The organism is Mycobacterium sp. SMC-13 (assembly GCF_045311035.1).
In the GTDB taxonomy this organism is placed as follows: domain Bacteria; phylum Actinomycetota; class Actinomycetes; order Mycobacteriales; family Mycobacteriaceae; genus Mycobacterium.
Window position 1 is genome coordinate 1 of record NZ_JBJIAI010000023.1, and the last position, 57,239, is coordinate 57,239.

The 57,239-nt window shown below is 64.0% G+C and carries 51 protein-coding genes and 3 pseudogenes; 22 read left to right on the plus strand and 32 right to left on the minus strand.

Annotated elements, in window-relative coordinates:
• Positions 1 to 148 precede the first annotated feature (148 nt).
• The 4 genes from ACJH6I_RS25370 to ACJH6I_RS25385 all read right to left on the minus strand — a co-directional run bounded on the left by ACJH6I_RS25370 (position 149) and on the right by ACJH6I_RS25385 (position 4,988).
• Positions 149 to 1,654 carry an NAD(P)/FAD-dependent oxidoreductase gene (locus ACJH6I_RS25370; RefSeq protein WP_226519104.1) on the minus strand — a complete coding sequence of 502 codons (1,506 nt, stop codon included), beginning with the start codon at positions 1,652 to 1,654 and terminating at the stop codon, positions 149 to 151.
• A 78-nt stretch (positions 1,655 to 1,732) separates the two neighbouring features.
• Positions 1,733 to 3,199 carry an NAD(P)/FAD-dependent oxidoreductase gene (locus ACJH6I_RS25375; RefSeq protein WP_226519105.1) on the minus strand — a complete coding sequence of 489 codons (1,467 nt, stop codon included), beginning with the start codon at positions 3,197 to 3,199 and terminating at the stop codon, positions 1,733 to 1,735.
• Entirely contained in the window at positions 3,196 to 4,119 is a 924-nt protein-coding gene (locus tag ACJH6I_RS25380; RefSeq protein ID WP_226519106.1) for a ferritin-like domain-containing protein, read from the minus strand. The genes ACJH6I_RS25375 and ACJH6I_RS25380 overlap by 4 nt, the downstream gene beginning before the upstream one ends.
• 17 nt (positions 4,120 to 4,136) lie before the next feature.
• Entirely contained in the window at positions 4,137 to 4,988 is an 852-nt protein-coding gene (locus ACJH6I_RS25385) for an SDR family oxidoreductase (RefSeq protein ID WP_226519107.1), read from the minus strand.
• 132 nt (positions 4,989 to 5,120) lie between these two features.
• Here ACJH6I_RS25385 and ACJH6I_RS25390 point away from each other — a divergent pair, with 132 nt between their 5' ends.
• Complete coding sequence (locus ACJH6I_RS25390; protein WP_293021507.1) at positions 5,121 to 5,750, plus strand: TetR/AcrR family transcriptional regulator; 630 nt, start codon at positions 5,121 to 5,123, stop codon at positions 5,748 to 5,750.
• A 551-nt stretch (positions 5,751 to 6,301) separates the two neighbouring features.
• On the opposite strand, the gene ACJH6I_RS25395 is transcribed toward ACJH6I_RS25390, so the two are convergent.
• Positions 6,302 to 6,769, minus strand: a complete 468-nt coding sequence (locus ACJH6I_RS25395) for a PaaI family thioesterase (protein WP_293021524.1) — start codon at positions 6,767 to 6,769, stop codon at positions 6,302 to 6,304.
• 481 nt (positions 6,770 to 7,250) lie between these two features.
• A pseudogene (locus ACJH6I_RS25400) lies at positions 7,251 to 8,078 on the minus strand (transposase); the annotation flags it as partial.
• Positions 8,079 to 8,448: 370 nt separating this feature from the next.
• Here ACJH6I_RS25400 and ACJH6I_RS25405 point away from each other — a divergent pair.
• Both ACJH6I_RS25405 and ACJH6I_RS25410 read left to right on the plus strand, forming a co-directional pair.
• Positions 8,449 to 9,480 (plus strand): TIGR03617 family F420-dependent LLM class oxidoreductase, encoded by a 1,032-nt coding sequence (locus ACJH6I_RS25405; RefSeq protein WP_293021503.1) that lies wholly within the window; start codon positions 8,449 to 8,451, stop codon positions 9,478 to 9,480.
• A 416-nt stretch (positions 9,481 to 9,896) separates the two neighbouring features.
• Positions 9,897 to 10,727, plus strand: a complete 831-nt coding sequence (locus tag ACJH6I_RS25410) for an SDR family NAD(P)-dependent oxidoreductase (protein WP_293021501.1) — start codon at positions 9,897 to 9,899, stop codon at positions 10,725 to 10,727.
• A gap of 7 nt (positions 10,728 to 10,734) precedes the next feature.
• Here the strand turns inward: ACJH6I_RS25410 and ACJH6I_RS25415 are convergent, their stop codons facing one another.
• Positions 10,735 to 11,940, minus strand: a complete 1,206-nt coding sequence (locus ACJH6I_RS25415; RefSeq protein ID WP_293021499.1) for a hypothetical protein — start codon at positions 11,938 to 11,940, stop codon at positions 10,735 to 10,737.
• Between the two features lie 211 nt (positions 11,941 to 12,151).
• Here ACJH6I_RS25415 and ACJH6I_RS25420 point away from each other — a divergent pair, with 211 nt between their 5' ends.
• The 12 genes from ACJH6I_RS25420 to ACJH6I_RS25475 all read left to right on the plus strand — a co-directional run bounded on the left by ACJH6I_RS25420 (position 12,152) and on the right by ACJH6I_RS25475 (position 23,793).
• The gene (locus tag ACJH6I_RS25420) at positions 12,152 to 12,799 is read left to right on the plus strand and encodes a TetR/AcrR family transcriptional regulator (protein ID WP_346414674.1); all 648 of its coding nucleotides are present in this window, start codon (positions 12,152 to 12,154) and stop codon (positions 12,797 to 12,799) included.
• A complete protein-coding gene (locus tag ACJH6I_RS25425) occupies positions 12,796 to 13,659 on the plus strand; it encodes an ABC transporter permease (RefSeq protein ID WP_293021495.1) in 864 nt (287 codons plus the stop codon). Before ACJH6I_RS25420 ends, ACJH6I_RS25425 begins: the two co-directional genes overlap by 4 nt.
• 1 nt (position 13,660) lies before the next feature.
• Positions 13,661 to 14,518, plus strand: a complete 858-nt coding sequence (locus ACJH6I_RS25430; protein ID WP_406776315.1) for an MlaE family ABC transporter permease — start codon at positions 13,661 to 13,663, stop codon at positions 14,516 to 14,518.
• A complete protein-coding gene (locus tag ACJH6I_RS25435; RefSeq protein ID WP_346414672.1) occupies positions 14,518 to 16,098 on the plus strand; it encodes an MCE family protein in 1,581 nt (526 codons plus the stop codon). The genes ACJH6I_RS25430 and ACJH6I_RS25435 overlap by 1 nt, the downstream gene beginning before the upstream one ends.
• Entirely contained in the window at positions 16,095 to 17,144 is a 1,050-nt protein-coding gene (locus ACJH6I_RS25440; protein WP_293021491.1) for an MlaD family protein, read from the plus strand. The genes ACJH6I_RS25435 and ACJH6I_RS25440 overlap by 4 nt, the downstream gene beginning before the upstream one ends.
• Complete coding sequence (locus tag ACJH6I_RS25445) at positions 17,141 to 18,199, plus strand: MCE family protein (protein WP_293021489.1); 1,059 nt, start codon at positions 17,141 to 17,143, stop codon at positions 18,197 to 18,199. The genes ACJH6I_RS25440 and ACJH6I_RS25445 overlap by 4 nt, the downstream gene beginning before the upstream one ends.
• The gene (locus ACJH6I_RS25450) at positions 18,196 to 19,392 is read left to right on the plus strand and encodes an MCE family protein (RefSeq protein WP_293021487.1); all 1,197 of its coding nucleotides are present in this window, start codon (positions 18,196 to 18,198) and stop codon (positions 19,390 to 19,392) included. The genes ACJH6I_RS25445 and ACJH6I_RS25450 overlap by 4 nt, the downstream gene beginning before the upstream one ends.
• On the plus strand, positions 19,389 to 20,504 hold the full coding sequence (locus ACJH6I_RS25455; RefSeq protein ID WP_293021485.1) for an MlaD family protein: 1,116 nt from the start codon (positions 19,389 to 19,391) through the stop codon (positions 20,502 to 20,504). Before ACJH6I_RS25450 ends, ACJH6I_RS25455 begins: the two co-directional genes overlap by 4 nt.
• Positions 20,501 to 21,763 (plus strand): MlaD family protein, encoded by a 1,263-nt coding sequence (locus ACJH6I_RS25460; RefSeq protein WP_293021483.1) that lies wholly within the window; start codon positions 20,501 to 20,503, stop codon positions 21,761 to 21,763. The genes ACJH6I_RS25455 and ACJH6I_RS25460 overlap by 4 nt, the downstream gene beginning before the upstream one ends.
• Before the next feature lie 17 nt (positions 21,764 to 21,780).
• Positions 21,781 to 22,410 carry an Mce protein gene (locus ACJH6I_RS25465; protein ID WP_293021481.1) on the plus strand — a complete coding sequence of 210 codons (630 nt, stop codon included), beginning with the start codon at positions 21,781 to 21,783 and terminating at the stop codon, positions 22,408 to 22,410.
• A 71-nt stretch (positions 22,411 to 22,481) separates the two neighbouring features.
• The gene (locus ACJH6I_RS25470; protein ID WP_293021479.1) at positions 22,482 to 23,009 is read left to right on the plus strand and encodes an Mce protein; all 528 of its coding nucleotides are present in this window, start codon (positions 22,482 to 22,484) and stop codon (positions 23,007 to 23,009) included.
• Entirely contained in the window at positions 22,999 to 23,793 is a 795-nt protein-coding gene (locus ACJH6I_RS25475; RefSeq protein WP_293021477.1) for a hypothetical protein, read from the plus strand. Before ACJH6I_RS25470 ends, ACJH6I_RS25475 begins: the two co-directional genes overlap by 11 nt.
• A 613-nt stretch (positions 23,794 to 24,406) precedes the next feature.
• Here ACJH6I_RS25475 and ACJH6I_RS25480 read toward each other — a convergent pair.
• Together ACJH6I_RS25480 and ACJH6I_RS25485 are read right to left on the minus strand one after the other, a co-directional pair.
• Positions 24,407 to 24,622 (minus strand): integrase core domain-containing protein, encoded by a 216-nt coding sequence (locus ACJH6I_RS25480; RefSeq protein WP_406784734.1) that lies wholly within the window; start codon positions 24,620 to 24,622, stop codon positions 24,407 to 24,409.
• An 11-nt stretch (positions 24,623 to 24,633) separates the two neighbouring features.
• Entirely contained in the window at positions 24,634 to 25,242 is a 609-nt protein-coding gene (locus ACJH6I_RS25485) for a DDE-type integrase/transposase/recombinase (protein WP_406784735.1), read from the minus strand.
• Between the two features lie 4 nt (positions 25,243 to 25,246).
• Between ACJH6I_RS25485 and ACJH6I_RS25490 the strand changes: the two genes are divergently transcribed.
• Positions 25,247 to 26,032, plus strand: coding sequence for an IS3 family transposase (locus tag ACJH6I_RS25490; RefSeq protein ID WP_346416280.1), 786 nt, complete (start codon positions 25,247 to 25,249; stop codon positions 26,030 to 26,032).
• Between the two features lie 228 nt (positions 26,033 to 26,260).
• Here the strand turns inward: ACJH6I_RS25490 and ACJH6I_RS25495 are convergent, their stop codons facing one another.
• Positions 26,261 to 26,851, minus strand: coding sequence for a TetR/AcrR family transcriptional regulator (locus ACJH6I_RS25495; protein ID WP_293021469.1), 591 nt, complete (start codon positions 26,849 to 26,851; stop codon positions 26,261 to 26,263).
• A gap of 482 nt (positions 26,852 to 27,333) precedes the next feature.
• Between ACJH6I_RS25495 and ACJH6I_RS25500 the strand changes: the two genes are divergently transcribed.
• Together ACJH6I_RS25500 and ACJH6I_RS25505 are read left to right on the plus strand one after the other, a co-directional pair.
• A complete protein-coding gene (locus ACJH6I_RS25500; RefSeq protein WP_346416281.1) occupies positions 27,334 to 29,157 on the plus strand; it encodes a fatty acyl-AMP ligase in 1,824 nt (607 codons plus the stop codon).
• 649 nt (positions 29,158 to 29,806) lie between these two features.
• Positions 29,807 to 30,991: pseudogene (locus tag ACJH6I_RS25505) on the plus strand (IS3 family transposase).
• A gap of 319 nt (positions 30,992 to 31,310) precedes the next feature.
• Here the strand turns inward: ACJH6I_RS25505 and ACJH6I_RS25510 are convergent.
• From ACJH6I_RS25510 to ACJH6I_RS25525, 4 genes are all read right to left on the minus strand, one after another.
• The gene (locus ACJH6I_RS25510; RefSeq protein ID WP_318985129.1) at positions 31,311 to 32,762 is read right to left on the minus strand and encodes an LLM class flavin-dependent oxidoreductase; all 1,452 of its coding nucleotides are present in this window, start codon (positions 32,760 to 32,762) and stop codon (positions 31,311 to 31,313) included.
• A 90-nt stretch (positions 32,763 to 32,852) separates the two neighbouring features.
• On the minus strand, positions 32,853 to 33,590 hold the full coding sequence (locus ACJH6I_RS25515) for an SDR family oxidoreductase (RefSeq protein WP_318985130.1): 738 nt from the start codon (positions 33,588 to 33,590) through the stop codon (positions 32,853 to 32,855).
• 111 nt (positions 33,591 to 33,701) lie between these two features.
• On the minus strand, positions 33,702 to 34,160 hold the full coding sequence (locus tag ACJH6I_RS25520; protein ID WP_406784736.1) for a hypothetical protein: 459 nt from the start codon (positions 34,158 to 34,160) through the stop codon (positions 33,702 to 33,704).
• A 4-nt stretch (positions 34,161 to 34,164) separates the two neighbouring features.
• Positions 34,165 to 34,590: a DUF6636 domain-containing protein gene (locus ACJH6I_RS25525; protein ID WP_318985132.1), complete on the minus strand. Its 426-nt coding sequence runs from the start codon at positions 34,588 to 34,590 to the stop codon at positions 34,165 to 34,167.
• Between the two features lie 198 nt (positions 34,591 to 34,788).
• On the opposite strand from ACJH6I_RS25525, the gene ACJH6I_RS25530 reads away from it, so the two are divergent.
• The 4 genes from ACJH6I_RS25530 to ACJH6I_RS25545 all read left to right on the plus strand — a co-directional run bounded on the left by ACJH6I_RS25530 (position 34,789) and on the right by ACJH6I_RS25545 (position 38,612).
• Entirely contained in the window at positions 34,789 to 36,129 is a 1,341-nt protein-coding gene (locus ACJH6I_RS25530; protein WP_318985133.1) for an FAD-dependent oxidoreductase, read from the plus strand.
• Positions 36,130 to 36,178: 49 nt separating this feature from the next.
• On the plus strand, positions 36,179 to 36,760 hold the full coding sequence (locus ACJH6I_RS25535; protein ID WP_318985134.1) for a TetR family transcriptional regulator C-terminal domain-containing protein: 582 nt from the start codon (positions 36,179 to 36,181) through the stop codon (positions 36,758 to 36,760).
• Positions 36,761 to 36,789: 29 nt separating this feature from the next.
• Positions 36,790 to 38,184, plus strand: a complete 1,395-nt coding sequence (locus tag ACJH6I_RS25540; protein WP_318985135.1) for a family 1 glycosylhydrolase — start codon at positions 36,790 to 36,792, stop codon at positions 38,182 to 38,184.
• Between the two features lie 74 nt (positions 38,185 to 38,258).
• Positions 38,259 to 38,612: a heme-binding protein gene (locus tag ACJH6I_RS25545; protein WP_212812052.1), complete on the plus strand. Its 354-nt coding sequence runs from the start codon at positions 38,259 to 38,261 to the stop codon at positions 38,610 to 38,612.
• Between the two features lie 19 nt (positions 38,613 to 38,631).
• On the opposite strand, the gene ACJH6I_RS25550 is transcribed toward ACJH6I_RS25545, so the two are convergent.
• From ACJH6I_RS25550 to ftsZ, 18 genes and pseudogenes are all read right to left on the minus strand, one after another.
• Entirely contained in the window at positions 38,632 to 39,213 is a 582-nt protein-coding gene (locus ACJH6I_RS25550; protein ID WP_318985136.1) for a nucleoside deaminase, read from the minus strand.
• A gap of 2 nt (positions 39,214 to 39,215) precedes the next feature.
• Positions 39,216 to 39,845 (minus strand): uracil phosphoribosyltransferase, encoded by a 630-nt coding sequence (upp, locus tag ACJH6I_RS25555; protein ID WP_212812053.1) that lies wholly within the window; start codon positions 39,843 to 39,845, stop codon positions 39,216 to 39,218.
• 9 nt (positions 39,846 to 39,854) lie between these two features.
• A complete protein-coding gene (locus tag ACJH6I_RS25560; RefSeq protein ID WP_318985137.1) occupies positions 39,855 to 41,090 on the minus strand; it encodes a URC4/urg3 family protein in 1,236 nt (411 codons plus the stop codon).
• Complete coding sequence (locus ACJH6I_RS25565; RefSeq protein WP_318985138.1) at positions 41,087 to 42,379, minus strand: GTP cyclohydrolase II; 1,293 nt, start codon at positions 42,377 to 42,379, stop codon at positions 41,087 to 41,089. Before ACJH6I_RS25565 ends, ACJH6I_RS25560 begins: the two co-directional genes overlap by 4 nt.
• Before the next feature lie 96 nt (positions 42,380 to 42,475).
• On the minus strand, positions 42,476 to 43,147 hold the full coding sequence (locus tag ACJH6I_RS25570) for a transposase (protein WP_318985139.1): 672 nt from the start codon (positions 43,145 to 43,147) through the stop codon (positions 42,476 to 42,478).
• A 29-nt stretch (positions 43,148 to 43,176) separates the two neighbouring features.
• Positions 43,177 to 43,716 (minus strand): hypothetical protein, encoded by a 540-nt coding sequence (locus ACJH6I_RS25575; RefSeq protein WP_318985140.1) that lies wholly within the window; start codon positions 43,714 to 43,716, stop codon positions 43,177 to 43,179.
• Between the two features lie 183 nt (positions 43,717 to 43,899).
• On the minus strand, positions 43,900 to 47,934 hold the full coding sequence (locus ACJH6I_RS25580) for a bifunctional nitrate reductase/sulfite reductase flavoprotein subunit alpha (protein WP_318985141.1): 4,035 nt from the start codon (positions 47,932 to 47,934) through the stop codon (positions 43,900 to 43,902).
• A gap of 149 nt (positions 47,935 to 48,083) precedes the next feature.
• A complete protein-coding gene (locus tag ACJH6I_RS25585) occupies positions 48,084 to 48,914 on the minus strand; it encodes a sterol desaturase family protein (protein ID WP_318985142.1) in 831 nt (276 codons plus the stop codon).
• Between the two features lie 12 nt (positions 48,915 to 48,926).
• Entirely contained in the window at positions 48,927 to 49,631 is a 705-nt protein-coding gene (locus tag ACJH6I_RS25590; protein WP_318985143.1) for a GntR family transcriptional regulator, read from the minus strand.
• A gap of 142 nt (positions 49,632 to 49,773) precedes the next feature.
• Positions 49,774 to 51,267 carry a NarK/NasA family nitrate transporter gene (locus tag ACJH6I_RS25595; protein ID WP_212812059.1) on the minus strand — a complete coding sequence of 498 codons (1,494 nt, stop codon included), beginning with the start codon at positions 51,265 to 51,267 and terminating at the stop codon, positions 49,774 to 49,776.
• A gap of 131 nt (positions 51,268 to 51,398) precedes the next feature.
• Positions 51,399 to 51,671, minus strand: a complete 273-nt coding sequence (locus tag ACJH6I_RS25600) for a hypothetical protein (RefSeq protein ID WP_318985144.1) — start codon at positions 51,669 to 51,671, stop codon at positions 51,399 to 51,401.
• Between the two features lie 205 nt (positions 51,672 to 51,876).
• Positions 51,877 to 52,263: pseudogene (locus ACJH6I_RS25605) on the minus strand (hypothetical protein); the annotation flags it as partial.
• Positions 52,264 to 52,273: 10 nt separating this feature from the next.
• Positions 52,274 to 53,071: a DivIVA domain-containing protein gene (locus ACJH6I_RS25610; protein ID WP_212812061.1), complete on the minus strand. Its 798-nt coding sequence runs from the start codon at positions 53,069 to 53,071 to the stop codon at positions 52,274 to 52,276.
• Positions 53,072 to 53,339: 268 nt separating this feature from the next.
• Positions 53,340 to 53,633, minus strand: a complete 294-nt coding sequence (locus tag ACJH6I_RS25615) for a YggT family protein (protein WP_020103629.1) — start codon at positions 53,631 to 53,633, stop codon at positions 53,340 to 53,342.
• 122 nt (positions 53,634 to 53,755) lie between these two features.
• Positions 53,756 to 54,394: a cell division protein SepF gene (locus ACJH6I_RS25620; RefSeq protein WP_212812062.1), complete on the minus strand. Its 639-nt coding sequence runs from the start codon at positions 54,392 to 54,394 to the stop codon at positions 53,756 to 53,758.
• 65 nt (positions 54,395 to 54,459) lie between these two features.
• On the minus strand, positions 54,460 to 55,263 hold the full coding sequence (locus tag ACJH6I_RS25625; RefSeq protein WP_318985145.1) for an alanine racemase: 804 nt from the start codon (positions 55,261 to 55,263) through the stop codon (positions 54,460 to 54,462).
• Positions 55,260 to 55,970: a peptidoglycan editing factor PgeF gene (pgeF, locus tag ACJH6I_RS25630; RefSeq protein WP_318985146.1), complete on the minus strand. Its 711-nt coding sequence runs from the start codon at positions 55,968 to 55,970 to the stop codon at positions 55,260 to 55,262. The genes ACJH6I_RS25625 and pgeF overlap by 4 nt, the downstream gene beginning before the upstream one ends.
• 42 nt (positions 55,971 to 56,012) lie before the next feature.
• On the minus strand, positions 56,013 to 57,191 hold the full coding sequence (gene ftsZ, locus ACJH6I_RS25635) for a cell division protein FtsZ (protein ID WP_318985147.1): 1,179 nt from the start codon (positions 57,189 to 57,191) through the stop codon (positions 56,013 to 56,015).
• Positions 57,192 to 57,239: the final 48 nt, after the last annotated feature.

Below are 57,239 nucleotides of genomic sequence, written 5' to 3' on the forward strand. Positions count from 1 at the left end.
CTCATTTTCGAGAGACCTCGACCTCTATCCCGGCAACGACGCGCCAACCACCTCTACACCCTCATCTGTGAAGAGCCCGTAATCTGAGACGAGAGAGCGAGCAAGTAGCTCGCGATGCTGGGCCGCCAGTCCGGCGCCTTCATATCCGTCACGACGAGGCCACCGACCCTCGCCTGTCAAATCGGTAACTAGACAATGGAAAGGTTCGGCTACGCAGAGATGTCTCGAGTGTCGTCGACGGGCGGAGCGGCACATCTCCATGTTGGTCGAAATAGTAACTATTTGCCGCCGAACAGGTGGGTTGCCAGAAAACTTGTCGGTGGCGTCGCCGGAGCACATCAGCAAAATACCGATCATTGGCCTCATCAGTGACCTCTATATAATTCGATCCCGACGCGCGGGCATGCCTAAGGCATCGGACAATGTGCCGACTCTGCGCTTCGATTAAGGCGAAATAAGAAGAACCGTTGTAACCATATGGACCAAAGATGTTGAAATGATTCGGAAATCCCGGGACGCTCACGCCCTCAAAAGCCTGGAGGCGGTGCTCGCCCCACCAAGCCGCCTGTTCGAGTCCACCGAGGCCTTTAAGCGTATATGTCGGCATGTTGCCCGGCTCCATCACCTTGAAACCCGTCGCGAGTATTAGAACATCAATCGGATAGGTTTCACCGTTGATCGTGTGAATTGATTGGCCATCTATGTATGAGATTCCATCCGTTTCGAGCGAAACATTGCGTCTATTGTAAGTCGTTAGATATGAATTGTGGAAGCTAGGCCTCTTACATCCGAGAGCATATTTTGGAATAAGACTTTCCCTCGTGCATGGGTCATCTACTTGATTGCGCATATAGCGCTTCGCGAGGTCCTCCATCGCGGTCGACATGGGAAGAATAGTGTGAAAGTGAGCCGCGATTGGAAACGTCAGCTCGACAAATGCTTGACTACCTATGCGCGTGGCAAACTGCACGCCCGGAAAATGGCGTAATGCAGCGCGAGCCCACCTAGGTACCCGAAAATCCGGCTTAGGCAAACAATAGATGGGCGTACGTTGAAACACCGTCAAACTTGCCGCAGTTTTGGCGACTTCAGGAATCAGCTGTACCGCTGAAGCTCCCGTGCCGATGACTGCCACTCTCTTGCCCGCGACGTCCTTAGAATGATCCCATCGAGCGGTGTGCAGGGTGACACCAGCAAAGCTTGCAACGCCCGGTATCTCCGGCCATTTCGGGCGACTCAAAACACCTGAACAGTTGATGACGAAACGTGCGGCTAGCTTCTCCCCAGCCGCAGTCAGCAATTGCCATAGATTTACAGACTCATCATAACAAGCTTCAATAATGGTCGTATTGAAGCGAATTTTTTCGGCAAGCCCATACTTCTCTACACACTCGACCGCATAGTCTTTGAGCTCATTTCCGTGTGCATATGTTCGCGACCAATCAGCCCGTTTTTCGTAGGAAAATTGATAGCTATACGACGGAATATCCACCGCGATACCGGGATAAGTGTTCCAATGCCAAGTGCCACCTACACCGCCGGCTTCATCTACGATTAAGAAGTCGGAAAATCCCGCCTTTTGCAGGCTGATCGCGGTGCCGATACCCGAGAAGCCCGCTCCCACGATTATTATCTCACTATCGAAGACCTGCATATAAATTCATCGCTTCCTAAGACTGATCTATGGGCATTGTCATCCGACGCTTTTTGAGAAGCGCCGAATGATCGGCTTCTATCCGTCATTGCCAGTGACGATATAGTCATGCATGTCGAATTGAGAGAGTTCTCTTCTGAATTGGGTGGCAAAACCCGGATACATCGTACCGTTGTAGCCGTCCTCGGTTAGGTACCAACTTGTGCATCCTGAATTCCAAGTCGTCCGCTTAAGACGACGTTGGATGTCCGCGTGGTAGGCACTTTGCCGGTCATTTCGAACATCTAGAGTGCGCACACCTTGAGCTTGGAGCACTTTGATCGCCTTGACGATGTAGTCGATGGCCGCTTCCATATAGATAAGAGCTGAATTATGGCCAGGACCGGAATTCGGTCCAAAAGTGAAGAATAGGTTCGGATAGCCGGCGACGTTCACACTTTTATAGGCATACGTTCCCCGAGACCATTCATCGTCTAGCTTTCGCCCGTTTAGACCTCGCACCGGGAAGGGTGTGCCTTGCTTACAGACATCAAATCCGGTTGCAAAAACTATACAGTCGACCTCATGCTCGACACCATCGGCTGTCCGAATACCGTTAGGAGCCAGAGTAGCAATTGGCCAACTAATGAGCTTGCAATTACTAGCTTGCAGGGCTGGGTAGTACTCGCTGGTCATCAGCATCCGTTTGCACCCCGGCCTGAAGTTAGGGGTCAACTGCCGTCGAAGCCAGCTGTCCTTCACCTGCCGACGCAGATTAGATTTCGCCGCTATTTCGATGACTGTCGTTGCAGCCGTATCCCACACCATGCCGACAGCCATGACCTCGTGCGCCCAAAACCATATCTGTCGCCCAGCTTGTTCGAGTGAAGACGAACGACGGAACATGGATCGCAACCAGCCCGGGTGCGTGAAATTCGGCCTTGGTAGAACCCAACCGGGCGTTCGCTGAAAGACCTTGACTGATTTAGCGCATTTTACCAATTCTGGCACAATCTGGACTGCACTCGCACCTGTTCCGACCACGGCAACACGTTTGCCTGAAAAGTCATAGGCGTGATCCCAGCGAGCGCTGTGCATCTTTTTGCCTTCGTATGAATCAATACCCCTGATGTCCGGGAGACTCACATTCGCAAGTGGCCCACTCGCAATGACGATCGACCGACCCACGTATCGCCGGCCATCCCGTGTGTCAGCAACCCAGGTAGCGCTTTCTTCATCGAATTCAATCGAACTCACTTCAGAACTAAATTTGATGAATCGAGTAAGATCATACTTTGCTACGATTCGTTCAATATATTGCAGTATCTCGGCGCTACCCGAGTACGCTTGCGACCAGGAAGGGTTCTGTTCAAAGGAGTAAGAATAGAGCAATGAAGGAATGTCGCAAGCCGCTCCGGGGTAGCTGTTATCCCGCCAGGTTCCTCCGATACTATCGGAACGCTCCAATATAACGAATTCGTCCATGCCCTCCTGAATCAGCCGAACAGCCGTGCCGATACCAGCGAATCCGGCGCCAATTATTAGAGTGGTCTTTACTTCTGTCATTTCGCTACCGGCTCATAAGTCAGCTCGTCAGTCCATGAAGGTGGTCGACCTAGAACTCGAACGGGGAAAACATCGATTGCGTCGCCCAGGCGCTGTGATATGAAATGCAGGGGTTGGGAGCGTTTAATCGAAGACGACATGTGAGCCTTCAGAATGTGATATCCGGGAACCCTCCGAGTGTGTTCACTGCGATCACCGACATTCGCGTAACGTGTTACGGCGTTGTATAGTTTTTCTTCCGACAAGCCCATGGCATTGAGATTCATCAGCATTCGCGTTAGGAGAGGTACATAGAGTAACCCGCCAGCCAGGATTCTTGGATCAATCAGCGCGCCAGCTGTTTGGATTGCGTGGACTCGCATCGGGCTGGCACCCAGATCATTGAGGACCTGAAAACCTACGGCTAGATGCCTCGACTCGTCGCTGTTCACTTTATTGAAAACCTCGGCACAAAGCGGGTCCGCGACCTCGTCCAATAGAAATTTGAGCAAAGCTCCGTCGAGGGCGGTTTCCAGAGCGGGAATCGCGGCACCAATCACCGTTAATGGTAGAGCTTCAGCATATCGATCTAGCCATTCAATCACCAGCCGGATATTTTTGTTCGGAACGGGCTTTTCGTCCTTTTCCAGCATCCCCCACCGCCGCATGAGTGCTAGCTCAACGTTGGCGTGGCGCTGCTCTTCAGCGTGAAAGTACCGGTAAATGTCACCCAGAGCCTCGAACGGAGCTTTTGGTGCCATCGCCGCGAATGCCCGCGCTCCGACATGTTCAATCCACACTACGTCAGCCATGAACTGCTTGAGCTTGGGGCGCTGCTCATCCGTGATGAGCTCAGCACCCGGAGCATCCCAATCGATATCCGCCAGCGCCCATTGCTTACTTTTTATGGTTTCGAGCATATCGCTATATGCGAAAGACATTTCCTTACCCGCTTTCTCTAGACGATCTGTTTCCAGGAAGCCACTTGATCCATCAATCCCAATGCACGTGTGAAAGTGCTCGGTAGTGTTCTTTTAATCTGCCACAGCACTTTTGCATCGATCTGAGGCACGACGTAGATTTGCCCCCGGTCATGTGCGTCGAGTGTTTTGCGTGCGACAGACTCCGGCGATACGCCGGTCCACTTCATCAGCGTGCCCGCGAGTCTGGCAGCAGACTCTTGGATCTGAGGATTATCTACGATGTTGGTTTTCACAAATGTCGGACAAAGCACGGTGACATTGACATCGGTACCAGAAAGTTCGGCTGCTAATGTCTCTGATAGAGCCAAAACGCCCGCTTTACTCACGTTGTAGGCGCCCATACGCGGCGCGGCGCCAAAACTTGCCGCGGACGCAACGTTGATTACACCGCATCGGCGATGCTCGCGCATCCGAGGGACAAAAGTCTCGCAACCGTAGATCACACCCCAAAGGTTCACTGAGATCGCGGCATTCCAGTCGTTTATCGATGTTGCACCGATAACGTTGCCACCCGCGCCGATTCCGGCGTTATTGATCACCAAGCTGGCGGGCTTTCCGAACCAACTCTCACCTGTCTTTGCCAGCTGCTGTACCTGGTCAAGTTCGGTCACATCGCATTCGATGTCGAGGCCTTCGCCGCCTGCCTGGCGCACCAGTTCGGCCGACGCGCGCGCTGTGCTCAGATTTCTGTCAGCACATATCACCCGGCCACCGCGACGCGCGAGCTCTACAGCAAAGGCGCGCCCGATGCCACTGCCCGCCCCCGTCACGACAGCGTCGGCTCCATAACTCCGGCCTGGCGTTCGGCCAAGAAACGACAATCTCATGTGACCTTTCCCTATTTGATTTAGCGGCCGCAGAGAGATTGCGACGCAACTCACTTTTGGTGGCGGCTGCCACCATTGGTGGCGGATGACACCAGTTTGTCGGTCGCTTGTCCCGTTTGTCAAGATGGTGGTGTGCGGTCTCAAAACAAGCGCTGGGGTGGGCGCACAGGCGCGGAACGGCGAGCAGAGCGGCGCCAGAGGTTCATCGAGGCGGCGACTGAAATATGGACCGAGAACGGCTGGGCTGCGGTAACCATGCGCGGCGTGTGCGCAACCGCCGGGCTCAATGACCGATACTTCTACGAAGAGTTCAAGACCCGCGACGATTTGCTCGTGGCAGCGTGGGACGGTGTCCGGAGTGAGGTGCTAGGCGAGCTCTCAACGCTGTTCAACGAGCGAATCGATCGGCCGGCGATGGAGACTATTACCGCGGCGATCGCCATCGTGGTTGACCGGATCGCTTCCGATCCAGGCCAAGCCAGCATCCTTCTCGCCCACCACGTCGGCAGTTCTCCACTTCAGGATCGCCGCGCACTCGCACTGCAAGACGCAACGCAACTCGTCGTGGAGGCAAGCCGACCCCATTTGCTTAATGACGTAGACGAGGCAGCGCTCCGCATGGATACCTTGGTTGCCGTAGGAGGTTTCGTCGAAGTCATCACCGCGTGGCATTCTGGGCTGCTCGATGTGTCGAAGGACGAGGTGATTGTGCATACGAGCCGACTAGCCGAGATTCTCGCGCAGCGTTACCTGGCTGATTGATGCACGGTGATGTAGCTGGTCGACTCGTTCTGCTCCGTCGAACTAGGTAATTCAACGAAGGCGATGTGCGCGACGGGGTCACCAGACACATGGCCTGGGGAACCGTCCGCTTTTGCGATCACACGAATGATGTCGAATACGATCGACCACGAGGTGCCCCACCGAACTCCAGCGGCAATCCACCGACAACACTATGCGTATTCCTACAGGTCGCCAAGGTTGACAATTGGGACCTCACCAATCGATGGGCGAAGCACCGAAGGTGCCCGGTGGACGAGAATCCGACTGCGGCTGGCGCCGATGCCCTGCGCCACCGCAGCCGGGAACCGACCCCGCTCACCAATTGGTCAACCGGGACGAAAGCTCTTGTCTTCGCCTTGATGAGCGTCGGGTTATTCGGTCTCCACCCATAGTCGGCGAATCGGGACTCTAGAGCGCCGCAGCTGCCAGAAGAACGACGAGGCGATCGCATCGATGGTTTCAACTCATACCGATTACGGCTGTCTGCGATCGGGTGCGGAAGGCACGAACGCGGCCTGCCGCAAACAGGTTCACTGCACTTCCTGTTGATGAGCCCCGTTGTCTGCACGGCGAACGAGTTCCGCGAATAGTTCACCGAATCCCTTGATGTCCCCATGCGCAGCGAAGTGCCCTACTTCCACTGCTACGAAGATCGCTTCAGCAGTGAAGCGCATGACGCCGTCAGCACCAATTCCGGCGCCGGTGACGTGGATGGCACGGCCATTGCGTTCAGTAATACGCGCGGCGAGCCTATGGGCATCATGCAGCGGAACCGGCTGCAAGTACTCGACGGTCAGCCTGCGTGTGACAGCCGGCGTTCCGGCGATCCACAACGTGAAGCCAAACAAGTCATCGCACGCGGCGGCGATGGCCCCGCCGTGGGCGAGACCTGGCGCGCCCACGTGCCGTTCATCGAATGTGACGTCCGCGTACACCTCCTCCCCTCGGCGGAAGACCGAAAGGTGCAGTCCATGCGGATTGTCTGGTCCACAGCCCATACACGTCGGAGTGTGCGACGGTAACCGCTGCACGTCCGGTGGATTCGAAATGCTCACAAAGACCTCTTCTCGTCACTGGTGGCAAGTACCACGATCGCTGGCGCTCGAACGCGGGCCGACTGCCCTGCTCGCTATCCCGAAGACGGGTAAGGGCACCACACCGATGGCGCCGAATCGGATTCCCTTGTCGCGCAACCGGGCACGAAAACTCCTCGTTACTTCCAGCAGAGACTCATCGACGTGTCTGGCGAACGCGAACGCCCGCCTCGAGACCTGCGAATCCTCACTAAGCCGGAAGCAACATGCTGTATTCAGCGTAGCCAGCAGCGACATCCACCAGTACTCACGAGAGTGCCGGAACGCTGGCTACCTGACAGTCAATGTTCATAGTCCGAGCAGCACAATCCGTACAGTTAGTTTCCCTACGCTACATTGAGTAGCATAGGGAATGCAATCGCTTTTCAACCGGGGCACCGACACAAAACCGCATCGAGTTACGGCTCAGATTCGCCGCGCACGTCTGCACCGCGGTGTGTGACCGCATGGTCGCGATCGCGTCCGGGAACCCAATGAGCCCGCCGCAGCGCACGGTCAACACATCCTTGACCCTGCGGTTGGCCAAAGCGGCGGATACCGACACCTAGAAAAACGAAGCGCCTTCGTTCGGCTGAACCCAGATCACCCGAACGCGCTTGATCCCGGTCATATCGACGGCCACAGCGATGTGGCGCGGCGTTGGTGGCGTGCGGCCGCCGTCTTTGACCTTCACGATCATCGCGTCGAGCTAGATCACCGGATACGACGATTCCGGCGGTCGGCGCTGCCATGCCAGGACCCCATCGGAGACCTCTTCGACGATACTGGGGATCGTCTCTCGCGATGCCTGCGTCCCGATCGCCGAGCCAAATCCGAAATCGGATGTCCCGCAAATTGATTCCGCACCGCATATAGAGAGATGGCCATGCCATCGAGCCTGCCTTAACCACGCTGGCCGATGGGTACCAGCATCGGGGGCAACGAACCGCTGCGGTCTCGCGGCACGTCCAAGAGTACCGGGCTGGCGTGGTGAGCACCGTCTTGAGTGGCCGCCGTTACAGCCCCTTGATCAGCTCGCCGTTCTCGTCCCCAAGGTGAGCAGGGAGTTCGGCGCCAGCCCACGTTGAAGGACGAGCTTGATCAACCTCGGCAGCAGCCCGCCATCACCGGTCACCGCCATCGATCAGCGCCGGCAGTTCATGCACTGCCCCGAAGCACGAAGCGCGTCGGCCATCTCGACTGCAGGGCTGGCGGCAATCAGCGCCGCATCCATTGCCCTTTTATGTCGTCACGTCCTGCGATCCTTCCGTTAAGAGGATTTACACAGTCCATCTGATGCGCCCACGGACCGCCCGCCATGCCGAGCGGGCTACTTCTTCGACTCAAGTACGCGCCACACGCCCGACTCGTGGACGATGCGCGCCAACGACGCCGTGAACGAGACCCGTTCGAGGCGACCCTCGGGACAGAAGTGTCACCATCAAGACCACCGGAACTGTCATAAATGAGATGTGATCGGTCCTATGGTGAGGTGCCATCACTTGCGGGTCGAAATGCCGGGGGTGCGGGCAGAACTGCGCGACAAGGAGATTGGCGCTCGGCACTTCCCACCGCCGCGAACATCCAACGCGTAGGCTCCCAGTGTGCACGTCGACGTGATGACCGTTCCGCAGCCTTTGACTCAGATGGGCGCACTTGCCCAGCGCACGCAGGCCGCCGGTTTCTCCGGCCTCCTGCTGACCGAGACCGGCCGGACCGCCTATCTGAGCGCAGCGGTTGCATCCCAGGCTGCGCCCGGGCTCGAACTGTCCACCGGTGTCGCAGTAGCTTTCCCGCGAAGTCCCTTCATCACCGCGGCATCAGCGTGGGAACTGCAGGAAGCCACAGGAGGCAAATTCCGCCTCGGGATCGGCACCCAGGTACGCACGCACGTGGTGCGTCGCTACGGCATGCCCTTCGAACAGCCTGGACCACGGCTGCGCGACTACGTACGCGCCGTGAAAGCGTGCTTCACCGCGTTCCGGACCGGCAAGCTCGACCATCACGGCGACTTCTACGACCTGGACTTCATCACCCCACAATGGAGCCCCGGCCCCATCGACGCCCCCGATCCCAAAGTCGATATCGCGGCGGTGAATCCGTGGATGCTGCGCATGGCCGGCGAGGTGGCCGACGGCGTGCACATCCACCCACTCGGCGAGCCGGGCTACATCGCCCGCCACGTACTGCCCAATGTCGCCGCCGGTGCCGAGAAGGCGGGTCGCTCCCCCGCTGACATCGACACGATCATCCCGGCGATGACGATTGTCGGCGACACCGACGAAGAACGCCACAACGAGCGTGAATTCGTGCGGGCCAGCATGAGCTTCTACGGCAGCACCCCGAACTACGCCTTCATCTGGGACGAGGCCGGTTTCGAGGGCACCACCGCGCGCCTGCGGGAGAAGCAGAAAGCCGGCGACATGGCAGGCATGATGGCGCAGATCACCGACGACCACATCGCCGCGTTCGCCACTGAATCCACCTGGGATGAGCTGGCGGACAAGCTCGTTGCCAAATATGACGGCGTCGCCACCCGCATCGTGCTCTACAACGCCCTCGGCGGGTCAGACCGCTTCGAACGGTACGGCGAGATCGCGCGGCGGTTGTCGGCGGCCTTGCCCCAGTTTGACTGACATCAAAACAAACTCACGATCGCGCCCGGGGACTTCGTTTCCGCAATGCGATGCCTCTATGCATTCTCGAGATCGGCCGCATAGGTCATTACGACTACACGCGCTGCCGCTTGAGTCAAGAAATCCTGTAGCTTTTGAACATCGGGTTAAGGGCGCACCGGAACAGTGCCATGGCCAGCCGCCTAGCGCTCAGAGCTATCGATTGTCTGACAGCGAGGGCCATGTGCTCCCGCTGCTCGCCAAGTTCGCATTGTTATCTGTAAGAGGAAGCCGATTTGGCGCCAATCGCACTGGTAGCCACGATGGTGACATGTGGTGGAGGGTCGGTGGCCGGTCGTTCCGTCGTACACATGTAACTCGCGTCTGCCCGATTGTGCGGACCTTCAATGCCAGCGGTACAAGAGAATTGGCGAGTCATGACCTTTGAATCGAAGTACGGTCCGTGGGCACTTGTAGCCGGTGCCTCTGACGGTGTCGGAGCGGCTTTCGCTGAGGCGTTGGCTGAGCGTGGGCTCAATGTGGTGTTGGTGGCCCGGCGGCAGTCGGCGTTGGATGAAGTGGCTCGCGGCATCGCGGATCGGACTGGGGTGCAGACGCGCACGCTGGTCGTCGACCTCTCTGCGCCCGAAGCCTCCCGTGCAATCGCGGATGCGACCCATGATCTGCAGATCGGTTTCCTCGCGTACTGCGCTGGCGCCGATCCCACCTTCAGACCGTTTCTGGAGACACCGATCGAAGTGTCAGAGTCATTGGTGCAACGTAATTGCGTGACCTTGATGCAGCTGTGTCATCAGTTCGCGCCGCGTATGGTCGAACGAGGTACGGGCGGCATTGTCATCTTCGGCTCCGGTGCCGGCCTGGTGGGTGGTCCGAATATGGTGGCATATGGTCCGAGCAAGGCATTCGACATGATTCTGGCTGAAGCGTTGTGGAGTGAGTTGAATCCCAAGGGAATTGATGTCATTGGCCTGATTCTGGGCAAGACGGATACGCCGGCGCTTCGCCAACTCGAATTCGAACGCGGCCAGCTTGCTTCACTCACTGCGATCCCCAACGGGGCCGACACCGTCGACAGTGTGGTCGCCGAGGCCTTTGCGAATCTCACCGACGGTCCGACGGTGTTTGTCGGGGACCAAATGCGTACTGCTGTCACGATGTTGGGGCAAGTAAGCCGTAATGATGCGGTTCGGTCGATGGCGATGGCGAGCGCCGCGTCGATGGGTGATGCCCTATCGACCGCCATATAGCGAGCGCCTATTCGTCGTCGCCGTCATCGTCCACACCCAACAGGTCCCCGAGGGTATTGAAAGCTGAAACCCGTTCTACAGGAATGGTGATCGGACCACCTTCGAACAGTTCGTTGTAGCCGTCAGCGGTGACCGTATAGGTGGCTGTCACATCGTCGAGATCGTCGGTACGAGCAATGAGGACGATGTCGTCGGCACTGCTCGTCCATGTTTTCCTGGGCCGCAACGTATCCAGGGTGATCGTCACTTCAAGGTCACCATCGTCGTTGTGGTCGTAAGTAACCGGATAGTTCTTGAGGCGCCTCGGGATATACGGCGGTGCGACGCCGCCCCACGTCGGGGCCATCCAGTGGCGGTCCTGCATCTTGTCGAGTTCGAAGGCGTCGGCAGCCCGCCAGTCGACACCGCGTGCTCCGGTGAATGTCAGCACGATCTCGACGTTGTTGAGGAACGAGGTTTCGACGTTTTCGATGGTGAACTTCAGACCCGAGCACGCCGCACCAGCCAAATGGCCCCGCGACCACTTCCAGTCGGCCTCGATCGTTTCCCGGTACGCCTGGACGCTCTCGTCGATTTCGATTTCGCTCAACACTTTTGGCGGTTCAGGTTCGGCGATCCCGAGGCTTTGATAGAGCCCGGCTGGGTTGAACCTGTCGAGTATGGACGGGGTTCGTGACTTCGATTGCTTAGCCGTTTCGGAACGTTCTCGGACCTGGTTCTCGTGCACGTCCACGAGCAGGTCGACCACCGCATCCTCGCCGAAGAACGTGACGGCGGTGCCGGCGACCGCCGCGTTGACGATCATGGGCGATCGACCTGGAGCGATCTTGAGGTACTGCTGACGTACGGATGCCATTTTCGGCCGGTCCAAGATGGTGGCCAGCCGTTCCAAGTGGTACCGCTCGATGGCGATGTCGCCACCGAGCTCACCCAGGTCTCGACGTTCGGCAAGCCGCAGTTCTTGGTTAGTGACGAAGGCGATTCCGACCGGATTGTGCTTGCGGGCAACGTCGATGTCGTCTTCCAGCTTGCCCTTGATGGTGTTGAAATCCTGTTGTCCCCGAGGGAAATACACCGCCCAGGTCCATTTGTTGCCGTCGCGGGTGCACTCGCCGTCGCGGCCGCCGTCCTTGCCGCCCAGCGGGTGGGAGGGGTCGATGTCCTTGGACTGATCCGGTGGTGCTCCGCAACCCGTTAGCACGGCGGTGGCCATACCTGTGGGACTTCATGAAGATGTAGAAATCGCTCCATTGCCGGACGGGCCGCCCTACTGTGCTGCGCCAGCAGTTCGATGTGTATTCCATCAAACCGAAACAGCGCAAAACTTACGTTTGAAACAATTGATTCCGTTTCTCGGAGAGTGTGCTCAAATCCGGAATTGATGCGCTACTGTGATCCGCGTGACAGGCGAGGTGCGCGCGACCATGGCGGAACGCCAGCGTGCGAAACGGGCTGAGTTGGTGCGGGAGGAAGTCATTGACGCCGCGTTGGCTGAGTTTGCTGTGCGCGGGTATCACCAGACTTCGATCAGCCATATCGCCAAACGGCTGGGCGCTGGTCATTCGATGTTCTACCGCTATTTCGCCAATAAGCGCGACATCATCGACCAGGCCGTGCGCCGCGTCAACGGCCGTTTGCTGTCAGCGATCGGGGAGGTGTTGCCCGGCAGCCTCGCCACCATCACGGAGTTTCGCGAGTACGTGATGGCGGTCGGGATGGCTTATACCGATGTGCTTGCCGAAGAACCGCGGCTGTTGCAGTTGATCGTCATGGAGGCCGCGGGCGTCGACCAGCAGATGACCGAGCAGTTCCACCACATGTTCGACGGCGGTGTGCGGTCGTTGTCGGCCATGCTCCGCGACGGCATCGCTCGCGGTTACATCCGTTCTGACATCGATGTCCACGGCACCGCGGAATCGATCGTGGCGATTCCGTTCGGGATCGCGCTGCGTCATGGGCAGAAGCCCGACCGCGACAGACTGGTCGCGCAGACGCGGGCAACCACCGACCTGGTGTGCCGTGGCATCGCCGCCGAATGGCAGGCGTCCGACTCGAGTGAGCAGACGCGATGACGGACGACGCACAGGCCGGCGGAGCGGCCAACCGCGCTGCCATCGGCGAAGCCATCGACTGGGTCCGGCGGTACCTGCAGAACCATCCGATCGCGTCGCTGAGCACCGCCGGCGGCCAGATCGTGCTCGGGCTGCGGACTCTGGAGTACCTGTTCTTCGACATCATCAAGGGCCGGTTCCAGGTGCGCGAGTTCCTGGATCAGGCCGCTTTCATGGCCGGAACCGCCTTCACCCCAACGGTTCTGGTGACCATCCCGATCAGTGTGACGTTGTCGATCCAGTTTGCCTTGCTCGCCGGCCAGGTGGGCGCCTCGTCGCTGTCGGGTGCGGCGACCGGTCTGGTGGTCATCCGGCAGGGCGCCCCGCTGGTCGCGTCGCTGCTGCTCGCGACGGCGGTCGGCTCGGCCGTCTGCGCCGACCTCGGGTCGCGCACCATGCGCGAGGAGATCTCCGCGATGGAGGTCATGGGGGTGTCCCCGATCCAGCGCCTCGTCGTGCCGAGGCTGGTCGCTCTGGTCCTCATCGGTGTGTTGCTGACCGGTGTCACCAGCTTCGTCGGCTACCTGGCGAGCTACATGTTCAACGTCTACCTGCAGAACGGCACCCCGGGCTCGTTCATCGCGACGTTCTCGTCGTTCTCGACGGTTGGCGACCTGGCGCTGGCCATGGTCAAAGCGGTCGTCTTCGGTGTCATCGTGGCGGTGATCAGTTGCCATAAGGGCCTGGATACGCGCGGTGGTCCGGCGGGTGTGGCCAACTCCGTCAACGCCGCCGTGGTGGAGTCGGTGTTGCTGATGATGATCGTCAACGTCGTCATGAGCCAGCTGTACGTCGTCATCTTCCCGAAGACGTCGATCTGATATGGCCGCCCCATCAACATTCACCCCGACACCGCTGCGGCCGATCACGGCCGTCGGCAACGGGCTGCTCAAGGCGGCCGGGCGTACCGGCCACATGGTCGAGTTCTTCGGCAGGGTCTTGTTGGCCATGCCCACGATGTGGCTGCGTTACCGCAAGGAGTTTCTGCGGCTGCTGTCCGACATCACCTGGGGTAACGGCTCGATCGTGGTCGGTGGTGGCACGCTGAATGTCGCCGGCGTGCTTGGTGTCACGGCCGGGGCGCTGGTCGCGGTCGAGGGCTACAACGCGTTGAACCTGCTGGGCCTGGGGCCGGCCACCGGGTTGGTCTCCTCGTTCGCGACGACGCGAGAGCTGGCGCCGGCAATGATCGCGATGGCCTTCATCGCGCAGGCCGGGTGCCGGTTCACCGCACAGCTGGGCGCCATGCGGATCAACGACGAGATCGACGCGCTGGACACCCTGGGTATCAATTCGGTGGCCTACCTGGTCGCGACGCGCGTCATGGCCTCGATCATCGCGGTGGTTCCGCTGTTCCTCGCGTCCCTGGCGCTGGCGTATCTGTCGTGCCAGTTGGTCAGCGTGATCGCCGGCCAGTCGACCGGCACGTATCTGCATTACTTCGGTCTGTTCCTGGAGGGCCGGGACGTCTTGTTCGCGACGATCAAAGCTGTGGTGTTCGTGTTCATCTCGTCGACCATCCAGTGCTACTACGGCTACTTCGCCTCCGGCGGCCCGGCGGGTGTGGGTGTGGCGGCCGGGCGGGCGATGCGCGGCAGCGTCACCGTCGTGATGATCGTCAACATGCTGCTCACCATGGCGCTGTGGGGCGTCATCAGCGGTGCAAGGTTCGGTGGCTGATGGCTAACTCGTTCGACCACGACCCGCGGGGCTCGACCGACCGCAAGCTGGGTGTCATCGGCCTGTGCTTCGCGGTGGTGGCCTCGATCGCCGCGGTCCTCATGGTGGTGAAATCGCAAGGCAAGTTGGACGATTTCGTCCGGGTGGACCTGAAGCTCATCAACATCGGCGACGGCCTGCCGGAGCGCTCCGACGTGAAGTTCCGCGGCGTGATCGTCGGCATGGTGTCGAGCGTGACGCCCTCGCAGCACGGTTCACCGAACGTGGTGCACGTCAACATCCAGCCGCAGTTCGCTTCGCAGATTCCCGACACCGTGACCGCACGAGTGGTGCCGGCCAACCTGTTCGCCGTATCGGCTGTTCAGTTGGTGCAGAACGGTAATGGCGCGCGGCCCATCCGCACCGGTGACGTCGTTCTCGAAGACCAGACCTTGCCCACTGTGCTGTTCCAGAACGTGTTGGCCAAGCTGCGGCAGCTGCTCAAAGCCGTTGGGCAGGCGCCGGATTCGAACAATGTCGGTGTCTTCGCGGCACTGTCGGAGGCCACCCGCGGTCGGGGGCAGAAGCTCACCGACGCCGGCGGCGACCTCAACAGGGTTATGCAGCAACTGAATTCGGTGGTTGCTTCCGACGATTCCGGGCCGACGACGTTGTCGGCGCTGAAGTCGGCCGCCGACAGTCTGCGTACGGTGTCGCCGGATCTGTTCGCCGCGCTGGACAGCTCGGTACAGCCGATGCGCACCTTCGCCGAGAAGCGTTCCCAGCTCACGAATTTCCTGACCGGTGGGCTGCACACGACCGGAACCCTTGCTGATGCGTTCGAGCACCAGACCGACCGGATGATCGAAGTCAGCACCGGGCTGACTCCAGGGCTGGGTGTGCTGGCTGATCACGCCGGCGAATTCCATGGCATCTCAACGCGATTGCAGGCCTTGGCCAACAAGGTTTACGACGAGGCCTACAACCCGGAGACCCACCTGCTGACTCTCGGTACGGTGATTTCGATCAACCCGTCGCGCCAGTACACCCGGGCAGACTGCCCACGCTACGGAGCCATAGAGGGGCCCAGTTGCCGCACCGCACCGGAAACCCCGACCGCGCCCGATCTGAAGCCGGGCCTGGCCTCGATGGGCATGGGAGTCCCACCGTGGGTGACCGAGAACCGCCCCAACTTCGCGCCGCCCCGATTCTCTGTGCCGGTGGTACCGGACTTCCCCGGCCCGCCGGACCGCAACGCGCCGCCGGCACCACAGGGTGCACCGGCGCCTGCAGCGCCGGACCCCGGCCCGGCACCCGCGCCACCTGCAGCCCCACCGTTAGCGGCAGAGGCGGGCGGGCCGGACGGTGCGCCCGCGCCTGCGCCTGCGCCAGTACAGCAGCAGTCCGCACCGCTGTACGGCGGCACCGTCGGTCCGGTCGGTAGTCAGATGGAGAAGAACCAGCTCAGCCAAATCGTCGGCGGCCCAGCCACTTCCGCTACCGAATTGCTGCTGGGCCCCGTCGCCCGCGGCAGCAGCGTCCAGATCACTCCTGAGCCCGGCCCCGCCGATGGCGGGCAGGCAGACAAGGGCCGGCCATGAGAATCAAGCGCAGCACCATCATTGGCCTGGCACTGTTCATGGTCTTCTCGGTTGCCGTCACCTGGATGGTTTTTGCCACCTTACAACGCAACATCGCTGGTCCAACCTCCAGCTATTCGGCCATTTTCAGCGACGTGTCGGGGCTGGCCGAAGGCGATGATGTCCGGGTCGCCGGAGTACGGGTAGGTCGGGTCGACAAGATCGAACTGACACCCGACAACAAGGCCAAGGTCGACTTCCAAGTGCGCAGCAACCAAACGCTCTACGCCAGCACGCTGGCCTCGGTGACGTACCAGAACATCATCGGGCAGCGGTACCTCGGGCTGAGCCAAGGCGATGGCGAGCGCCGCAAAATGCCTGCAGGAGCGCAGATTCCGGAACAGCGGACCAACCCGTCGTTCGATATCTCCTACATGCTCAACGGTTTTGAGCCACTGTTCACCGAGCTCGATCCGCAGCAGGTGGACAACTTGACCAACGCCATCATCGAGGCGTTCCAGGGCAATCAGGGATCGCTGTTGACCTTGACGACCCAGGCTTCGTCGCTGACGCAGACCCTGGCGGGACCGGATGCGGCGCTCGGCGACCTGATCGCCAACCTGGACAAGCTGATGGCGACGCTAGCCACGCAGAGCAAGAACCTGGAAACCATGCTGCACCAGACGTCGGTGTCGTTGTCCTCCTTGAACAGTCGGCGCGACGAACTCGTCGCATCGGTCGGGGCGATCACCGCGAACGTGACGCGGCTGTCGGCACTGGTCGATGCGATCACCCCGGATGTACAGCAATTCATCGACCGCGATCCGGGCTTGCTCAAATACGGTGTGGGCGAGGGCAAGCCCCGCCTGGCTTTCGCGCTGGCCAATGTTCCGTTGCTGCTCAAGGGCCTTGCCCGGATGACGCAGGACGGGAGCTATGGCAACATATATGCCTGCGACCTCGACTTCGGTCTATGGCGCGGCCTGCTCAACTGGTTCCGGATGTTCGTGATCCGGGCGACACCGGGTAATGGCAACGAGGTCTGGCATTCGGCGGTGTGCCAATGAGCGAGCTGTTCGGAAAGCTGCGTCCTGAGATCGTGGGTCAGCGGAAGCGCGTGCTGGAGGACTACAACAAGTTCTGGCTCGGCGCGATCGGCCTGGCGGTCATCGTCGTGATGATCGCAGCCGTCGTGCTGGTCAGTGTTCTGGACGTCGACAAGAAGCAGTACACCGCCGAATTCGCCCAGGCGGCCGCGATCAAGTCGGGCAATCCGGTCACCATCGCGGGGATTCCGGTCGGCGAGGTGCAGGACGTGCAGCTGGCCGGCGATCACGTGGTGGTGACGTTCAAGGCCGACAAGAACGTACGGTTGGGCACTGAGACTCACGCGGCCATCAAGCTGACCACCATCCTTGGTTCTCGCTATCTGGAGATCACTCCCGCCGGGTCCGGCCAATTATCCGGCAACACAATCAAATTGAGTCATACCGACGTGCCTTACGACCTGCAGAAGACCTTGGCGGGTGCGACCGAGACACTAGGTCCGCTGGACGCCGATCGGATCGCTGAATCGGTACGGGTGATGAGCGGCAGCCTGCAGGGAGTGCCCGACGAGTTGCCGCAGGCCTTGACCAATCTGAATTCCCTTGCCGGGGTTATTCAGTCCCGGCGCGACCAGCTCGGCACGTTGATCACCAACGCCGATACCATCGCGGCGCTGTTGCACCGGCAGAAGGCCGACCTTGGTGCGTTGGTGTTGCAGGGCAACCAGATTCTCGGCGAGATCGCTACGCGGCGGGCGGCGATGCAGCGTTTGTTCGACGGGGTGACGCTGCTCGCCGACCGGGCGCACACGATCTTGGCCGACGAGCCGCAACTCGACGCGCTGATCAACAGCTTGCATGAATTCGCCAAGATGCTCGCCGAGCACGACGCGCTCGTGCGCAGCATCCTGCAGATTGCGCCGGTGGCAGCGCGCAACATCGCCAACGCGACCGGTAGCGGTAATGCTACGGACCTGACTCTGCCGGCGGGTTTGATGGTCGATTCGTGGGTCTGTGCGATCAGTGGTCGGGCCCGGCAGTTCAACATCGTCGAGTACTTCAAGGACTGCAAATGAGTAAGCGCGCCTTGATGATCGGCCTGGTTGCAGTTGCCACCGCGGTCGTCGCAGTGGTTGCCGCGGTAGTTGCGGTGCCGCACTTCTGGCACCGCAACATCACCGTCCGGGCACACTTCCAGGACGCCGTCGGGCTGTACCCCGGTAACGCGGTGTCGGTGCTCGGCATGCCCGTGGGCAAAGTCGATACCGTGGAGAACAAGGGCGGCTACGTCGAGGTCACCATGGACATCGACCGAAAAGTCCCGGTCCCCAGTGACGTCGTCGCGGCCACCGTCTCCGCCTCGATCCTCACCGACCGGCACATCGAACTGACGCCGCCGTACACCAGCGGACCCAAGCTGCGCGACGGTGACCTGATCGCATTGGGGAACACCAAGACCCCGGTTGAATTCGACAAGACACTGACCATGATGGACAAGCTGGGCACCGCGCTGCGCGGTGACGCCAATGGCGGTGGGCCGCTGGGCGATCTGGTCAATCTGGGCTCGCAGATCTCCTCCGGCAACAGTGAGCAGATCAAGTCGACTCTGACCAAGTTGTCCGAGGCGCTCAAGGTCGGCCCCGATGGCGGTGCCAAGACTGAGAAGAACTTGCAGGAGATCGTCCGGAGCGTCTCCGACCTGACCCAGTCCGCCGCCGAAAATGACAGTGCGATCCGCAAATTCGGCGGCGACCTGCACCAGTTGAGCGACATTCTGGCCGACCAGAACCTCGGTTCTGGCCGGACCGGCGCCAAGGCCAACGAAATCCTCCATGAGGTCAGCGGCCTGCTCGATCGGCACCGGGACCAACTGAAGGGTTCGTTCGGCGATCTCAACACTGTGGTCAGGTCGCTGTCGGACAACAAGCGCGAACTCGAAGAGACCATCGATGTCCTTCCGCTGGCGGTGGACAATGTTTACAACGTACTTGATCCGGTCGGAGGCAGCGCACGCGTACACCTTCCCACTGACAAGCTGCTGGCCAACAACTCGTTGAACAAGGAAATCTGCAACCTGATGGGGCTCAAGCAACTGGGTTGTGCAACAGGAACATTGCAGGACTACAACAGCGACTTCGGGCTGTCCACCATGCTGGATCTGATGGCCAATGGCATCGGCCCGTCCGGTCAAGGCGAGCCGCCCAAACCCGGGGCGGTGCCGGCTCAGCCGGCACCCGCAGTACCTGCCCAGGGAGGGCCGACCCGATGAGCCTGACTTTCGTACGGCGCAGCACACGGTGCGCCGGAGTACTCAGCGGTGTGTTGCTGATGACCAGTTGCGCCGCGGGACTGGACAGTGTCCCGTTGCCGTCGCCGGGGTCAGGCGGGCCCGTATACACGCTCAACGCGGTGTTCACCGACGCGCTGAACCTGCCGGCGAAGGCGAAAGTGCGTTTGTACGGCGCGGATATCGGCGAAGTCACCTCGATCGAAGCCGAGGACTTCACCGCAAAGGTGTCCATGCGGATCCGCAAAGACGTGCCGCTCCCGGTTGGCAGCACAGCTGAATTGCGTTCTGCCACACCGCTGGGCGACGTGTTCCTGCAGATTCGTCCGCCGTCGCGCAATGATGACGGTGGCCCATTGCTGCGCAATGGTGACACCATCGGACTGGGCTCCACGTCGGCTGCGCCGACGGTCGAGGAACTGCTCAACTCGTTGGCCATGCTGGTCAACGGTGGCGCCATCCGCGCATTGACCACCGATGTCAACGGGGCCGGCCGGGCAGTAGGTGGGCGTGGCGAGAAGTTGGCCGGGCTGATTTCGGAGACCAACCAATTTCTGTCCAAGATGACCGCGCGTACCGACCAATTGGACGCCACGCTGCGCGCAACGTCGAACATGGCCGCCGAGGTGGCGGGCCACCAGAACAGTATCGACACCGCGTTGACGGCCGGTGCGCCGGCGCTGTCGGTGATCTCCGACAACACCACGCGGATCATGGATGTGGTTGACAACGTCGCCCGGATCACCCGGCAGCTGGCCAAGTTCCCGTCGATGAAGGGCACCGACACCCGCAGCGTGGCCGCTGACGTCAACAACCTATCGCGGGTGTTCAACGAGATCGTGATGGACCCCAACTTGTCGTTGAACTCGTTCAACCGGCTGCAGTCCATTCTCATCAAGGCCACCGATTCCACCGCACTGCACGCAGATATGCTCCTTTCCAAGATCGCCATCGGCGCCCTACCGGACAAGAACTACGCAGGCGACCCCGGTATCCACGGCCCGGACGGCACCGACTGGCATCTGCTGATCGGCAGCCTGCGCTACGAGTGGAACATGCTGCTCGGCCGAGTCAACGGACCGGACCGCCCATGATCACCGCGCTGAATTCCGTACTGGCCGTGGCCATCCGGATCATCAAGGCGGTGGCCAGCCGCAAGGTGGTGCTGGCTCTGTTCGGTCTGCTGCTCACCGCAGTGATCGCCTTCGGCTACATCGCCATCGACGGCCTGCGGTTCAACCCGTTTCACCGGACCATTGCGATGCGGATCATATTGCCCGAATCCGGTGGGCTGCTGGCCAATCAGGACGTGACCCTGCGGGGCATCCCGATCGGCCGGGTCGAGGCGGTCAACCTCACCGATCACGGGGTGGAGGCGGTCGCCACTGTCGACAAGTCAGTCCGCATCCCGGCCGATAGCCCGGTGCGGGTGTCGGGCCTGTCGGCGGCAGGGGAGCAGTATCTGGACTTCCGGCCCGACAACGCCAATGGTCCGTATTTGAAGGATGGCGCCGTCATTTCGGGCAAGCAGGCGAGCATTCCGTTGACCCTGCCGCACATCATCGATCACAGCCGCGGCGCTCTGGCACAGCTTGACGCCGACAAGCTCGGCAAGATGTTCAACGAATTGCACGTCACCAAGGACGGACCCCGCAAACTGTCGGCCATCCTCGACGGCGCCAGCCTACTGGCCAACACGGTGGATTCGGTGCTGCCGGAGACCACGAGCATGATCCGCACCACGCGGGTGGTGTTCGGCACCATCGCTGACGTGCGTCCGGGTTTGGCGGCCACCACGAACAACCTGACCAAAGTGCTGGGTGGCGTGAACAAGATGGACGGTGGCTTCCGCACCCTGGTGGATCGGGGCGAGCCGCAACTGGCGACGCTGGACAATCTGATCAGCGACAACCGGCAGAACGTCGTGCAGATCCTGGGCAACCTGACCACGGTGTCGCAGATCATCTATCAGCGCATCCCGGCGCTGCAGTATCTGTGGCGCCCGGACCGCGATTCGTTCATCGACCGGTTCGGCACCGTCGTGCATGACGGCGCTATCTGGGCCCTTGGTGACATCTATCCGAAGTACCGGTGCGACTACAACCTGCCCCGGCATTCACCGTCGGACGCCAGCTTCCCTGAGCCGTACAAATACACCTACTGCGAGAACCAGGACCCCTCGCTGCTGGTCCGCGGCGCTCGCAACGCCCCGCGTCCGCCGGGCGACGACACTGCCGGCCCGCCACCGGGATACGACCCGCACGCGGTGACCGACAAGACGCCGCACTATCCGGGCTACACCATCGACACCCCGTACGGTGGACCGTCGTTGCCGATACCGATGCCGAACTGACAAGCCACGAGATACGCATGAGTAAACGAACCAGCAGTACCGATGTCTTCGACCAATTGCGTGATGCAGAGACCGAGGCAGCTGAGTTGACCGAGTCGTCGGTCGATTCAGAGGACGTTGATGCCACCGACGCCGTTGCCACGGATGAACTTGTTGCACCCGCGCCCAAGCGGCGGGTTGGCCTGGCTGCCATGGTCTGCGGGTTGCTCTTCGCGCTGTTGGTGTCAGCGTTGGGTTATCTGGGCTGGCGCCAGTACGAGCAACACCAGGTCTCGATCGCAACCGCTGCCGCGTTGCAGGCGGCCAAGGACTACGCGGTGGTGCTGACCACGTTGGACGCCAAGAACATTGACGACAATTATCGCAAGTCACTCGATGGTGCCACCGGTGAGTTCAAGGATGCCTACAGCCAGGGTGCCACTCAGTTGCGCCAGGTGCTGATCGACAACAAGGTCTCGGGGACGGGCATTGTCGTTGCGGCAGCGGTGAAATCGGCGACGGCGAACCAGGTCGAGGTGCTGATGTTCGTCGACCAGTCGATCACCAACGCGTCCAACCCCAGCCCGCGGATCGACCGCAACCGGATAGACATGACCATGGAGAAGGTCGGCCGCCGGTGGCTGGCCAGCAAGGTCGAAATCCTATGACGGCCAAGCAATCTGACGTCGCCGAAGCTGAGGTCGAGGCCGAAACCGCTGACGTGGTCAGCGCAGAGTCCGTGATCCCCAAGACCACCAAAGTCTATACAGTTCGCCGCACGGTCTGCTGGGCAGTGGGCGTGTTGGTTCTCGCGCTGGGTGTAGCCGCCGGCACGACGGGATGGCTGCTGTTTGCTCAGCACCAGCGCGATGCCGAGGCTGCGCAGGCACTCGATGCGGCGCGTGCTTATGCGGTCACCCTGACCACCACCGACCAGAAGGTCATCGACAAGAACTTTGCCGACATCATCGACGGCGCGACCGGCGAGTTCAAGGACGCCTACAGCAAGGCTGCGGCGTCGATGCGAAAGATGTTGATCGACAGCAAGGTCAACACCACCGGCACTGTCAACGATGCGGCGGTCAAGGCGGTGCACGGCGACGACGTCGACGTGCTGTTGTCGGTGAAGCAGGTGGTCACAAGTTCCGGGGAGCCGGACCCGCGGACCGACTACGTCAGCGTCTCGATGACGATGCGCAAGGTTGGCGATCGATGGCTGGCCACCGAGGTGTTGCTGGCCGGAGCGGACGGTAAGCGTGGCAAATAGAGCCTGGGCGGTGGTCGGCGCAGCGGTCACCGCGATCGCTTTGACCGGTACGCCGACCGCCCACGCATCGATCGACGGATTCTGCAGTCAACTTGGCGCGGTCTGGGACGGTGGCGCGTGCACCGCAGTGGTCAAATCCCAGCGCGAAGCGGAAATGCTGCTGTCGCTGCGGGTTCCGGCAGAGTTCATCGACAACCCGACGGCCGGCCCGGTGCTGCGTGACTACTACACCCGCCTGTTCAACGGGTGGCGGAACACCGGCAACACCACGCCGCGCGACAGCAGCGCCAAGGCCGATTACGAGATCATTCCCGGTCCCGGTGGGGTGCAGTCGGTTGTGGTGCACGAGATGTTCGAGCCGTTCGGCATCCAGCCCAACAATGCCTTCCGATCCTTCGTGTTCGACATGAGCTCGGGGCGGCGGTTGTATCTGCCGGATTTGTTCCGGCCGGGAATCGATGGATACCAAGCAGTTTCGGCCGCCGCCGCACCGGTCCTGCCGCCGATACTCGACGCGGTACCTCCGCCGCACGCACCGGGCACCTACCCGTTCACCGTGCCGGAATTCCAGCCGGACAGCGCCGGCCCCGGGTACTCCGGCAGTTACCGGGCCTTCGCGCTCACCGGTGACTCCCTGCGGATCTACATGCCGGACCAGCCGATGGTGCGCGAAGACCCGACCCCACCGGGGCAACGCGTCTGGTCCATGGACGGCGGCACCGTCGTCGCAAACATCCCACTGGCAGCACTCGCTGGCAAGCTCAAGCCACAGTACGGCGGTTGACGAGTTGGGATCGACGACGACGCTGCTGCTGCTGCTGCTTCGCTCAGAAAGCAACGATCGAACCGCTATACGGCCAATTGGATACCGCTGGGCAACCACGTCCCTGTTACGCACCGGCCCGGCTTTGGTGCGCCCCGCGGTGAGCGCACCACCTGGGGGTGGGCGCGGCCGGCGTTGACTTACGTAGTTGCGACCGGTTCTCGGGGTGCTTGTGCTGCTGCGCTCCCTCTAGCGCCACTTCAACCATTCCACCCAGCTACTTGCGGCGACCTTCGAACGCCTACTACCGCAAGTCATTCCACCCGAACCGACCAGCGGAACACCGCGTGAGCGCCTCATCGAACTGCTCTCCCGGCGAGCTGACCTTCTCGCCGAAGCGCCGGTGCACGTCACCACCCTTGCCTGAGCGGCCCTGGGCCCCACCGAAACTCCCAGGTTCGTAGCAGAGGGCACGCATCCCCCACTGCCCACACCCTGCGCGCCCGCGTCGTCGAGCAATACCGGCAACCCTTCGACAACATCCTGCAAAGCCCCGACGCCCGCCCGTAACTCGGCGACCTCGACGTCGAACTCGCCGTATGCGTGGGCTTGACCCCAGTTGGTGGACACAGGATCAGGCGGCTTGTGCCGTCTGATTGATCCGGTTTTCGCATTCCACCGGGGTGATCATGCCGATCGCGGAATGGCGTCGGCGGCGGTTGTAGACCCGTTCGATCCAGTTACCGACGGCGAGCTTAGCGGCCGCTTTGGTCGGCCACAAGTACCGGTCATAGAACTCGACTTTCAATGTAGCCCAAAAAGATTCAGCCGCGGCGTTGTCCCAACACACCCCGGTCCTCCCTACTGAACGAGCGAGATCGTAGGTTCGGGCCAGGTGGGCCATCTGTGCGCTGGTGTATTGGCAGCCACGGTCAGCGTGAAATACCACCTGCCGGGTAACTGCCCACGGGCCACGGCCATCGCGACCGCGGCCTGCACTAGATCGGTGTGCAGATGGTCCTCAATGGCCCAGCCGATGATCCTCCGCGAATGCCCATCGCGCACCGCGCACAGATACAGCCAGCCCTCGCCGGTTCGCAGGTAAGTGATGTCACTGGTCCACACCCGGTTGATCGCACCGGCATCGAAGCGACGTTTGACCAGGTCCGGGATCGGTGGTGCATCCAGATCCGCGACCGTGGTCGCCGGCGCGAACGACCGTGGGCTGATCACGGCCAGGCCCTGGCGCGCCAGCGAGGCGGCCACGGTCTTGCGGGACACCGTGCGGCCTTTTTCACGTAGGTCAGCCAGGATCCGCGGTGCCCCGTACACCCCGTCAGAGGCTTCGTGAGCGGCCGCTACCGCGGCATCCAGACCGGCACGGCGCACCGCAGCCGCACCAGGTGCGGCGGCCGCGTTGGTGCGCCATTTGTAGAACCCCGAGCGGGACACCTCCAAGAGTCGGCACATCCGATTGGGGTCTGGGCCCAGCACGGCCGCGGTCCGACGTGCCGATCTCGATGCCGCTGTCGCGGCCGCGCACACCGCCTCTGATGGGGTCTACGGGGCACCGCGCATCCTGGCCGATCTGCGTGGGAAGGGCCGCACGGTGTCCCGTAAAACGGTGGCCGCTTCGCTGGCGCGCCAGGGCCTTCACGGGATCAGTCCACGGACGTTCGCTCCGGTGACCACGGTGGTGGATCTGGACGCCCCACCGATCCCTGATCTGGTGAAACGCCGTTTCGATGCCGGGACGCTCAATGCGGTGTGGACCAGCGACATCACCTATCTGCGCACCGGGCAAGGCTGGCTGTATCTGTGCGCGGTCCGTGATGGGCATTCCCGGCGGGTCATCGGCTGGGCCATCGAGGACTACCTGCATACCGATCTGGTCGAGTCGGCGGTCGCGATGGCGGTGGCTCTGCGCGCCGACCTGCCCGAGCAGGTGATCTTCCATGCGGATCGGGGCTGTCAGTACACCAGTGCGCAGATGGCTCGGGTTGCCCGCACCCACAATCTGGCCCGTTCGGTAGGGCGTACAGGTGTGTGCTGGGACAACGCTGCCACTGAATCATTCTGGGCCACACTGAAAGTCGAGTTCTACGACCGGTACTTGTGGCCCACCAAGGCGGCCGCTAAGCTCGCCGTCGGTGACTGGATCGAACGGATCTACAACCGCCGCCGACGACACAGCGCGATCGGCATGATCACACCGGTGGAATACGAAAACCGGATCACTAAGACGGCACAAGCCGCCTGACCCTGTGTCCACCAAACGGGGTCAAGCCCAGTTACAGATAAGCGGATCAGTCCGCGCTAGCGCCGAAGGCGCGGGCTCCACTGCCGCAGCTAGTCTGCCGCAATGCGACTACGGGTTTCGTAAACCCCACACCATCTTCGATACCCGTAGGAGCTCCCGAATCTGCCCGGCGCCGCAAGTGCACCACCGCGTCACGAATTCTCGTTTCGGCACCTCGCTCCTGGGCGGCTACACACTTCCCGACGGCTTCACGGCCGCCGACAGCAACTTGGGGGTATGTAGCAGATGCTGGGCGTAGTCGAGAAGCACACGATGGAGCAGTTCGTCGGGCACGTCGCGCAACCGCGCATCGGTTACAACGCCGGAAACTCCGCCGATGATCATCGATGTCCCGATATGGTGGGCGACGTCCGCGTCGGGGCCATCAAGCAGCGTGATCAGCTTCACGACGGCGTTCTCCAACTCGACATGCGTCTTCGCGAGCGTGCTCATGGCCGGGTCGTTCTGCACAATTGCGCTGAGGCCCCTATGGCGCACCGCCAGTTCGACAAAGCCGCTGGCGGCGACTTCGCGCCGCGAATGGGGGTCGGGAAGCGCGTCGGCGATACGTATTACGCGAGCGATGTCCTCGAGTAACGGCTGTGCGACGGCCCTCACGATCTCGTCTTTGGTGTGAAAGTGGTAGTACACAGCGGCTTTGGTCACCTCAAGCCGGTCGGCAATCATCTGCAAGGTCGTGCCCTTGACACCGTACTCAGCGAATAATTCCAAAGCCGCCTGGACGATACGGTGGCGTACGAAGCCACGTGATGACGTCAAGTTTCCTCTGCCAACCTTTCGGGGAGTTTATGCGGGCTGCGTGCGCACTGGATGAATGATGCCTCAGCGGCGGATGTGATGTCACTCACCTTCGGCTGGGGTTGCCCATCGTTAGCCATGGAAGCTAAATTAACCAGCCAGTTGGCAAGTTAGATTTGTCATCGCGGCTATAGTGCAGCGATCAGTCACGTTGGAGCCGATGTGCGCATCATTCAGACCATTTCGTTACGCCGGCATCGTCTGCTCGACATGTTGGTCGCCCCAAAGCGGCAGATCGCGGCCATCATCGGGGCGTACTTCCGGTGGCCATACATTGTTTGCATACCGCCCAAACGCCAGCAGTCGACCGGACGCGCACCTGCAGCTGATCAGTCTGCATCACGCCACGTCTAGACAGTAGGAGCGCAGAACACTGTGGCACTGTTTGCTTGGGGCCGACGATGAGAAAGTTCATGGGTCAAAGTGACGTCAAAATGACTTCGATGACACGCAAAGCGTTGAGCAACAATACTGCTGGAGATGCAGCGTCAGCCGAAAGTTTCCTTCACTCCGATGGCAGCATTGTCATACCGGACGGCATCACGCTGACGTCGTTCCTGGAGCGCAACCGCGCGGCGATGGGCGAGAGTCCGTCGTACCGGTTCATCGACTACGCGCAGAACCCTGACGGCGAGATCATCGAACTCAGCTGGAACGGCCTGTGGGCTCAGGTCAACGCCGTTGCGGCCCGGCTCCAGCAGGTCACCGCTCCCCGCGACCGGGTGGCGATCCTCGCGCCGCAGGGCGTCGACTATGTCGCGGCGTTCTTCGCGGCCGTGCACGCCGGGAACATCGCCGTGCCGTTGTTCGCGCCGGCCCTCGCCGGGCACACCGAGCGCCTGGCCGCGGTGCTGGCCGACGCCAAGCCGGCCGCGGTGCTCACCACCACCGCGGCCGCCGAAGCGGTCCGCACGTTCATCAAGACGCTGCCCGCCGCCGAGCGCCCGCGGGTGATCGCCGTCGACGCCGTGCCGGACACCCTCGCCGAGATGTACGTGGCCCCAGAGTCCCGCACCGACGACGTCGCCTACCTGCAGTACACCTCGGGCTCGACGCGCACGCCTGCCGGCGTGGAGATCACGCATCGGAACGTGTGCACCAACGTCATTCAGATGATCCTGGCCGGCGGCCTGGACACCGACATCCGCAGCGTGAGCTGGTTGCCGCTGTATCACGACATGGGCTTGATCATGATCATGTTCCCCGCGCTGTGCGGCGGCCAGATCAGTCTGATGGACCCCATGGCGTTCGTCCGCCGGCCCTACCGGTGGATCCGGCGCCTCGCCGACGAGGCCGCCCACGGCCGCACGTTCGCGGCCGCACCCAATTTCGCCTTCGAGTTGTGTGCGCAGCGTGGCCTGCCGCCGGCCGATGAACCGCTCGACCTCAGCAATGTGGTGACGCTGCTCAACGGTTCCGAGCCCGTGACGCTGCCGTCCATCGAGCAGTTCATGGAGGCCTTCAAGCCCTACGGGCTGCCCGAGACCGTGGTGAAGCCGTCGTACGGCATGGCCGAGGCGACGCTGTCGGTCGCCAGCATCGGCGCGGACGAAAAGCCGTGCGCCACATATCTGGACCGCGAGGAGCTCGCGGCGGGCCGGGCCGTCGTCGTGGGCCGGCACGCGGACGGCGCGGTGCCCCACGTGTCGTGCGGGCAGGCCATCCCGGACCAGTGGGTGACGATCGTGACGCCCGACGGCGATGAGGCCGCCGACGGCACCGTCGGCGAAATCTGGTTGCACGGCAACAACATCGGCCGGGGCTACTTCGGCCGGCCCGAGGAGTCCGAGCGGGTCTTCGGCAACAAGCTGCAGACCCGTCAGACCGTCAGCCACGCCGATGGCGCTGAGGACAACGCATTGTGGTTGGCCACAGGCGATCTGGGCGTTTACGTCGGCGGCGAGCTGTTCGTCACCGGCCGCATCAAGGATCTCGTCATCGTCGACGGACGCAACCATTACCCGCAGGACATCGAGGCGACGGTCAGCCGCGCCTCGTCGGCGGTGCGGTCCGGCTACGTGACAGCCTTTGCTGTGCCTGGTGATTCGGGTGAACAACTGGTCGTGGTGGCCGAGCGTGCGGTGGGTGCCGGGCGTGCCGAACTGGGGCCTGTGGCCGAGGCGGTGCGGGCTGCGGTGTCGCGTCATCACCAGGTGCGCGTCGCCGAGGTGCGACTGGTTGCGGCCGGCCGCATCCCCCGTACGACGTCGGGAAAGCTGGCCCGCACCGCCGCGCGGGCAGAGTTTCTGAACGGTCAATTCCACTGACGTCCTGCTGAAGAATGACAGCTCCTAGTCAGAGTTCAGCACCGCCCGAACCGATGAAACAGATAGATGGTGACGGATGACTACGGATGACTTCGCTCAGACCGAAGATTTCCATGGCTGGAATCGCTGTTGCAGAATTCAGCCTCGATCACGGACCGACCGCTACCCCTCCCACCGCAAATATGGTGGTCCGCATCTGAGACACGAAACCCCGCCCCGGGAGTGCCCCCAGCCAGCGACGCACCTAGAGCGCGTAGAACTAGCCCATCAACCCGTGACCTGGCGCTCACCCTGGATGGGCAATCGCACGACGTTCGTCGTGAAGTACCTGAACGATCACTACCGAATACACCTACCTCGAGCGATCGCACGTGGAATCGTCGTCGAGTACCTTTACCTGGTCGCCGACCATTTCAGAATCGACCGCTACCGCGCACAACGATTCTTGACCGACGAAGCCTTGCGCGCGAGCGCTTTGGACATCCTGGGATCACCACCCCTAATGTTCGAGCTTGGACTGATACAAATGAGGACGATGTCGTCGAAACGCACGCTCCCGGTAATTCTAGAGACTGATGGGCCTGGGGTTGACCCCTGATGGTGGACACCTAACTGGTGGGACTGCTGGTCCCGCGGGAAGGATGTCCGTATGTCGGGCAAGCGCAAGAAGTACACCCCGGAGTTTCGGGAGCAGGCTGCCCGCCTGGTGATCGAGACGGGCCGCCCGATTGCGCACGTGGCCGTGGAGATCGGCGTCGGTGAACAACTGCTGGAGCGCTGGGTGCGCCTGGCCCAGCAACGCGCGAGCGGCACCGATACTGACGCGGTGCTCGATGCTGATGTGCGTGCCGAGTTGGAGCGGCTACGCAAAGAGAACGCTGAATTGCGTTTGGACCGTGAGCTTTTAAAAAACGCCGCGGCCTTCTTCGCCTCCGAACAGAACCGGTAGAGGCCTACCAGGGTATTGCCGCCGAGAAGGCCAACTACAGCATCGTACGGATGTGCCGACTCTTGGAGGTGTCCCGCTCGGGGTTCTACAAATGGCGCACCAACGCGGCCGCCGGACCTGGTGCGGCTGCGGTGCGCCGTGCCGGTCTGGATGCCGCGGTAGCGGCCGCTCACGAAGCCTCTGACGGGGTGTACGGGGCACCGCGGATACTGGCTGACCTACGTGAAAAAGGCCGCGCGGTGTCCCGCAAGACCGTGGCCGCCTCGCTGGCGCGCCAGGGCCTGGCCGTGATCAGCCCACGGTCGTTCGCGCCGGCGACCACGGTGGCGGATCTGGATGCACCACCGATCCCGGACCTGGTCAAACGTCGCTTCGATGCCGGTGCGATCAACCGGGTGTGGACCAGTGACATCACTTACCTGCGAACCGGCGAGGGCTGGCTGTATCTGTGCGCGGTGCGCGATGGGCATTCGCGGAGGATCATCGGCTGGGCCATTGAGGACCATCTGCACACCGATCTAGTGCAGGCCGCGGTCGCGATGGCCGTGGCCCGTGGGCAGTTACCCGGCAGGTGGTATTTCACGCTGACCGTGGCTGCCAATACACCAGCGCGCAGATGGCCCACCTGGCCCGAACCTAGATCTCGCTCGTTCAGTAGGGAGGACCGGGGTGTGTTGGGACAACGCCGCGGCTGAATCTTTTTGGGCCACATTGAAAGTCGAGTTCTATGACCGGTACTTGTGGCCGACCAAAGCGGCCGCTAAGCTCGCCGTCGGTAACTGGATCGAACGGGTCTACAACCGCCGCCGACGCCATTCCGCGATCGGCATGATCACCCCGGTGGAATGCGAAAACCGGATCAATCAGACGGCACAAGCCGCCTGATCCCGTGTCCATCGAAAGGGGTCAAGCCCAGGCCCGGGAGTTCGTGCAGTCAGTTTGCTTGACTTTTGCTGACGACATCCACCGAGGAACCGGCCAGACCATCTGCTGCTACGGCGAATAGGAACCGATCGAGAGCTGCTAACTAAACATAGGACATCACTGGTGCCGACTGCGCGCCCAAGCCTCCGAGCTACCTGGTAAACGACTCAACTCAAAGACCGCAACTCGTGTCGCAAGTGGCCAAGTCCCCCCTCGGACACACATCAGTAACCAAGAAACCCCGGCCTGCGGGCCGGGGTTTCTTGTCTCCGCTGACCACTCAGCGGCCGCGCGCCGGTTGAGCCGCGGTCGATGCTGACGACGACGGCAGCGTGGACGGGCGGTCGATGATCGTCGATGACGGCCCACCGACGCGGTATCGCGCCCCGCGATGTTCCTGCGGCAGCCGGTCGCCATTGCCGAGCAGCTTGTGCCGCAACGACCCCGGCTGGTAATCCGCCTGGTAGGCACCGCGTTCGGTGAGCACGGGAACCACGTGCTCGATCACGTCGGTGAACGAACCCGGGGTGATGGCATAGGCGAGGTTGAAACCGTCGACATCGGTCTCGTCGACCCACTCCTGCAAGGTGTCGGCCACCGCTGCGCCCGACCCGACGATCCGCGGGCCCATGCCCCCGATCTCGCCCCACTCGGCGATGTCCCGGACCGTCCACTCCCGGCCATCGGGGTCAGCCGACTGAAACGCCTTGACCGCGGACAGGATCGCGTTCGAGTCGACGTTGCCGATCGGCTCGTCCGACCCGTACCGGGCCAGATCCACACCCATCCACCCGGACATGAACACCAGCGCGCCTTCCGGGTCGCCGTAGGAGAGCAACTCGTGATGCTTGGCGTGCGCCTCGGCATCGGTGGCCGCGGTGATCACTGTCGACAGGTTGAAAATCTTGGCCGAGTAGGGATCTCGGCCGGCCAGTTCCAGCTCCCGGCGGATGGTCGAAACCGTCTCTGCCAGAATGGCTTTGGTCGGCGCCGCGGTGAAGATCGCCTCGGCGTTCTCGGCGGCGAACCGTACCCCGCGCGGAGATGAACCAGCCTGGTAGATCACCGGGGTGCGCTGCGGCGACGGCTCGGCGAGGTGCACTCCCGGCACGCTGAAATGTGTTCCGGAGTGCCCGATGTGGTGCACTTTGTCCGGATCGGTGAACACCCCGCGCTCGCGGTCGCGGACCACCGCATCGTCCTCCCAGGAGCCCTCCCACAACCTGTAGAGCACCTCGAGATATTCGTCGGCGTGGTCGTACCGGGCGTCGTGGGCCGGCTGGTCGGTTTGCCCCATGTTGCGCGCGGCGGCGGGCAGATAACCGGTGACCACATTCCAGCCGATCCGCCCCTTGGTCAGGTGATCCAGGGTCGATATCCGGCGCGCGAACGGATACGGGTGCTCGAACCCGGTGCCGGTGGTGATGCCGAAGCCCAGATGCTCGGTCACCAGCGCCATCGCCGATACCAACAGCAGCGGGTCGCCCACCGGAATCTGCGCGGCCTGCCGGATGGCGGCCTCGTCGCTGGCTCCATAGACGTCGTAGGTGCCGAGCACATCGGCGATGAACAGGCCGTCAAACCTGCCGCGTTCCAACAACTTCGCCAGTTCGGTCCAGTACTCCAGGTCCTTGTAGCGCCAGGACTGATCCTCTGGATGCCGCCACAGCCCGGGCGACTGATGCGCGACACAGTTCATATCGAAGGCGTTGAAGCGAATTTGTCGGGTCACTCCTCCACCGTGCACACATCTCGCGCATCAGACACCGATTGCACTCAGCACGAACATTTTTCGCCGACGTCAGCTGGGTGGCGAGCCGCGTCAACGCAAGCTGTACCCGCCGTCGGGATAGATCGTGGAGCCCGTCGTCGCGCCGTTGAGGAACAGATGAACGACGGCGGCCGCGATCTCGTCCTCCCGCGCCAGTTTCCGTGTGGTCGACGTTTCGACGAAATGGGCGAACGCCGCTTCCCGGACCGCCTGGGGGCGTTGATTCCAGAGGTTGCCGTCCACGGTGCCGGGAGAGATGGCGTTCACCCGTACCGGCGCGAGTTCGACGGCCAGTCCGCGTGCCAGTCCCTCGATCGCGGCGTTGGCCGCGACGTAGGCGGGCGCCGCCCCGGAGGGCCGCACACTGGCCGCCCCGGCCATCAGGACGACAGACGCGTCGGCGGTCAGCACCGGCAGCGCGGCCTTGACGACGCGGTACTGACCCCAGAACTTCGAGTCGAAGGGCGACGCGGCGTCGGCCAGTGAGAGTTCGCGCATCGATCCGGTGACGTAGGTGGCCGCGGTGGTGAAGACGGCATCGACGGCGTCGAGCCGCGCGAACAGGGCGGCTATGGTGCGCTTGTCCGCGGTGTCGACGACCTGCCAGGTCGCCGCCGGGCCAAGCTCGGCGGCGGCCTTTTCGAGCACAGCCGCGCGGCGCCCGCCCAGCACGACCGCACCCCCACCGGACGCCACCAATTTGGCCACGGCAAAACCGATTCCGGAACCGCCACCGATGAGGACGACCGTCCGATCAGCGAAGGCGTCGCAGGCCAGGAAACTCTTCATGGCTCAGACACAATCGTCCGCGCCGGGACACCGTCAATCGATTCGATCAGTGTGACTCGCGTGGGATGGTTTTGTGAAGTGACGGAACCTGTTGCCGATCAAGGGTGTTCGTCAGATGCCGTCGACGTAGTCGCCGGTGCAGATGTTGTAGTGCCCAGCGGGATCGAACGTCTCCCCGTTGCCAGGGAAGTACCATTTCGCCGCTTGATACATCAGCTTGCCGTTGCAGGTGCCGAGGTTGTAGGCCACGATCGTCGCCGGTTGTTTGATCGACTGCGCGACGCTGGTGGCGCCCGGCGGTATCCCGTAGGACAGACCTCGCCCGATGGCCTGTTCTCCACCCCAGGATGACCAGGTGATGTCCCAGATATCGCCCGTCGGGTCGCCGCCGTTGAAGACTCGCATCGGCCGGACCGTTCCGTAACCCCGCACGCTCGGGTTCCAGACGCCGCCGAGCGTCGGTTGCGCGTCGGCCGACGCCGGCGGTGCGCCGGTCGTCGAGCAGGCGGCCACGGCAATGGTGGTCGCAATCGCCGCAGCGAATCGTGTCGCGATCATCGTCGATTTCATGGAGTCAGCCCAACTGGTAGGAGTCGCGTGACACTCGGAAGTAGTGTCCGGTGGTGGAGTCGGTGCACGTCATGCCCGAAACTTCGCTATCGCAGGTGATGGCGCCCACGGTTCTCGTTTGCCCGTAGTCGAGAATCGCTGCGCCGTCGGGAAATTCGTGATCTGAGTGCCAGTCGCCCCCGATGGGCACGTGGCCCCGGTCGAGAATGAACCTGTTGCCCTTCCCGCCCACGGTGTAGTCCGGCGGGCGCGGGACGAACCACGTGTAGTCCTTGATCTCGCACATGGCACCGCCCGCGCCCATCTTGCAGCCGACGTTCCCCGATGGGGACCGAAACGCGTAGCCGTCATCGGCGTGCGCGGTTGCCGCCAGGCCGATCGTTGCCGCGACGGCCAGAGAAAGCTGTGTGGCGATCAGCGCCAGTTTCATCATCTTCGTGGCCTGCCTCTGTTCGGAAGGGTCGACGGTTCGGCGTCGGTCACTCCCAAGGCTGCGGCCGACGCCTTGGTGATTTCTTGGTGCGCAGCAGGTGCTGTGACGAGCATCTCCGACGCCATCCCCGACGTAGGCCTTGCGGCACAGACGTACCAATTTAGGCTTGCCTTACCTGATTCAAGGAGATGCTGCATGCGTGACATCCGCGTGGCGGTGATCGGGGCAGGTCCGGCCGGAATCTATGCGTCCGACATCCTGGTCGATGAATACCCGCAGGCCAGGGTCGACCTGTTCGATCGACTGCCGGCCCCGTACGGGCTGGTCCGGTATGGCGTGGCACCCGACCATCCCCGGATCAAGGAGATCATCAAGGCGCTGCGCCGGGTGCTCTCGCGCGATCAGATCCGCTTCATCGGCAATGTGCACTACGGCACCGATCTCAAGCTGTCCGATCTGCGGCGCTACTACGACGCGGTCGTCTTCTCCACCGGCGCACGCGCGGACCGCCCGTTGGACATCCCCGGCATCGAACTCCCGGGCAGCTACGGCGCCGCCGACTTCGTGTCCTGGTACGACGGCCACCCCGACGTGCCACGAACCTGGCCGCTGGAGGCCAAGAGTGTCGCGGTGCTCGGCGCGGGCAACGTGGCACTCGACATCGCCCGGATGCTGGCCAAGCCCGCCGATGAGCAGTTGAGCACCGAGATCGCCGGCAATGTGTACCAAGGTCTTTCCCTGAATCAGGCCACCGACGTGCATGTGTTCGCCCGGCGCGGTCCGGCCCAGATCAAGTTCTCGCCGATGGAATTCCGCGAGCTGTCGCACTCCCCCAGCGTCGACGTGATCGTGCACCCGGAGGGCTTCGAGATCGACGAGGCCAGCCAGCAGGCCATCAACACCAGCAAGTCCACCAAGCTCGTCGTCAACACCATGATGCGGTACCTCGACGTCGAGCCCACCGGTGCCCCGCATCGCATCCACATTCACCTGTGCCAATCCCCCGTCGCCGTGCTCGGCACCGACCGCGTCGAAGGACTGCGGACCGAACGCACCGAACTGATCGGTGACGGAACCGCCCGGGGCACCGGCGAATTCACCGATTGGCCGGTGCAGGCGGTCTACCGCGCCGTCGGCTATCTGTCGTCACACCTGGCCGATCTGCCGTTCGACCACCACGCCGGCGTGGTCCCCCACGACGCCGGGCGGGTCCTGGACCTCGACGGCGAACTGATCGAGGGCACTTACGTCACCGGCTGGATCAAGCGCGGGCCGATCGGACTCATCGGGCACACCAAATCCGATGCGTCCGAGACGATCACCAGCCTGTTGGCCGACCTGCCGGGTCTGCGCGCACCGGAGATCCGCGAACCCGATGCCATCCTGGAACACCTGGCCGGCAGCGGCATCGACTACACGACGTGGGCGGAATGGGAACGCCTCGACGCCCACGAGATGGCCCTCGGCGCGCAGCAGGGCCGCGAGCGGGTCAAGGTGGTGCCCCGCGCCGACATGATCAGCGCCGGCCGGCGGTAGGCGGCCGGCTTCGGGCACTTCCTGCCGCGGGTGTCGCTAGCCTCACGTCATGCCAACTGTGGGGCGATACGCCAAGGGTGAGGCCAAGCGCGCGGAGATCAAGGCCGTCGCGCTCGCGGTGCTGGAACGCGACGGTGAGGCCGGTGCGTCGATGCGGGTGATCGCCAATGAGGCGAACATCAGCCTGGCGGGCCTGATGCACTACTTCCCCACCCGTGACGTGCTCCTGACCGAGTTGCATCGCGACGCCGATGCGAAATTCGAAGAGCGGTACCGCAATTCGGACGTCGACATCGACCCGGGCGAGGCCATGGCACAGGCGATGGTAGACAAGGCCGCCAAGCCCGGATCGGGAACGGTCTATCTGTCCCTGGCCGCGGCCGCCGCCGTCGACCCGTCTCATCCGGCCGCGGATTACCTGCGCCAGCGATACGAGAGCATGCGCGCGACCATCAGCGACTACGTCCGCCGCCGCCAGGCTGCCGGCGCGGTCCCCGCCCACGTCGACGCCGATTTCGCCGCCACCGCGCTGATCGCGGCGGCGGACGGGATTCAGATCCAGTGGATGTCCGATCGATCGATCGACATGGGCGCGCACGTGCGCGCGGTGTGGGGCGCATTACTGTCCTGACCAAAACAGTGCAGTGTATGGTTTTTGGTATGAAGTGGAACCGGGTTGTCGTGGCGTCAGCCGTTGCCCTCTCCTTGGGCCTGTCCGCCTGCGGCGCGAAGCAGGACGCAAAGCAGGAGCGGACGGACACCAGTTCGTCCTGGAATCGCAACTTCTACTGGGGCACCGCGACGGCCGGCTACCAGGTGGAAGGCGACGCTCCCGACAGCAACTGGCGCCGCTACGTCGACCGCACGGCCGGCAAGCCCGTCCCACCCGGCGCCGACGTCCTGAGCGCAGCTCCGGTGGAGCCCTACAAGCAGGCCGACGACTTCCGGCACCGGTACAAAGAGGACATCGCCAACGCGCATGCCATGGGCGTCAACACTTTTCGCTTCGGGGTCGAGTGGGCGCGGGTGATGCCGCAGCCCGGCAAGTGGGACGAGAAGGAACTGGCCTACTACGACGACGTGGTCGCGACGCTGCTCGCCAACGGCATGACGCCGATGATCACGCTGATGCACTGGGTCTACCCCGGCTGGATCGCGGACCGCGGCGGCTTCCTCAACAACGTCGCCGCGTTCGAGGACTTCGCCACGGCGATCACCAAACGCTACGCGGGCCAGGGCGTGCTGTGGGTGAGCATCAACGAGCCACTGGCCTTCGGCGCGATGGAAGTGCGCACCGGCGCCATCAAACCCGACCAGTTCGGCACGTTCCTCGACCGCGTCGCCGACGCGCACCGCGCCGTCTACCGCGCCGCCCACGACGCCGACCCCAAGGCCAAGGTCACCACCAACGAGGCCTACATTCCGCCGGAAGTGTTGGCACAGTTCACCGGATTCGGCGTCACGGGCATCGAAGGCTCGTTCTTCGACCGGGTGCGGGACAGCCTCGACTACCTCGGCTTCGACTACTACACCGGGACGGCAGCGGACAACCCGGCGTCGGCACAGAGCATGGCGGCGCGGTGGAACATCAAATTGCAGCCCGAGGACATCTACTACGTGGCGCGTCATTACGCCCAGCGGTATCCCGGCCTACCCATCTATGTCGTCGAGAACGGCATGGTCACCGACAACGCGAAGCCGCGCACCGACGGTGTGACGCGATCGCAGTACCTCAGCGACACCGTGTTCTGGCTGCAGCGCGCCAAGGCCGACGGCATCCCGATCATCGGCTACAACTACTGGTCGCTGGTCGACAACTACGAGTGGGGCAGCTACCGTCCTCGCTTCGGCCTGTATTCGGTTGACGCCCTGGGCGATCCGGCGCTGCGTCGTGTACCCACCGACGCGGTCCAGACCTACACGCAGATCACCCGCGACGGGGGCACGCCACCGGCTTACCGGCCCGTGATCCCCGCGGCGAAGTGCTCGACGACCGTCGGCAAGGACAGCTGCGCCCCGCTCGACGTGAACGGCCCGACGGTCGCGTTGCGCTGAGTTCGGTCCCAACACGCGGGCCGAATTCCACGCAATGCGCCCGAGATCGCCGGGTTTCCAGCAGGATCAGCAGTATGAAACTGACTGCCATGCTCGCGCTCGCCGGGTTCGCCTCGCTCACGATCGCCATCCCCAACGCGACCGCAGCGCCGTGTACCGCCAGCGGACTGGCCAGCACCGCGGGCTCGGTCCTGGCCCAGGCCGGGAGCTACCTCGACGCCCACCCGGGCGCCAACGAAGCCCTGACCAACGCGAGCTCGTCGGGCGACGCGGAAGGCGCCGTCCGGGCGTACTTCACCGCTCATCCAGGCGAGTTCTTCGACCTGAAGAACATCGCACGGCCCCTGACGACGCTGCGCGGTCAGTGCGGCGGCATGTCGGTCTCACCGGCACAGATGTCGGCGCTTTTCGACGCGCTGTCGTCGTGAGCCGCGGCGGCCCGGCACGTCAGCGCCAGTAGCCCTGATGTGCCTGTGCCGCTTCGTCTTCCAATAGTGGCCCGATGACGGTGATCGGGCGGTAGCCGTGCAGCAGGATGTCGCGGCACGGCAGTGCGTAGCCCGCGCTCTTCGGGTCGTCGCCGGTGAATTGGAGCAGCCGGGTGTCGGACATGCCGTACACCAACCGCCCGATGCCACTCCAGTAGGCACCGCCGGCACACATCGTGCACGGCTCGGTGCTGGCGTACAGCGTCGCCGACCGCATGCCGTCGTCGCCGAGTGCCCGCCAGGCAGTGCGGACGGTGACCATCTCGGCGTGGTCGGTCGGATCACCGCCGTCGACGGACGACGTGTTGCCGTGTGCGGCCACCACGCTGCCGGCGGCATCGGCCACCAGGGCACCGTAGGGGGCGCCGCCCGTCTCGCGCGCCTGCTCGGCCAGCACGAACGTGCGCCGGAGGTGGGCCAGGTCTTGCTCGCCGGGATCGGGCTCGGCGTGGGCCGGGCCCACCGCGCCGACGCCCGCCACCGACGCGCCGAGGACCAGCCCGGCGCCGCGCAGCACGGTCCGCCTGTTCGGGTTCGGCATGGCTACTTGGTGCCGAAGATGCGGTCGCCGGCGTCGCCGAGGCCCGGCACGATGTAGCCGTGCTCGTCGAGTTCCCGGTCCAGCGCCGCGGCGTAGATCGGGACCTCGGGGTGGGCCGCTTGCATCGCCGCGACGCCTTCCGGACAGGTCAGCAGACAGACGAACTTGATGGAGCGCGGCCGATACTCCTTGAGCCGGTCGATCGCGGCCACGGCCGAGTTTCCGGTGGCGAGCATCGGATCGCACACCACGATGTCGCGCTCGTGCAACTCACTCGGCATCTTGAAGTAATACTCCACGGCAACATGGGTTTTCGGGTCACGGTACAAACCGATGTGGCCGATGCGCGCGCCGGGAACGACGCTGAGCATGCCGTCCAGAATGCCGCTGCCCGCCCGCAGGATCGAGGCGAAGACGAGCTTCTTGCCGTCGATGACCATGCCGGTGGTGGATTCCAGCGGCGTCTCGATCTCGATCTCGTGCATAGGGATGTCCCGCAGCACCTCGTAGGTCATCAGCGCGGAAATCTCGTTCAATAGCGCGCGAAAGCCCTTGGTGGACACATCCTTCTGCCGCATCAGCGTCAGCTTGTGCTGAACCAGCGGATGGTCGACGAGATGCAGATTACCCATGGCGCCCTCCTAGAAAACCGTGCCGTCACTGCTGATGGACAGCGGCGGGTTCCCGGCCCGCAACTGCTGCGCGAGGGTGCGCCCGGCTGCCCAGGTGCCGCCTTCGAGGACGCAGGCCAGCGGCAGCGTCGCGGAGTCGAGGCCGAGCGCGCTGCGTACCAGCGGCGCAAGCTCGTCCAGCAGCGCGACGGTCAGTGCGCGCCACTCGACGACCAATTCGTCGGCCACCGACCAGGTTCGGTCCGCGGCTGCCGGATCCCGCAGGCGCAGTACCCCGGTATCGAGCAGCAGGCCGCCGTTGCGGTATTCGGGCAGGCCGGTGAGCGCATCCAGGCCGGTGACCGGCACGCCCGCCCACTCGAACGGCTCCAGCAGCGAGTAGGTCAGCCACTGCGACAGCTTGTGGAACGGCATCCACCCACGCGACAAGCCGTTTCCCGGCACCGCCGGATGCGGCCAGCAGTCACCGAGCGGGATACCGCCGATGTCGTTGTCGGCCAGCCAGACCCCGGAAAGGGTGTCCAGGAGCCGCACCAGGATGTCGTGCGCGTGGACTTCCGGGCCGGCCAGCACGTCGAACAGGCCGCCGGGACGCCCCTGCGGGCCGAAGACCTCGGGACGAACCTCGAGCGCGGCACCGAGCCGCCGCAGCAGCTGCACCCGGCCGCTGAGCCCGACCAGCGGATTGTCCGGCGCGGCCTGAAATGCCCGGCCGAGGGCGGCGTCGTCGATGGCGCGCAGTGCCGCGGCGTCGACCTGCCAGGGCTGAGCCGGGTCACTGGAGAACAGCCCGTCGGCGAAGGCGTGCCAACTGGCCACCCCGAGTCCCTCGGACCGCGTGAAGCGTTGCCCGGTAATCGGTTCCGCATAGGCCCAGTCGGGACCGGCGCCGGCGTCGAGCAGCACGCTGACCACGGCCAGGTCGATCATCGCGCGGGCCCGGGCGGTGGGTTCCAACCCGGCCAGCTTGGCGCGCAGGTCGGCGGTACGGTCGATGCCGCCGGCCTCGAAATGGCGCCAGCGGCTGTGATACGGGATCGCCAGATCGGGATAACGCGTGCGGGTGACGCCGCCGACGAGGTCGGCGGCCGGCGTCAGCGCGACATCGTCGACCACGAACCAACGTGATTCCCCCGCGCGTGCCCGCTGCAGCAGGAACTCGGCACGTTCGCGGATGGCCGCGGTACTGCGCAGAATGCCGACCGCGACGGCGCTGTCGGTGCCAGTGCCGGTGCCGATCGTCATGACGTGAGTCCGCGGCCCTTGGCGATCTTGAGTTCGTCGGCGTCGGGCACCGGTCCGGGGGTGAAGTAACCGGCGGCCGTCTTGGCGTCGATCTCGACGCGGGCATCGGCCGGGATCAGGTCGTCCGGGATGTTCACGCGTTCGACGACCTCGATTCCCGAGCCGGTGATGGCGTCGTACTTCATGTTGCTCATCGAGACCAGCCGATGGATCGTGCGGATGCCCAGCCAGTGCAGCACGTCGGGCATGAGTTCCTGGAAACGCATATCCTGCACGCCGGCAACGCATTCCGTGCGGGCGAAGTACTGGTCTGCGGTGTCGCCACCGACCTGCCGCTTACGCGCGTTGTACACCAGGAACTTGGTGACCTCACCCAGCGCGCGACCTTCCTTGCGGGAGTAGGCCACGAGCCCCACCCCACCGCGCTGCGCACCCTGGATGCACTCTTCGATCGCGTGCGTGAGATAAGGCCGGCAGGTACAGATGTCGGAGCCGAACACATCCGATCCGTTGCACTCGTCGTGGACACGGGCGGTCAACTCCACGCTGGGGGCGGCGAGGTCACGGGCCTGGCCGAAGATGTAGAGGGTCTGCCCGCCGATGGGCGGCAGGAAGACCTCGAGGTCGCCGCGTGTGACGAGCTCGGGATACATGCCGCCGGTCTCCTCGAACAGCACGCGGCGCAGTTCCGTTTCGCTGCAACCGAATCGGGCCGCGACCCCGGGCAGGAACCAGACCGGCTCGATGGCCGCCTTGGTCACCAGCGCGGCGCCGTTGTCCAGCAGCACCCGGCCGTCGGGGCGGAGCCGGCCCTTGACGATCGCCTCGGCGACCTCCGGCAGGATCACGTGGGCCTTGGTGATGGCGATGGTCGGCCGGATGTCGTAGCCGCTCGCCAGTTCGGCGGTGAAGGCGTCCGCGACCATGGCGCCCCAGGGGTCCAGACTCACGATCGCGCCGGGATCGGACCATTGGGGGTACGGGCCGATCACGTCGGTGGGTGCGGTGTTGGTCAGATCGGCGCGGTGCGCGGGCGACAGCGCCCCCGCCGCGACCGCCAATGCCCGGTAGACGCTGTAAGACCCGCTGTGGGTGCCGATCACGTTGCGGTGTGCGCGCGTGGTCGTGGTCCCGATCACCGGGCCGCGCTCGGCGGCGGTCGCGGCGCCCCAGTGGATCGGCAGGGCGTCGGCGGCGCCGCTGTGCGACGTCAACCTGATGTGACGGGCAGCGTTGCGTGGCGGGACAGCAGAGGGTGGACCTGATGCTGCGTCTGAATCCAAGACCATCGACATCGCTCCTTCCCGGCAAGCTCCAGTCAACCATCAACTGCCCGGCCATGGAGGCCGAGCTTGCAGCTGTATCCCCTGGCTGGGTGTCAGGTGTTAGGCCGCGCTGGGGACCGTTGATTGGGCCCAGATAGTTGGCGCTCGGTGCGCGATGTTGTCCGCACCGAGGATGTCCGCGTGCTCCGCAGTGAAATTGCAGTTCCGGCAGACGAATCGGGCCTGGCTGGTCCGGTTACGTTTGTCGGTGTGGCCGCACGCGGTGCAACGCTGGCTGGTGTAAGCCGGATCTACAGCGATCATCGGCACACCCGCTCGGGCTGCTTTGTAGGTGAGAAACGCTCCCAGTTGAGCGAACGCCCAACTGGAATGAGTGGCGCGTTGGGGCTTGCGGAGCCGTACCCGTTCACGAATCCCAGTCAATTCCTCGACTGCGATACCGCGTCCGGTGCGTTCAGCCTCGGCCACGATCCTCTTGGAAATCTGGTGGTTCACGTCAGCGGCGTACCGCGCCTCACGGCGGGAGTGCTTGCGCAGCAACCGTTTCGCCGACTTGGTCTTCTTGGCTTGTAATTTGTGGCGCAGCTCGCGGTTCCGGGTACGGCGGTCTTTCACACTGCCCCGCCCAGCCGCGCCGTCCGGGGCTCCAGCGCCGTAGGTACTCATCAACTCCTCGGCCAAGGAGCGGTCGCTGGTGACCGCGATATTCTCAATCCCCAGATCAACCCCGATCCACCCTGCGGGGGTGGTCAGACGCTCCCCGGACCGCACCTCCGGTTCCGGAACCTCGACGGTGGCGATCAGATAGGCGCGCGTCCACGGCGCTGGCGGCGGATCACCAGATCAGTTTCCCCGCTGCGATATTCGCGCAGCAGGGCGATTTGAGCGGCATCGCCAACAAACCGCAGATTCTTCAGCCGGCCGTCCACCGTCCAGATCGACACAGCACCACCGGTATCGGTGTCATGGCACCACGACAGGCACCGGTCATCGAACGGCTGCGCAGCCAGCTCCCGGAATCGGATCGGTGCCGCTTCAACCTTCTTTCTGCGGGTGCTTCCGGGTTTGCCGTACCGGCCGGCGCGCAGGTTCGCCCGCAGCGAGGCATAGGAGTCGGCGACCTTGCGGATGCAAGATTGGGCGACCTGCGCCCCCAACCCGGCATGCTCCCGGGCCTGCGCATAGGTGATAGCCCGCAAATCCCTGCCCCGGAAAACGTTCGCCCCGTGGGCGACCCGGGAAACCAAGTTCGCGGTGTCGTTGCACGCGGCCAGAGTGCGCACCAGCGCGTCGAGCTGAGAGGCATCCGCCTCCAGCCGAACCTGCACCACAAGCTTCACAACCCGCAACCTAACACTCGGGTCCGACAACGCATGGCTCGATCCGACTCGTAATTTCACCTCGATGGGAGCCAGATCCCAATGTACGTATGGGTTTGGCAGGCCGTCTACCGCACGCAGCCAGCCAGCTGAAACGGCCGGGCGTGCAGCGGTACCGCCGGACCGCCTGGCCCAGCGGGCAGATCAGTAGACGTCGCGGACGTAGCGCTTGTCGGCGATCAGCTCACGTTTGTAGTCGTGTGCTGCCGACTCGGACATGCCGCCGTGGGTCTTGATGATGTTGGTGAGCGTCACGTCGACGTCCTTGGCCATGCGCGCGGCGTCGCCGCACACGTAGAAGTGGGCGCCGTCCTCGAGCCAGCGCCACAGAATCTCGCCGTGCTCGCGCATCCGGTGCTGCACGTACACCCGGCGCGCCTGGTCCCGCGAGAACGCGGTGTCCAGCCGGGTCAGCAGACCGTCGGCAGCGAAGGCCTCCAATTCGTCTTGGTAGTAATAGTTTTCGGCCCGGTGCTGGTCGCCGAAGAACAGCCAGTTGCGGCCGGTGTGCCCCAGTGCCCGGCGCTCGTGCAGGAAGCCGCGGAACGGCGCGATGCCGGTGCCGGGCCCAACCATGATCATCGGGGTCAGCGCATCCTCGGGAGGCCGGAAATGCGGCGCCGACTGCAGGAACACCGGCACCGTCTCCGCCCGGTCCGCGAGGTAGGTGGACGCGACGCCGTGCCGGATGCCGCCACGGGCACCCTCGTATCGGACCACCGACACCGTCAGTTGCACCTCGTCGGGGCTCACCAACGGGCTGGACGAGATCGAGTACGAGCGTGGCGCCAGGCGCACCAACGCATCTCGCCACTCCTCGGGTTCGGCGCGGACTCTGAACTCTTCGATGAGGTCCAGGCCGGTGCGGCCGTCCAGCCAGCGGTCACGCTCTTCCCGGGGCGCCCGCAGAATCTTGGCGCGGCTGCGTTCGGCCACGAAGTTGATCAGGGTCGGCGACACCTTGCAGATGTCGTACGACGTGGTCAGGGCCTCGCGCAGAGCGGTTTCGCCGCCGTCGATCTCGATGACCTCGTCGCCCGAGAGCCCGGCCGCCGCCAGCCATGCCGAGACGGTCTCCGGGCAGTTGGCCACCACCACGCCCAGCGCGTCGCCGACGCCGTAGCTGACGTCGTGCCCGGACAGGTCGAAGCCGATCTGGCGGACTTCCTTCGCGCCACCCTTGGTCAGCAGGGTGTTGCGGCACAACGGGACCGGTAGCGGGTTGTTGCGGGTGAACGGCTTGGCAGGAGCCACGGGTTTGGCGGGTGCGGCGGGTTTGGCGGGCGCTGTCGGCGCCAGCGGGGCCGCCGCGGCCAGCTCGACGACAGCGTCGGACCAGTGTGCAAGGGGCTCGTCGTCGTACGCCTCACAGTCGGCGCGGTCGAGCAGCGCCTTGGCCCCGAGTTCGGCGAAACGGCTGTCCAGGGATTTGGCGTAGCCACAGAAGTTCTCGTACGCCCGGTCGCCGATTCCGAGTACCGAGTACCGCACCCCGGAGAGGTCCGGCGCGTCGGCGGCGCTGAGGCGGGCCCAGAAGTCGGCCCCGTTGTCGGGTGGTCCGCCGTCTCCGAAAGTGCTTGTTACGACCAGGACTTCGCTCGCGGCAGCGACGTCGTCCAGCGCGGTGTCGTCCAGCGCCTGCAGCCGGGATCCGGCGATCTTGGCGGCCAGTCCGGCGGCGAACTCCTCCGCGGTGCCGGTCTGCGACGCCCACAAGACCAACGGCCCCGGGGGCTCCGGCTGCACAGCGCCGGCGACAACCGGACCCGAGACGCTGTGCGCACCGGCCAGCGCCCCGTCGACCCACAGTCGCACCACGGAGCGCACGGGCGCCGCTGCCGGCAGGACGGGGACCCCGGTGGTGTGCTCGATGCCACTGAAAAAGCCTGACAGGTAAATCTTTTCGGTGTCGTTGAGTGCGGGCGGACCGGCCAGACCGAGTGCGGCGGCCAGCGGATGGGTGCCGGCACCCGTGGGTGCGCCGAGTGGCGCGACGACAGGCTCGGTCACGACCGGCGCCAGTCGCACCGCGCACACCTTGAATTCGGGCTGCAGCGAGTCGGGGTCCACCGCATCGTTGGTGACGGCGTTGATCGTGAGCCGGTCACCCTGCTGGTCGTTCCAGTGGAACGGCGCGAAGCAGTTCCCCGGCCGCACGCGGTCGGTCAGGACGGCCGGCAGGACCGCCGTGCCGCGGCGCGACGAAACCTCGACGGATGCGCCGTCGACAATTCCGAGGTCGCTCGCGTCGGCGGGATGAATCTCGATGAACGGCTTCCCGGTGAGCTTGTTGAGCTTCTCGACCCTGCCGGTCTTGGTCATGGTGTGCCACTGGTGTTGCAGCCGACCGGTGTTCAGCACCAACGGGAATTCGTCGTCGGGCAGTTCCCTGGCGTCCAGGTGCGGGCGGGCGTGGAACACCGCCCGGCGCGAGGGTGTCGGAAACGCCAGTCGCGGCCGGTGCCCGTCCGCGCCGGCGAACAGGTCCTGGCTCACGCCGTCGTTGAGATAGCGGATCGGGTTGCGGTCGCCGCTGTCCGGCGGGCACGGCCACTGCAGTGGGGTCTCGCGCAGCCGCTCGTAGGTGACGCCACTGAGGTCGTATCCCGTCCGCCGGTTGGTGAACTGGCGGATTTCGGCGAATACGTCCTCGCTGGACTTGTAGTCGAATTCGTCGCCGAAGCCCATGTGCCGGGCGACATTGCAGATCAGCTCCCAGTCGGGCCGCGCGTCACCGGCGGCGGGGATGCTCTGCTGCAGCAGGGTCAGGTTGCGTTCGGAGTTGATCATGACGCCGTCGGCTTCGGCCCACAGCGTCGCGGGCAGCACGATGTCGGCGTAGGCGTTGGTCGCGGTGTCCTGATAGGTGTCCTGCGTGATGACCAGCTCGGCTGCCTGCAACCCGTCGATGACGGTCTGCCGATTGGCCACGGAGGCAACGGGATTGGTGCAGATGATCCAGACGGCCTTGATGTCACCGGTGCCCAGCTGCCGGAACATCTCGATGGTGCCGGGGCCGACGTCGGTGCGGATGGTGCCGGGCTCCAGCTCCCACTGCTCTTCGACGAAGGCCCGGTCGTCGGCCGACGTCACCGCGCGCTGCCCGGGCAGACCCGGTCCCATGTAACCCATCTCGCGGCCACCCATGGCGTTGGGCTGCCCCGTCAGGGACATCGGGCCGCTGCCGGTGCGGCAGATGGCGCCGGTGGCCAGGTGCAGGTTGCAGATGGCGTTGGTGTTCCAGGTGCCGTGCGTGCTCTGGTTCAGGCCCATGGTCCAGCACGACATCCACTCCCCTGCCTCGGCGATCATCTCGGCGGCGCGCCGGATGTCGGCTTCGGGGATTCCGGTGATCGCGGCGACCTGCGCCGGCGGATAGTCGGCGAGGAACGCGGGCATGGCCTCCCAGCCCTCGGTGTGCTCGGCGATGAATTCGTGGTCTATGGCACCACTTTCGACCAGCAGGTGCAGCAGGCCGTTGAGCAGCGCCAGGTCGGTACCGGGTTTGATCTGCAGGAACAGATCGGCCTTGTCGGCGGTGGCGTTGCGGCGCGGGTCGACGACGATCAGCTTGGCGCCCTTGGCAATCCGGTCGGCCATGCGCAGGAACAGGATCGGGTGGCAGTCGGCCATGTTGGCGCCGATCACGAAAAACAGGTCGGCCGAATCGAAATCGGCGTACGACCCGGGCGGCCCATCGGCGCCGAGCGACTGCTTGAAACCGGTACCTGCGCTCGCCATGCACAGCCGGGAGTTAGATTCGATGTGCACGGTGCGGATGAAGCCCTTGGCCAGTTTGTTCGCCAGGTACTGGGCCTCGAGGGTCATCTGGCCCGAAACGTACAGCGCCACAGCGTCGGGGCCGTGTTCGTCGATGATGGCGCGCAGCCGGCGGCCGGCTTCAGCGGTGGCGTCGTCGGTGGTGACGCTGACCATCTCGCCGTTGCGCCGCACCTGCGCGGTGGTGAGCCGGCCCTCGTCGGCATGCATCAGGTCGGCGTGCGTGGCGCCCTTGGTGCACAACCGCCCGAAGTTGGTGGGGTGCAGGCGGTCCCCGGACACGCGTGCGATGACGGGCAGCCCGGTGCCGGCGTCGGCCCGCGTCTCGACCGAAATGCCGCAACCGACACCGCAGTAGGAGCACGCGGTACGCGTGGTGTGTGCTCCCGGGGCGGCCATGACTCAGTTGTACGGGCCGCCGATGCCGCAACCGTTGCGCGACCATGTACTGCACATCAACCCGAGCTCACCTGGCCGTCCGGGCATGGTGCGCAACATGTTTCATGCCGGAATCACGATGGAAACCTGCCGGAAATCTGTGAGCTGCGTTACGCGCTGTCGGGCGACCAGCCCGGGCCACGGAACGTGTGTCCGAAGCGCTGCTTCCACGTCTTGGCCGCGCGCACATCTTGCCAGATCGCGGTGTATTCGTGGGTGGCAACCCGCAGCGGGTTGAACGTCTTGATGTTCTTGGTCAGACCGTAGACCACGCGCTCGTCCTCAGCGCGGAAACTGCCGAACAGCCGGTCCCAGATGATCAGGATGCCACCGTAGTTGGTGTCCAGGTACTGGTCGTTGGAACCGTGGTGCACGCGGTGATGCGACGGCGTGTTCATCACGAATTCGATGGGCCGCCACAGCTTTCCGACCCGCTCGGTGTGGATGAAGAACTGGTACAGAAGACTGACCGACTGCTGCAGCAGGATCATCCACGGCGCGAAGCCGAGAAATGCCAACGGCAACCAGAACGGCAGCGCCGTGAACGGCGTCCACGTCTGCCGCAGTGCGGTCGACAGGTTGTAGTGCTCGCTGGAGTGGTGCACGACGTGGCTGGCCCAGAACAGCCGGATCGTGTGGTGCGTCCGGTGATACCAGTAGTAGACGAAGTCGTCGGCGACGAACAGCGCGATCCAGGTCAGCGGATTGTCGGCGGGCAGATGTACCGGCGCGACCAGATAGGCCGCGCTCAGCGCCGCCAGGACCACCAGCTTCCAGCCGATGTTGATGATGACGTTGCCGATACCCATGGTGAGACTCGTTCGGGAATCCCGGAATTCGTAACCGACCTCGTCGTCGTCCGGCAGGAAGCGGAAGGACAGCGCCTCGAGCACCAGACAGAGCACGAACACCGGTACGGCGTGCAGGATCAGATCGAACATGGGCAATGACTCCTACTGCTGAGCGGAAAGGATTTCGACGACCCGGCCCAGCAGGTCGTCGGCCACGTGGTGAGCGGCGTCGGCGTCGCGCGCAACGAGGTGCCCGGCCAGCGTGATGTGGGCGTCGCGGTCGGCCAGTTCGGCGGACGTACCGAGGTCGGCGATCGAGCCGAAGCCGATGTCGGCGAACGCCGCGACCAGCGTGTTGAGCGCCAGCCGGTAGGCCAGGTTGCCGCTGCCGTCGACGATCGCGGTCCAGAACGTCAGGTCAGCGGCGATCGATTCGTCGGTCTGCTGCGCCGGGTAGGCCGCAGCGGCATCGGCGATGGCCGCCAGCTGCTCGTCGGAGGCGTTCCTCGCGCACAGCCGGGCCGCGTCGGCTCCGACAGAGCGGCGCATCACCATGATGTCGCGGGCGATCTGCAGCGCCGGCACGGCGCCGGTGGCGGCGAGGGTGCTGAGGACGTCCAGGCCGGCCGTCTGCCGCCAGTCCTGGACCCGGGTCTTGCCGCCGTGACTGATCCGTACCAGCCGGGCCTGCTGTAGCCGTTTGAGTGCTTCCCGGATGGCGTGCCGGTTCACCGCGAAGGCCAGGGCCAGCTCGCGCTCGGACGGCAGTGCGTCGTCGACCGCGACGCGACCGGACAGGATCTCGTCGACGAGGTGCGCGAAGACCGAGTCACTGACCGCGGACCGCGTGACGGGTGCGATGTCCATGGGGTCAATGATCAGGGTCGCCACGACTACTGGTCAACTGGTTGGACCAGTTATCTGGATCACAAACTCCCCTGCCCCCGAACAACGAAATGCCCCGCGGGAAACTCCCGCGGGGCGTTTCGGCCAACTGGCCAGAGGCCGGCTACGTTGCCGGAACGAAATCCCGGCCGACGTGCTCGCCCGTCGCCGCACGCAGGTGCGGCTGACGCAGGAACACGAACCAGGTGACGACACCACACACCACGTAGAAGGCGAGAAACACCCAGAATGCGGTGGTCGCGGAGTGCGCCGGCCCGGCGTAGGACGCCCGGAGCACGATGTTGACGAGCACGCCACCGAACGCGCCGACCGCACCGGCGAAGCCGATCAGGGCGCCGGACATGCTGCGCGACCACAGGGTCTTCTCCGCAGCACCCAACTCGTCCTTGCTCTGCGCCTTGGCTTCGAAGATCGACGGGATCATCTTGTAGGTCGACCCGTTGCCGAGGCCGGTCAGGATGAACAGCACCATGAAGGCCGTGATGTAGACAGCCATCTGCGCACCCGTCGCCGGACCCTTGGTGGCGTCGTCCCACATGCCGGCGCTGACCAGGACTGCGGTGATGGCCGTCATCGCCGTGAAGACGTACAGCGTGATCTTGCCGCCACCGATCTTGTCGGCGAGCTTGCCGCCGAACGGACGCGAGATCGAGCCCAGCAGCGGGCCCAGGAACGCGATCCACGCGGTGTGGATGGACGCGTCGAAGTTGGCCTTGGCCAGCTCCTTGGCGGCTTCCTTGGGCAGCTTGGCCACCGACGCGACGTGGTACTTCTCCAGCAGCGGCGCGACGTCCTGTGCGGTGAAGTTGATGTTCAGAATCTGGGTGAACGCGAAGCTGAACCCGATGAACGAACCGAACGTACCGATGTAGAGGAAGCACATCACCCACGAGTTGCGGAACTTCATGGCCTCGACCATCGCCGAGAGGTTCGACTTCTGGCCCTGGATGTTGTCCATGAACAACGCGGCACCGAGGGCCGCGGCGGCCAGCAACACCAGATAGATGGCGCAGACCACCTCGGGACGACGGTTGCCGAGCGTGGCGATGGTGACCAGGCCGATGATCTGGATGACCGGCACACCGATGTTGCCGCCGCCGGCGTTCAGGCCCAGGGCCCAGCCCTTCAACCGCTGCGGGTAGAAGGCGTTGATGTTCGTCATCGACGACGCGAAGTTACCGCCACCGAAACCGGCGACCGCCGCGACGATCAGGAACGTCGTGTACGACGTACCCGGATGCATCATGAAGTACATGGTCAGCCCACACGGGATGGCCAGCATCAGGGCGCTGAAGATCGTGAAGTTACGGCCACCGAACCGGGCCGGTCCGATGGTGTAAGGGATGCGCATGAACGACCCGACCGCGATCGGGACGGCGCCGAGGACGAACTTGCCCAGGGCATCGATGCCGTAGACGGCCTGCGGCATGAACAGCACCATCACCGACCAGATGCTCCACACCGAGAAGCCGACATGCTCGGCGAAGATCGACCAGATCAAGTTCCGCTTGGCGATGTTCTTGTTGCCCGCGTCCCACGCAGCAACATCCTCAGCATCCCAGTGCTCGATGTCGCGGTTTCGACTTAACAGACTCACAAAGCCTCCCAGGTAGGAAATTGGTTGGCTACATATGTACGGGGGCGCGATGCCGCGGCTGTTGCCCTTCGGTGTCAGCAAAGTCAATAGGCACTCACTTGGAGGACCCTGTGGTTCGTGACCGCCATGATTCACAGCCGTCGTATCGACGCAACAAGCACGAAATAAGCGGGGCGCGAGAGTTCGGGCGGGCGCATGCGGCCGACGGCGGTGCCGATCAGGTGGTCGATGCCGGATGCGGGGCCGAGGAGTACGTGAATCCAGTCGTGGTGGCGATCCGCGGCGGTTGTTGAAGTCAGGGACGTCTGACGGCCAGAACCAGTACATGGCTTCGCGCACAACAGCTCATGTGCCTGGCGATTGAAGCCATGTACTTCTCCGGCCGGGGTGAAGAAAAAGAGCACCGCCGCGACGGGGAGTCCGTCGCGGCGGTGGCATCAGTATGAAATTGAGAGCGCCGGGGGCTCAGGCCTTCTTGGCCTCGTCTTCGTCTGCCTTGGCTTCTTCGTCTGCCTCGGCTTCCTCGGCGCCCGCTTCCTCAGGCTCGTCGGTTTCCTCGGCAGCGTCAGCGGCCTCGGACTCCGCCGATTCCGCGTCGGTCGTGATGACGGTCGCCGCTTCGGTCTCGGGCTCGTCGGACTCGGAGCTTTCGGCCTCGGCCGCTTGGGGCTCGTCAGACGCCTCGTCTTCCGAAACCTTCTCGGCCACAACCGTTTCGGGCTCGTCGGCCGGGTAGTCCTCGACAGGTTCGGCGGCCGCTTCTTCTTCCGCCGCGGCTTCCTCGCCGGCCTCGGTGGCCAGCGCGTCGTCGACGTCGGGGGCGGACTCCGCCGCCGCACCGCGCGAGCGTTCCCGCAGTGCGTCGACGATCAGCAGCAGCACCCCGATGACGCTGGCGCCGATACACACCCAGGCGATCAGCTCATTGCTCGTGACAATCGCGGTCACCAGCGCGGTCAGCCCGATGAGGGCAAGGACCAGGGCAATGATCAGCATTGGTCAGCCGTCAGCTGTTGCCCCGGTTGAACTGGCCGAAGCCAGCACCCTCGCCACCGGCCGCCGAATCCGCCGGAGCGGCAGAGCCGCGCTGGCCGAGCTCTTCGAGCTGGGACTCCAGGTAGGTCTTGAGGCGGGTGCGGTACTCGCGCTCGAACGTGCGCAGCTGCTCGAGGCGGCCTTCCAGCACCGTGCGCTGCTGGTTGATGTTGCCCATGATCTCGGTGTGCTTGCGCTCGGCGTCGGCCTGCAGGGCGTCGGCCTTGTCCTGGGCCTGACGCAGCTGGGCCTCCGAACGGGTCTGCGCGTCCGCCAGCATGGCCTCGGCGCGCGCCTTGGCGTCGGCGACCGTGGTCTCGGCAGTGCGCTTGGCGTCGCTGACCAGGGCATCGGCCTGCGCCCGGGCGTCGGCGAGGGTCTTGTCGGCCTCGGCCTTGGCCGAACTGGTGAGACGGTCGGCGGTGTCCTGGGCCAGGCTCAGCACCTTGGCCGCGCGGACGTGGTGGTCCTCGCCGACCGGCGCGGCGACAGGCGCGGCCGCCGGCGCGGGCGCCGCGACGGGCTCGGGCTCCGGCGCAGGCGGGGTGAAGACCGGAGCCGCCACCGGCTGGCCGGTGCGGGCGGACTGGAGCTCGGCGTCGAGCTCGGCGACCCGCTGCCGCAGATCGCTGTTCTCTTCGATCAGCCGAGTCAGCTCGGTCTCGACGAGATCGAGGAATGCATCGACCTCATCCTCGTTATAACCGCGCTTGCCAATCGGCGGCTTGCTGAATGCGACGTTGTGGACGTCAGCCGGAGTTAGCGGCATCTTCTGCCCCCTTGCAGTCTGGACCGTCAATCGGTGTCAAAGTGTAGAGCGATCAAAGTGTAGAGCGATCGTGGAGTAACTGGCGTCCATCCTGTCACAGCAGACCCGTCGGTTGCAGGCGAGGTCCGGAATTAAGAACGAATTTCAATGTTTCATTGGAATTCGGCAACGCGGCCCGACGCGCGGCGCGAATTGACCAAAACGAAAGAAGCGCATTAATTACATAAATGTAATTAATGCGCTTCTGCAGGTCAGGGGAACGTCGTGCTCAGGCCCCCACCTGATCGAACGACAGCCGCATGCCGATGAACACCACCATGAGCAGCACCACGATGGACAGGTCGACCCGGACCGGCCCGATGGTCAGCGGAGGGATCAAGCGCCGCAACAGCTTCACCGGAGGATCGGTCACCGTCATGATCGCCTCGAGGATCACCACGGTCAGTCCCCTCGGCTGCCAGTCCCGGCTGAATCCGCGGATGAACTCCACCACCACGCGGGCGATCAACAGCAGCCAGAAGACGAACAGCGCAAAACCCAGAATGTCGAAGAACAGGGTCAATGCAACAGACCTCACTAGCGCGGGAAAAGCGCCGACTGCTGTCGGCGCTTGAGAGCGAGCCTACCTAACGCAGACCCCTCCGGCCGGGGGCCGAAGGGGTCTTGCGTGAAGCTGCGCAGGTGTTACTGGTAGCTGTAGAAGCCCGCCTCGGCGATGCGGCGACGCTCCTCGGCGCTGACGTCGACGTCGGCCGGCGACAGCAGGAACACCTTGGTGGCGACCTTGTCGAACGAGCCGCGCAGCGCGAAGGCCAGGCCGGCGGCGAAGTCGACGAGGCGCTTGGCGTCGGCGTTGTCCATCGACACCAGGTCCATGATCACCGGGGTGCCGTCACGGAAGCGCTCACCGATGGTGCGGGCCTCGCTGTAGTCCTTGGGACGCAGGGTCGTGATCTTGGCGAGGGCGCTGCCGGCCTCGAACAGCTCGGCCATGCGGCGGGGCTCCATGGCGACGGCACCACGGGTGGCACCACGCAGGGTGTTGAAGCGCGGACGCTCGAACTCGCGCGGGCCGCGCGCCGGCATCTCGTCGTAGCCACCGCGGTAACCCATTGGGGCACTTTCGTATTCGCGGCCCATGCGGTCGTCGTAGCCGCGCGGCTCACCACGGCCGTAGTCGTCGTCCTCGAAACGCTCGTCGCGGGGGCGGCGCGGCGCCTGGTAGGCGCGCGATGGACGGTCTTCGTCGTCGTAGTACTCGTCGTCGTAGTCGTCCATCGGCGCCATACCGAAGTAGGCCTTGACCTTGTGCAGTGTGCTCATCGGATGCCCCTAGCTAAGAATGTGGTGTCTGGTGACTGTGATGTAAGTGTGACTGGAGTGACTACTCATGGTGACGTTAGAGGACGCGGTCCCATTAACGCGGTACCGACACGCACACACGTTGACCCGTGTCGCACCGCGATTTCCAGGTCGTTGGACATGCCCGCGGAGAGCCCCAGTCGGTGGGGGTATTGCGTTTGGACCCTGAGCAATTCAGCCTCCAGTCGCGCAAACTCCGCTTCGGCGTCGCTGGTCAGCGGCGGGATCGCCATCAGGCCCGCCAAACCCAGGCCCGGGGCCGCGTGCGCGGCCGCGCACAGATCGTCGACCAGATCGGGCCGGTCCACCGGGACGCCGCCGCGCGCCGGATCGCCGTCCAGGCTGACCTGGATGTAGACCTGCAGGGGCTCGGACCTGCGGCCTTGGTCCAGCGCCTCGACCGCGCCGCGGGACAACGCGGCGATCAACGGCCCGGTATCGACGGAATGCGCCACCGCCGCCCAGCGCGCCACGGCCCGCGCTTTGTTGCGTTGAATTCGGCCGATCATGTGCCATCGAATTGCATTGTTCGACTCTATGTTCGATGACGCATCCAACAATTCGCCCGGCGCTGTGATCAATTTCTTGTCCGACAAGATGCCCGACACCTCATCGACTTTGCCTGAGGCTTCCTGCTCCCGGGATTCACCGAATGCCCGGCAGCCCAATCCGAAGAGCGCAACAACATCACTCGCCGGAAAGAATTTGGTCACCGGAAGAAATTCGATGTCGGCCCGATCCCGGCCGGCGGCTGCCGCGGCAGCGTCGATCCGCTCCTGAATCCGGGCCAGCGACGCGGCCAGTTCGGCCTCGCGCGGCGTGCTGGTCATTCCATCCACACCACCGACGCCAGCCGCCCGGTCGGGGCGCCACGTCGGTGGCTGAAGAGATTCGGATCGTCGACCGTGCAGCGCGGGTCGATGTCGATGGCCTTGATACCCAAGCCGGCCAACTGCTTGGCGATGCCGGCCCGCAGGTCCAGACCCACCGTGCCGCGGGCGGTCGTGGTGATGCTGCCCGGCAGCACCGCCTCGACGTCGTCGGCCATCTCGTAGGGCACCTCATAATTGCGGCCGCTGACCGCCGGACCGAGCAGCACCGAGATGTCCTGCACCTGCGCACCGAGTTTCTGCATCGCCTCGACCGTGCGCAGCACCACGCCCTTCTGCGCGCCGACCCGTCCGGCATGCACGGCGCCCACCACACCGGCGCGCGCATCACCCAACAGCACCGGCACACAGTCGGCCGTGATCACCGCGAGCGGAAGCCGCGGTCTCGCGGTGACCAGGGCGTCGGTGTTGTCGTAGGCTCCCCCGGCTCCAGTTCCAGGGCCCTCGACAACTTCGACATGGTCACCGTGCACCTGGTTCATCCACACCAGCGGGCCGTGCCCGATGGCCTCGGCCAGCCGAGTCCGGTTGGCCGCCACGGCCTTTGGATCGTCGCCGACGTGGTCACCCAGGTTGAACGTGTCGAACGGGGCCTTCGAGACCCCGCCCGCACGCGTCGTAGTCACTCTGCGGATACGGAACGTCACGATGACAAATTTATCCGGCGTATCCGCGCCACTCGGTCACCGTCAGTGCTTCATGAACGGCGGCACGTCGACGTCGTCATCGTCGTCGCCGCGGCCGCCGACGCTCACCGTCACACCGTTGGTCGCCGCCGGGACGGTACCCGGGTCGGCGTTGAAGGCACCGACCTTGCCGGCGCTCGCCGTGCCGAAGGTCTGCGCCCGGTGCGCGCCACCGGCAGCAGCCGGCGTCGCAGTCGCACCCGGCACCGCCGAGGTGACGGGCTTACGACTCTGACCCGCGGTGTCGAACCCGGCCGCGATGACCGTGACCCGGACCTCGTCGCCCAGCGAATCGTCGATGACGGTTCCGAAGATGATGTTGGCCTCGGGGTGCGCGGCGTCCTGCACCAGCGACGCGGCCTCGTTGATCTCGAACAGACCCAGGTCGCTACCGCCGGCCACCGACATCAGCACGCCCTGAGCGCCGTCCATCGAGGCCTCCAGCAGCGGCGAGTTGATGGCGATCTCCGCGGCCTTGAGCGCACGACCGTCACCGCGGGCCGAACCGATACCCATCAACGCCGTGCCGGCACTGCTCATGACGCCCTTGACGTCGGCGAAGTCGACGTTGATCAGGCCGGGCGTGGTGATCAGGTCGGTGATGCCCTGCACACCGTTGAGCAGCACCTCGTCAGCGCTGCGGAACGCGTCCATCAGCGAGACGGCGGCGTCGCCCATCTGCAGCAGGCGGTCGTTGGGGATGACGATCAGGGTGTCGCAGCTCTCGCGCAGCGCCTGGATGCCCAGCTCGGCCTGGTTCGAGCGGCGCTTGCCCTCGAACGAGAACGGGCGGGTCACCACACCGACGGTCAGCGCGCCGAGCTTGCGGGCGATGCCGGCGACGATGGGCGCGCCACCGGTGCCGGTGCCACCACCCTCGCCGGCGGTGACGAACACCATGTCGGCGCCGCGCAGCAGCTCTTCGATCTCGTCCTTGGCGTCCTCGGCGGCCTTGCGTCCCACCTCGGGGTCGGCGCCGGCACCCAGGCCACGGGTCGAGTCGCGACCGACATCGAGCTTGACGTCTGCCTCACTGAGCAGCAGCGCCTGCGCGTCGGTGTTGATCGCGATGAACTCGACGCCGCGAAGGCCCTGTTCGATCATGCGGTTGACGGCGTTGACGCCGCCGCCGCCGACACCGATCACCTTGATGACGGCGAGGTAGTTATGCGGGGGTGTCATCTGACGTCTTCCTCCCTGGCTCGGTTTGTCCTGAGCAAAACTTCTCGA

What these genes read in the sequence shown, in the direction of transcription:
- ACJH6I_RS25550 (WP_318985136.1), bottom strand. Translation starts at nt 39,213, where the DNA reads ATGCCGAACCCGAACAGGCGGACCGTGCTGCGCGGCGCCGGGCTGGTC.
- ACJH6I_RS25610 (WP_212812061.1), bottom strand. Translation starts at nt 53,071, where the DNA reads ATGCCGCTAACTCCGGCTGACGTCCACAACGTCGCATTCAGCAAGCCG.
- ACJH6I_RS25425 (WP_293021495.1), top strand. Translation starts at nt 12,796, where the DNA reads ATGACGGACGACGCACAGGCCGGCGGAGCGGCCAACCGCGCTGCCATC.
- ACJH6I_RS25530 (WP_318985133.1), top strand. Translation starts at nt 34,789, where the DNA reads ATGCGTGACATCCGCGTGGCGGTGATCGGGGCAGGTCCGGCCGGAATC.
- ACJH6I_RS25535 (WP_318985134.1), top strand. Translation starts at nt 36,179, where the DNA reads ATGCCAACTGTGGGGCGATACGCCAAGGGTGAGGCCAAGCGCGCGGAG.
- ACJH6I_RS25450 (WP_293021487.1), top strand. Translation starts at nt 18,196, where the DNA reads ATGAGTAAGCGCGCCTTGATGATCGGCCTGGTTGCAGTTGCCACCGCG.
- ACJH6I_RS25415 (WP_293021499.1), bottom strand. Translation starts at nt 11,940, where the DNA reads ATGGCCACCGCCGTGCTAACGGGTTGCGGAGCACCACCGGATCAGTCC.
- ACJH6I_RS25565 (WP_318985138.1), bottom strand. Translation starts at nt 42,379, where the DNA reads ATGGTCTTGGATTCAGACGCAGCATCAGGTCCACCCTCTGCTGTCCCG.
- ACJH6I_RS25380 (WP_226519106.1), bottom strand. Translation starts at nt 4,119, where the DNA reads ATGTCTTTCGCATATAGCGATATGCTCGAAACCATAAAAAGTAAGCAA.
- ACJH6I_RS25430 (WP_406776315.1), top strand. Translation starts at nt 13,661, where the DNA reads ATGGCCGCCCCATCAACATTCACCCCGACACCGCTGCGGCCGATCACG.
- ACJH6I_RS25545 (WP_212812052.1), top strand. Translation starts at nt 38,259, where the DNA reads ATGAAACTGACTGCCATGCTCGCGCTCGCCGGGTTCGCCTCGCTCACG.
- ACJH6I_RS25465 (WP_293021481.1), top strand. Translation starts at nt 21,781, where the DNA reads ATGAGTAAACGAACCAGCAGTACCGATGTCTTCGACCAATTGCGTGAT.
- ACJH6I_RS25445 (WP_293021489.1), top strand. Translation starts at nt 17,141, where the DNA reads ATGAGCGAGCTGTTCGGAAAGCTGCGTCCTGAGATCGTGGGTCAGCGG.
- ACJH6I_RS25460 (WP_293021483.1), top strand. Translation starts at nt 20,501, where the DNA reads ATGATCACCGCGCTGAATTCCGTACTGGCCGTGGCCATCCGGATCATC.
- ACJH6I_RS25620 (WP_212812062.1), bottom strand. Translation starts at nt 54,394, where the DNA reads ATGAGCACACTGCACAAGGTCAAGGCCTACTTCGGTATGGCGCCGATG.
- ACJH6I_RS25370 (WP_226519104.1), bottom strand. Translation starts at nt 1,654, where the DNA reads ATGCAGGTCTTCGATAGTGAGATAATAATCGTGGGAGCGGGCTTCTCG.
- ACJH6I_RS25540 (WP_318985135.1), top strand. Translation starts at nt 36,790, where the DNA reads ATGAAGTGGAACCGGGTTGTCGTGGCGTCAGCCGTTGCCCTCTCCTTG.
- ACJH6I_RS25385 (WP_226519107.1), bottom strand. Translation starts at nt 4,988, where the DNA reads ATGAGATTGTCGTTTCTTGGCCGAACGCCAGGCCGGAGTTATGGAGCC.
- ACJH6I_RS25455 (WP_293021485.1), top strand. Translation starts at nt 19,389, where the DNA reads ATGAGCCTGACTTTCGTACGGCGCAGCACACGGTGCGCCGGAGTACTC.
- ACJH6I_RS25515 (WP_318985130.1), bottom strand. Translation starts at nt 33,590, where the DNA reads ATGAAGAGTTTCCTGGCCTGCGACGCCTTCGCTGATCGGACGGTCGTC.
- ACJH6I_RS25395 (WP_293021524.1), bottom strand. Translation starts at nt 6,769, where the DNA reads ATGGGCTGTGGACCAGACAATCCGCATGGACTGCACCTTTCGGTCTTC.
- ACJH6I_RS25485 (WP_406784735.1), bottom strand. Translation starts at nt 25,242, where the DNA reads ATGTGCCGACTCTTGGAGGTGTCCCGCTCGGGGTTCTACAAATGGCGC.
- ACJH6I_RS25525 (WP_318985132.1), bottom strand. Translation starts at nt 34,590, where the DNA reads ATGAAACTGGCGCTGATCGCCACACAGCTTTCTCTGGCCGTCGCGGCA.
- ACJH6I_RS25500 (WP_346416281.1), top strand. Translation starts at nt 27,334, where the DNA reads ATGACACGCAAAGCGTTGAGCAACAATACTGCTGGAGATGCAGCGTCA.
- ACJH6I_RS25520 (WP_406784736.1), bottom strand. Translation starts at nt 34,160, where the DNA reads ATGAAATCGACGATGATCGCGACACGATTCGCTGCGGCGATTGCGACC.
- ACJH6I_RS25560 (WP_318985137.1), bottom strand. Translation starts at nt 41,090, where the DNA reads ATGACGATCGGCACCGGCACTGGCACCGACAGCGCCGTCGCGGTCGGC.
- ACJH6I_RS25420 (WP_346414674.1), top strand. Translation starts at nt 12,152, where the DNA reads ATGGCGGAACGCCAGCGTGCGAAACGGGCTGAGTTGGTGCGGGAGGAA.
- ACJH6I_RS25435 (WP_346414672.1), top strand. Translation starts at nt 14,518, where the DNA reads ATGGCTAACTCGTTCGACCACGACCCGCGGGGCTCGACCGACCGCAAG.
- ACJH6I_RS25440 (WP_293021491.1), top strand. Translation starts at nt 16,095, where the DNA reads ATGAGAATCAAGCGCAGCACCATCATTGGCCTGGCACTGTTCATGGTC.
- ACJH6I_RS25590 (WP_318985143.1), bottom strand. Translation starts at nt 49,631, where the DNA reads ATGGACATCGCACCCGTCACGCGGTCCGCGGTCAGTGACTCGGTCTTC.
- upp (WP_212812053.1), bottom strand. Translation starts at nt 39,845, where the DNA reads ATGGGTAATCTGCATCTCGTCGACCATCCGCTGGTTCAGCACAAGCTG.
- ACJH6I_RS25585 (WP_318985142.1), bottom strand. Translation starts at nt 48,914, where the DNA reads ATGTTCGATCTGATCCTGCACGCCGTACCGGTGTTCGTGCTCTGTCTG.
- ACJH6I_RS25375 (WP_226519105.1), bottom strand. Translation starts at nt 3,199, where the DNA reads ATGACAGAAGTAAAGACCACTCTAATAATTGGCGCCGGATTCGCTGGT.
- ACJH6I_RS25625 (WP_318985145.1), bottom strand. Translation starts at nt 55,263, where the DNA reads ATGACCAGCACGCCGCGCGAGGCCGAACTGGCCGCGTCGCTGGCCCGG.
- ACJH6I_RS25410 (WP_293021501.1), top strand. Translation starts at nt 9,897, where the DNA reads ATGACCTTTGAATCGAAGTACGGTCCGTGGGCACTTGTAGCCGGTGCC.
- ACJH6I_RS25580 (WP_318985141.1), bottom strand. Translation starts at nt 47,934, where the DNA reads ATGGCCGCCCCGGGAGCACACACCACGCGTACCGCGTGCTCCTACTGC.
- ftsZ (WP_318985147.1), bottom strand. Translation starts at nt 57,191, where the DNA reads ATGACACCCCCGCATAACTACCTCGCCGTCATCAAGGTGATCGGTGTC.